The sequence below is a fragment of the Cupriavidus sp. GW822-FHT02D05 genome (assembly GCF_058802485.1).
In genome coordinates this window covers 347,948-404,855 of the sequence record NZ_JBXAOE010000001.1, presented here as the reverse complement: position 1 = coordinate 404,855, position 56,908 = coordinate 347,948, and the positions used below count along the sequence as shown (strand labels likewise).

Sequence of the window (56,908 nt, the reverse complement as noted above, 5' to 3'; positions counted from 1 at the left end):
TCGGTGTGATCGTGTACAACCGCGGCAATTCCCGCATCAACGCGGACATGCTTGAACGCCTGGCCGACCGCTGCCCCAACCTGATCGGCTTCAAGGACGGCGTGGGCGAGATCGAAGGCATGGTCCGCATCCGCCGCAAGCTGGGCGACCGCCTGTCCTACCTGGGCGGCCTGCCCACCGCGGAAGTCTATGCCGCGGCCTACAAGGCGCTGGGCGTGCCCGTGTATTCGTCGGCCGTGTTCAACTTCATCCCCAAGACGGCGATGGACTTCTACCGCGCGATTGCCGCCGACGACCACGCCACCACCAACCGCCTGATTGACGAGTTCTTCCTGCCGTACCTGGACATCCGCAACCGCCGCGCAGGCTACGCGGTGAGCATCGTCAAGGCCGGCGCCAAGCTGGTCGGGCATGACGCCGGCCCGGTCCGCGCGCCGCTGACGGATCTGGACGAGCAGGAACTGGCGATGCTAGATGCGCTGATCAAGAAGCTGGGGCCGCAGTAAACCAGACGGGCTTGCCCAGCCAACCGCCGCAGGCGCGGCTGGCGCAGGCTTGCGCTGCTCGCGCCAATGACGTCGCGCCAACGCCGCCAAACTATCACGCGGCGTCAACCTCCGCGCCCGCCTTATGCCCGCCCCAGTTCCCCGCCTGGCTCTCCAGCCGCGCGCGGATGAAGTCCATCAGCGTGCGGGTGGCCAGCGTGGGAAACCGATTCGGCGCGGTCAGCATGTAAATGCTGTCGCCCACGCCTTCGGGCTCGTACTCGGGCAGCACCTCCACCACTTCGCCACGCCCGATCTGCTGCCACACGGCATAGCGCGGCAGCAAGGCAACGCCGAGTCCTGTCATCATCGACTCGAACAGGAAGGGATAGTCGCCGGACTGGATGCGCGGGGCGACCCGCAGGATCAGCGGCGTGCCGGCCAGCTTCAGCTTGAGATCGAAGCGCCGACCCAGCGACGCTGGCGCGATCAGGTCGCAGTGGGCAAGATCCTCCGCGCGGCTGACCGGCCCGTGCTCCGCCAGGAATGCGGGCGATGCGCACAGGCACCAGCCTACCGCGCAAATCTTGCGCGCCACATGATCCTCCGGCGGCAGGGAGGTGATCTTCAACGCCACATCCACCTCGGCGGAGATCAGGTCGCCGATATAGTCATTGATCAGCACGCGCAGGGAGATGGCCGGGTATTGCCGGGCGAACTCCAGTAACACCTGCGCCAGGTACAAGTGCCCGAGCCCTGTGGGCAGGCGGATCCGCACATCGCCGCGCACGGTCTGGCCGAGACTGTCGATGGAAGTGCCCGCCGCTTGCAGCTCATCCAGCATGCGCACGCCGTGCGCATACAGCAGCCGCCCGGCCTCGGTCAACTCCACATGGCGGGTGGTGCGCCGCATCAGTTGCGCGCCCATATGCTGCTCCAGCGCCTTGAGCCGGCGCGAGACATTGGAGCGGGTCATGCCGCCGCGCGCGGCGGCGGCCGTGAGCGTTTTGGATTCCACCAGCGTGACGAACAGCCGGATCAGGTTCAGGTCGAAGCTTGGATTATTGTCAATCATGAGTCAACACGGGTGGCACAGGCCGGCGGATTGTCACGGCCAGGAGTACGCCCTAGCATAGGGCATCCGACGCGACATGACGACTCCCAGATCCCTGCCGATGGCCAAGACCGACCTGCAATCCGCGCTACCTTCGCATACCCCGCCTTCACCCGAAGCTGTCGACGAGCTGCCCTTCTCCGGCCTGCGCATCCTGGATATCAGCCAGGGCATCGCAGGCCCCTACTGCGCGCACATCCTCTGGCAGCAAGGCGCCGACGTCATCAAGGTCGATCCGCCTGCTGGCGACTGGGGCCGGCATGTTGGCGTGGTGCGTGGCGAGCACAGTGCGCTGTCCATCGCGTACAACGCCGGCAAGCGTGGCGTCTGCATCGATGCGGCCACCGACGCCGGCAAGGCGTTGTTGTTCGACCTCGCGCTGCGGGCGGATATCGTGGTGCAGAACTTCCGGCCGCAGGTCGCCGAGCGCCTTGGCGTTGGCTACGCCGCGCTGTCCGCGCGCAACCGGGCGCTGGTCTATGTGTCCATCAGCGGCTACGGCGCGGACGGTCCATATGCCGACCACCCGGCCTCGGACTCCGTGATGCAGGCCGACAGCGGCCTCATGCACACCAATCGCATGCCGGACGGCTCGCCGCGGCGCATCGGCATGCTGCTGGCTGACGCGGCCACCGGCCTGTACGCGGCGCAGGCCGCCGCCGCCGCCTTGTGCAGGCGCTTTCGCAGCGGCGTCGGCGCGCATGTCGAGCTAAGCTTGTTCGACGCCTGCGTGGCGCTGCAGGCCAACAATATCCTCGAATACGCCATCCAGGGCGCTGTGGCCGCCGGGCCGGTGAGCGCGCCGAATGGCGTCTTTGCCACCAGCGATGGCAGCCTCACCTTGCTGGCGCTCAACAACGCGCAATTCGGCAGGCTCTGCCGCGCGCTGGATCGCCCTGGCTGGGCGCAAGATGCGCGCTTTGCGGACAACGCCAGCCGCATGGCGCACGCGGCCTGGCTGCAGGACGCTGTGGCGGCGGTGCTTGCCGGCAAAAGCACGGCGCACTGGCTCGGCATCCTGCAGGCGCATGACATCCTTCATGCGCCGGTGCGCAACTACCAGCAAGTGCTCGACCACCCGCTAGCGGCACCGCAGGGGACCTTCCAGACGATCGAGCAGGCGGGGCTGGATGCCTTGCCGTTTGCCGGCATCCCCGCCAAGGGCATGCGGCGGGCGGCCACCGCCGCGCCGCGTGTCGGAGAACACACCGAAGCCGTGCTGCGTGAGTACGGTGTCACCCCGGACAAGCTCGCGCAATGGCTGGAGATGGGCGTGGTCAGGCAGGCCAGCCCTCTGGCGGGCAATGCCACCGCGGGAGCCAGGGCATGATGCGGGCCCTGCTCTGCGAGCATTTCGGCAAAGCGCAAGACGTTCGCCTTGCCAGCATCCCGCGCCCGGCATTGGCGGATCCGCACGCCGTCACGCTGGCCGTGGAGTACGCAAGCGTAAGCCACGCCACAGGCCTGATGGTGGCAGGCCGCTATCAGACCAAGCCGCCGCTGCCGTTCGTGCCCGGCACCGAGGCGGTCGGCCACGTGGTGGCTTGCGGCGCCGCTGTAACCCGCCTGCGCCCTGGCGACCGCGTGGCTGCCATTGCCGACTGGGGCTGCTTTGCCGAAGAAGTCACGCTGCCCGAATACACGGTCTACCCCATTCCCGATGCGCTCGACGCGCTGCAAGCCCTGCCGATCCCCCTCTCCTACGGCACCGCCTACTGCGGCCTGGTGTGGCGCTGCGCCGTGCAGCCCGGCGACACGGTGCTGGTGCTTGGCGCCGGCGCCGGCGTGGGCCTGGCCGCCGTGGAAATCGCCCACCAGTTGGGCGCGCAGGTGATTGCTTGCGCCAGCACCGAAGCGAAACGCGCTCAGGCCCTGCAGCGCGGCGCCCAACATGCGCTCGCGCCGGAAGACCTGGCCGCCGCCGTCAAGCGTGTGAGCGGGGGGCGCGGTGCCGATGTGGTGGTGGACCCGGTAGGCGGCGACCTGTTCGACCAGGCGCTGCGCGCGGCGGCCGCCAACGCGCGGATTCTCAGCATCGGCTTTGCCAGCGGCCGCATCCCGCAAGCGCCACTGAACCTGCTGCTGGTAAAGAACCTGACGCTGCATGGATTTTTCGTAGGCCGCTACATCGGCTGGACGCCCGCCAACGAGCGGGCACAGCATGCCCACGCATTGCAAGCCGTCATGAAGACACTGTGCGGCTGGGCTAGCGAAGGAAAGATCCGACCGACCGTGTCGAAGGTGTACCCGATGAACGGGCTGGCCGAGGCGCTGGACGCGCTGGAAGCCAGGCAGGTCATCGGCAAAGTCGCAATAAAAATCAAGGAGACTAACGCATGCCAAGCCGATTCAGGGTCCTGAACACGCAACACAGTACGCAGCACACCAAGCATCGCCGGTCCGCGTTGCGCCTTGCCCTGCTGGCAACGTTGGCAACCACCGCGCTTGCTGCCTTAGGCACGTCGCCGGCCCGTGCCGCCGACGATTTCCCGCAGCGCCCGATCCGCATGGTGCTGCCTTACCCGCCGGGCGGCCCCACGGACCTGCTGGCGCGCGTGGTCGCCGTCAAGATGGGCGACACGCTTGGCCAGACGGTGGTGATCGACAACAAGCCAGGCGCCAGCGGGATGATCGGCGCGGAAATGGTCGCCAAGGCTGCGCCCGATGGCTACACCATCCTGGCCAATGCCTCGCTGCATGTGATCAACCCGAGCATCTATCCAAAGATGCGCTACGACGCCTTCCGTGACTTTGTGCCTGTCACGCAACTGGCCGATGTGCCGCTGGTGCTGGTGGTCAACAACGATTCGCCGGTCAAGACCGTGCAGGACCTGATCGCCTATGCCAAGGCCAAGGGCGGCAGCATCAACTTCGGCTCGGCCGGCAACGCGTCGGCCCAGCAACTGGCGGGCGAATCGTTCAAGTTCGCCGCCAATGTCTCGATGCAGCACGTGCCGTACAAGGGCAGCTCGCCCGCGCTGACCGACCTGATGGGCGGCCAGATCCAGTTAATGTTCGATTCCATGCCATCGGCCATGCCGTTCATCAAGGCCGGCAAGCTGCGCGCCGTGGCCGTCACCACGCTCAAGCGCGCGCGTGCCCTGCCGGACGTGCCGACGGTGGCGGAGTCGGGCTTGCCCGGCTTCAATATCAGCACCTGGTACGGGTTGTGGGCGCCGCGCGGCACGCCAGCACCGATCGTGGAGAAACTCGCGGCCCACGCCGCGCAGGCACTGCGCCAGCCCGACGTGCAGCGCCAGTACGCCGACATGGGCGCCGAACCGGTGGGTTCCTCCCCCGCAGAGTTCGCGCGCTACACCGCGGCAGAGGGCAAGAAGTGGGCTGAGATCGTGCGCAAGTCGGGCGCCAAGGCGGATCAATAGCCATCGGTGGCCATCGGTGCGCTGCCGTGGCAAGCGGCAGCACCGATGGACAGATCCGCCCCCCCGGCGGGACAATGGCCACCCCGGTGCCCGCCCCCGCCCCATGAAAACCGTCCCGACCTACTCCCTCTATGGGGTCAACTCCAACGAGCCCCTGCTGGAACAGCTGCATTTCGAGTCGATCCCGGAGCGCAGCGGCGTCAACGACTGGGAAATCAAGCCACACCGCCACGAACGCTTCTTCCAGGTGCTCTACGTGCACCAGGGCGGCGGCCGCGCGCTGCTCGACGACCGCGAGTACCCCTTGGGCGCGCGCACGGTGGTAACGGTGCCGCCGCGTTGCGTGCATGGTTTTCGGTTTACGCCGGACGTGGATGGCATCGTCATTACCATGACCGACCACTACCTGCACACGCTGCTGGCTGGCGTGCCGGATGCGCTACCGTTGTTCGAGCGGCCCTACCATGACCCGTTCGGTGACCCGGCTGGCGGCGAGCGCGATGACGCCACCGTGCTTGCCGGGGCGCTGGAACTGTTCCGCGCGGAGATGAACGCAGTATCGCTGTGGCGCGGTGCTGCCTTGTCGGCGCTGCTGTCCTTGTTGCTGGTGGGCATTGCCCGGCGCGCTTGCGGCGCGGGTGCAACCGGGGCGCAGCCGGCGGGCAGGACCGCACGCCATTTTCAGCAGTTCCAGCAACTGGTAGAGGCACGTTTTCGGAACCACCAGGATCTGGCGGGCTATGCCGATACGCTCGGCATCTCGTCCACCCAGCTCAACCGGATCTGCCAGCAGCTTGCCAGCAGGAGCGCGCTGCAGCTGATCCATTCGCGCCTGATCGTGGAGGCGCAGCGCGACCTGCTCTATAGCGATCTCGACATCAAGCAGATCGCCTCGACCCTGGGTTTTGCGGACGCCGCGTATTTCGCGCGCTTCTTTGCGAAGCATGTTGGGCAGACGCCCAGCGCATTCCGGCAGCACGGGCGCGCCCGCCTGCCGGCGCCGCAAGCCGCGCGCTAGCGCAGTGCTTTACAACGAGAAACTGTCGGAACGCGCCAGCGGCCAGTACTTCTCGTACAACTGATAGCGGAAATTCCCGTTGATCAGGTCCCCCGGCGTGAGGAACTTGAGCAGCTCGGACATCAGCCGCACTTCGTTGGGCGAGATGCGCCGCACGATATGGTGCGGCTTGAGATCGCCCGGATGATTCAGGCCAGCGGCCTGCAGGATTTCCAGCAGCGCGTGCAGCGTCTGGCGGTGGAAGCTGGCTACGCGATCCGCCTTGTCAGGCACCACGATGGCGCGCTGGCGCACCGGATCCTGCGTGGCCACGCCCACGGGGCAGCGGTCGGTATGGCACTTCTGCGCCTGCACGCACCCGAGCGCAAACATGAAGCCGCGCGCCGAGTTGCACCAGTCGGCGCCGGTGGCCAGCGTGCGCGCCACGTCAAAGGCAGTGATGATCTTGCCACTCGCGCCAACGCGGATCTTGTCGCGCAGGTTCACGCCCACCAGCGTGTTGTGCACCAGCAGCAGCCCTTCCTGCAGCGGCACGCCGATATGGTCGACGAACTCCAGCGGTGCTGCTCCGGTGCCGCCTTCGGCGCCATCCACCACGATGAAGTCCGGCAGGATGCCGGATTCCAGCATGGCCTTGACGATGCCGAAGAACTCCCACGGGTGCCCGATGCAAAGCTTGAACCCGGTCGGCTTGCCGCCGGACAGCGTGCGCAGCCGGTCGACGAACTGCAGCAGGCCCAGCGGCGTGGAGAATTCGCTGTGCGTGGCGGGCGAGATGCAGTCCTCGCCCATGCCGATGCCGCGCGTGGCGGCAATCTCCGGCGTCACCTTGGCCGCCGGCAGCACGCCGCCGTGGCCCGGCTTGGCGCCTTGCGAGAGCTTGACCTCGATCATCTTGACCTGGGGCGAGCGCGCCTGCTCGGCGAACTTGTCGGGATCGAAGCCACCGTCCGCGCGGCGGCAGCCGAAATAACCGGAAGCCACCTCCCAGATCAGGTCGCCGCCTTCGGCGCGGTGGTAAGGGGAAATCGAGCCTTCACCAGTGTCGTGGATAAAGCCGCCAAGCTTTGCTCCCCGGTTGAGCGAGCGGATCGCATTGCCGGACAACGCGCCGAAGCTCATGGCCGAGACGTTGAAGATCGATAACGAGTAAGGCTGGGCGCGGCCCTCGCCCACGGTAATGCGAAAGTCAGCGGAAGGGATGCGGGTCGGCGCAAGCGAGTGGCTGATCCACTCGTGGCCAGCCAGGCGCACATCGATCTCGGTGCCGAAGGGCCGGCTGTCGACCTCGTTCTTGGCACGCTGGTAGACCAGGCTGCGCTGCTGGCGCGAGAACGGCATCTCGTTGGTGTCGTCCTCGATGAAATACTGGCGGATCTCCGGGCGGATGAACTCGAATAAGAAACGCAGGTGGCCCCAGATCGGATAGTTGCGCAGAATGGAGTGGCGCGACTGGCCGATGTCATGCAAGCCAACCAGCAGAAGCACAACGGGCACAGCCAGCCATGCGGGAGACAGCCGGTGACCGGCGGCAAGTGCCGCAAGAACCAGCAAAGCGAGCGCGGTCAGCCAGACCGCGCCGTAACGACGAGAAAGCATGGGGACTCCTAACTACTTTGGGCCGGCACCTGGCCGGCAACCCCGCGATTATCGCCGTTCCTTGTTACATCGGCTGATACCCGGTTGCAGCGCCCTGCCCGGCGCGCGCCTCCGGCTGCCGCTGCGGGGCTTCATCGGCCTGCACCGCGGCGACGATCTGCGCGAAGGCGGCATTGGATTCCGGCATTGGCAACAGCATCCACACGTGGAACATGCCCTCGTATTCGTAATAGCGCAGCGGCAAGCCCTGTTCCTGCGCAAGCGCGCGATAAGCGCGGCAGTCCGGCAACAGGACGTCGTGGGTGCCGATGAAAAGCGTGACCGGAGGCAAGCCGCGCAGGCTGCCGTAGATGGGGCTGACCTGTGCAAGCGTGACGGGATCGCCGCCGGCATAGACGCGCCCGCACTCGATGCCGCCGAGCTTCGACAACATCGGATCAAGTGGTTCGAGCACATCGATGGCCGGGTTGCTGCCAGTGGCGTCCAGGAACGGCGACAGCAAGACCAGGCGGCCAGGCAGCGCGCGTCCCGTATCCCGGGCCACTTGCGCCAGCGCGAGCGCCATGCCGCCGCCGGCGGAGTCGCCCATGACGGTCAGGCTGGCGGGTGGATTGCCGCGGACCAACTGGTCGTAGAGCGGCAGCAGTCCGGCAAAGACCTCACGATGGGTATGCTCGGGCGCCAGCGGATAGATCGGCACGGTCACCGTGGCGCCGAGCGCATCCACCAGCTTGCCGATGAAGTCCCAGTGCTGGCTGACGATATCGAAGACGTAGCCGCCGCCATGGAGATAGAGGATTTGCCTGCCGCTGTCGTTGCCCCGCGGGCGCACGGTGTAGACCTCGACGCCGGCCACAGGTTCCATGCTCACCGCATGGCGCGCCAGCAAGCGCGCCGTGGGATTCGCGCGGCCGATCTTGCGGCGGCGGCGAATTTCCTCGTGCAGCGCCTGCGCGCTGGAAAAACGCTGTTTGCGCCGGACCAGGCGCAAGGCAAGCCGCCACAGGCGGCACTGGATGCTAGGCATGACGATCTCCCGGAATGGTGCGCCGGCTTCATTGGCGGCCGGCTGAGGAACTACGGAAACGACCAAAACAGCGGGGAAAGCGGGAAAAGCTGGAGCTACGGGCACGGCTGCACATTCGCCGGATACAAAAAAGGAGCCGGCTAGCGGCTCCTTTTCAAGCTGGAAACAGGGCCCCTATCAGGCGGCAGCTGCGTCTTTCAGCTTCTTCAGCGGGCGTACCTTGACCTTGACGCTGGCCGGCTTGGCCGGGAACCAACGCTCTTCACCGGAGAACGGGTCCTTGCCGAAGCGCTTCTTCTTGGCCGGTACTTGCTGAGCCGTGACCTTCATCAGGCCGGGCAGCGTGAATTCGCCGGCGCCCTTCTTGTGCAGCGCGCTGACGATGGTGTTTTCCAGATGGGCCAGCACCGTCTTCACGGCCTTGGCGTCCAGCTGGGTCTGTGCTACCAGGTGAGCGACCAGGCTCGACTTGTTGAAGGTGTCCTTCAGCGGGCGCGGGGTCACCGCGGTAGCCGGAGCAGCCTTCTTGGCCGGCGCGGCCTTCTTGGCAGCAGCCTTTACGGGAGCGGCTTTGGTTGCCGGTGCCTTCTTGGCAGCGGTCTTGGTTGCAGTCTTCGCGGTCGGATTCGCTTTGGTCGCCATATCGATAAATATGAGTTGAACAGAATGATGTCGCACGGGATGTGGCATCCGATGTCGCTCGGCGCTTCGTCGATCGACTATCGGCGTGCGGCATCGACTGAATCATAGCGGAAACAACGCAACGTCAAGGGGTTTTCGTGTGTGCGAGTGTAAAAACCGGGGTTTTCCCCGGGGTTTTTTGAGGTTTTGTCTCGCGCGGCCTGCCGTTGTGTCGCGCGGACGCAGCAGTGGATGCGTCCACGGACTCTATATACAAGGGGTAAACGCGTGATTTTGTCTTTTTTGCCACGCCGGATGCCGCGCGCGCGCCGACGATTTCAGCCGCTTTCTTGCGCGCACGGCCCCCTCAGCCGCGCAGCTCTCGCCGCAGGATCTTGCCCGTGACCGTCTTCGGCAACTCGTCGATGATCTCCACCACGCGCGGGTATTTATAGGCTGCCATGCGCTCCTTGCACCAGGCCAGCAGCGCTTCCGGCGTGACGCTGGCCTGCGGTTTCAGGCTGACCACGGCCTTCACTGTCTCGCCGCGATAGGCGTCCGGGATGCCCACCACGGCCGCCTCGCGCACCGCGGGATGCGTATACAAGACGTCTTCCACCTCGCGCGGCCAGACCTTGTAGCCGGCGGCGACGATCATGTCCTTCTTGCGGTCGACGAGGTAGAACCAGCCTTGCGCGTCCATGAATCCAACATCGCCGGTGTGGAAATAGCCGCCCGCCATGGCCTTTGCCGTCTCTTCCGGCTTGTTCCAGTAGCCCGGCACGATCATCGGCCCGCGCGAAATGATCTCGCCGACCTCACCCACCGGCACTGGCGCGCCCGCATCGTCGCCGATGAAGGAGTCAACGTTGAAGGCGGGAACGCCGATCGCCAGCGTGCCGGAGGCCGGGTCCACCGGCGCCTCCCGGCCCAGCGGCACCACGTGGGTGGGCGAGTTGGTCTCGGTCAGGCCGTAGCCGTTGTGGATATAGTGCCCAAACTTGGCGCGGAACTGCTCCACCACGCTCGGCGGGATCGGTGCGCCGCCCGAGTAGATCTTGCGCAGCGTGGCGAAATGCGCGCGCGTCGCCTCGGGATGGTTCATCAGCGCGATGAAGACCGTGATCGAGCCAATGGTGAACTCGACCCGCCGGTCGCGGATGGCCTCCAGAACCACGCCCGGCTCGAAACGGCAGGCCAGCACCAGCGGCGCGGCGCAGATGAACGCCGCGGCCACGTGGCCCACCAGTCCGGTGATATGGAACAGCGGCGCCACGCCCAGTATCGGGCCGCCCTGCGCCAAGCCGATCCAGTCGCGGTACACCTGCGCATTGAAAGCAACATTGCCATGGGTGTTCATCGCGCCCTTGGGCACGCCGGTGGTGCCGGAGGTGTACACCAGCATCGCGATATCGTCTGCCGCGAGCTTGACCGGCGCTGGGCGCTGGCCCAGGTACTCTTGCACCAGCGCCAGCAGATCGGGCACGCCCTCGGCGGGCTGGCGCCGAGTCGCGGCAAACAGGCGCGGATCGGCGCGCGTCTGGAAGTCCAGCTCGGACGTGGTGATCACCGCAGGCAGCGCAAGGGGCGCGGCAGCGTCGCCCTGGCCGCGCCGCTCGGCGTCGAACAGCCCGCTCACCACATCGGCATAGAGCGATTCGTGGCAGATCAGGACTTTCGCGCCGGAGTCGGCCAGCACCAGGCGCAGTTCGCGTGCGCGGTTCATCGGGTTGACCGGCACCGCGATGGCGCCGAGCTTCCACGCGGCAACCAGCCCGATGACGAACTGCGGCACGTTCTGCAGGTACAGCGCAACCCGCTCGCCGCGCGTGCAGCCGCGCGATGATAGCGCTACCGCCAGCGCGTCTGAGAGCGCATCCACCTCGGCATAGCTGAGCGTGGCGTCAAAGTAGTGGATTGCCGGACTGGCCGGCGCGCGGTCCGCGGCGGCCCGGAAAATGGACAATGCGTCGGTAAATTGCGGGGTGATGGTGTGCGGCTGGCCGGCGTTGTAGCTGGAGAGCCAGGGCTTCTCTTCATAGGGCGTCATGAGGCACCTCGATAGGCACGGCGGGTAGTGTCAAGCATAGCGCTTGGTCGAAACGAAGCTGGCGCCGCACAGTGCAAGAGGCCATTGAGGCTTCTCCACCGGACGGCGCCGAGGTCAGGCTTTTTGCCTGGCTTACTTGATGACCACCGGGTTGACCGGTGCGCCGCTGCCGTTCACTACCTTGAGCGGTGCTGCCGTATACAGGAAGGTCCACTGCTGGTCGTCCGCGCAGTCCGCGGCGAGCGGGTCCAGCTGGGCGATCTCGGTCAGGGCGACGCCCAGGTTGCGCATCAGCGCATTGTGCAGCGGCAAGGCAACGCCCGAGACCGGGTCCACCGTCACCTCGTTGGCAATCGTGTCGGTGACGAGATTGGGGATCTCCATGCGATGGAACCACTCGACCAGTTCCGGGCTGTAGGTCAGGCCCGGCTCGACGAACTCACGATAAAACTCAGCCTGGTCGCGCTTGTAGAAGGAGCCGATCCAGCCGGTGCGGATCACCAGGATGTCGTGCTTCTCGATGCGCACGCCCTGCATCTCGGCGGCGGCGAGCAAGTCAAGATGGGTGAAAGTCTCGCCCGGGGCGAGCACGTCCTTGCCGCGGTGGCGCGCCATGTCGATCAGCACGCCACGCCCGACCACGCCGCGCTCCGCGATTGGCAGGATGCTGGCTTTTTCCAGGCCGCCGATGGTGGATTTGGCATCATAGCCGTTCCATAGCTGATCGCCGTACCAGACATGGCCGAGCGCGTCGTACTGGGTCGAGCCCTGCAGGTACATGATCATCATGTCGTCGGCGTACTCGGCCTCGCCGGGGAACTTCGGGCCCTTGCCGCAGAGATAATGGCCCTTGTCCATCACGTTGAGGCGGCGCGCCTGCGAACGCCCGGGCCAGACCGGGTCGCCGGCGGGGTTTCCCATCTGGATCTGCAGGGTGAAGGTCTTGCCGGAGCGCACGGAAGCCACGCCGCGCAGCGCCTCCGCCCGGGTGAGATAGTTCAGCGACCCGACCTCGTCATCCGGCCCCCATTTGCCCCAGTTCTTCGGTGCATCGCGCAACAACTCGGCTACCAGCGGGACGTTCTTCGATTCCATGCCATGTCTCCTTTTTGGATTGACCCTGAGGGATCGCACTGTGCCGGTCATGTCCGTGGCGCATGGTTGACCATGCGCACGGAACATAAATAAGAACGGTCGTGCGTTTTGTTGTGGATCGAGTGTAGGACCAGCCGCAGGCGCATGTCCAGGCATGGAAAACCCGCCGAGGGTTTCAGGGGCCAGCTTCAATCGTCCAGCCCGAAGGCCAGCAGCGGCCCGAGCACGAGTGCCCCGAGCACGATCATGGACAGGCCGCTGTCCATGTGCTTCCATTCATGCAGCACGGCCCGCGCGTCGACCTGCGCCCAGAACAGGGACACAACGCCCAACAGGACGACGATCACCGCCGCGGCCAGCGCGATCCCGTCGCGCGTGGCGCGGCGGTGGATTTCGGAAGGGCTATCATTCGAGATGCGCACGCCTTGCATGGCCAGACTCCTGGAAAACTGTGACGATGACGATCAATGCAATGGCGCCCATTGTCGTGATCCCTGCCTGAACCCATGCTGAGCGCGCCATTCAGCTTGCGTTCAGGCAAGGCACGGCAGACTGCTTCGCTCCATCAAGGCTTGCTCACAACCGTATTGCCCCGCTCGCTCACGCCATTGCCTTCGTTCCGCACCGCATCCCTGCCTCGCGCTCTGCTGCCGCTGCTAGCCGCCTTGCCGCTGCTGCTGGCGGCCCCGGCGCCCGCCCATGCCGACAAGGACGCCGACCGCGCCCGCGCCGCCGTCCAGTCGGGCGAGATCCTGCCGCTCACGCGCATCCTGGAGGCGGTGTCGGCGCAGTACACGGGCGACGTGATCGGCGTCAAGCTCGACCGCGACGATGGCGTCTGGCAGTACGAAGTCAAGCTGCTGCTGGCAAGCGGCTCGGTGGCCAAGCTCGAGTACGACGCCAGGACCGCCACCCTGCTCAAAGCCAAGGGGCGCGATCTTGAGCAAGCCCGCAAGAAACCCTGATCCCCCATGCGCATCCTCCTGGTAGAAGACGAGGCCGTGCTGGCCGCCCAGATCCACGCCAGCCTGGTCAGCGCGGGGTACGCGGTCGATACCGCCGCGCACGGCATCGATGCCTGGCACCTGGGCGCCGAAGAGCCCTACGATGCCGTGGTGCTCGACCTTGGCCTGCCCGGGCTCGACGGGCTCTCCGTGCTGCGCCGCTGGCGCGCGGCGCAGGTGAACCTGCCGGTGCTGATCCTGACCGCGCGCGACAGCTGGACCGACAAGGTGGAAGGCATCGATGCCGGGGCCGACGACTATCTCGCCAAGCCCTTTCGCATGGAGGAGTTGCTGGCCCGCATCCGCGCGCTGATCCGCCGCGCCCATGGCATGTCCGCGCCCGAGCTGGCCTGCGGCCCGGTGCGCCTGAACGCGCGCACGGGCGTGGCGACCGTCGACGGCGCCGCGGTGGTGCTGACCGCCCATGAGTTCAAGGTGCTGGATTACCTGATGCACCACCCGGGCGCGATCATCAGCAAGGCCGTGCTGACCGAGCACATCTATGCGCAGGATTTCGAGCGCGACAGCAACACCATCGAAGTCTTCATCGGCCGGCTGCGGCGCAAACTCGGTGTGGACGTCATCGAGACCGTGCGCGGACAGGGCTACCGCCTGCGCCCTCCGGCGTCTGCCGAAGCCCCCGCAATCTCTACAAACGCCGCCAACTGACCCATGCGCCAGTCATTAGCCATCCGCCTGCTCGCGGTCGCGGCCATCTGGCTGGCCGCCGCGCTCGGCGGCACCGGCTGGCTGCTCTCCACGCTGTTCGCGCGCCACGTCAACGACACCTACGTGCGCCAGCTCGACAATCAGCTCACCAGCCTCGCCGCCGCCCTGGACTGGAGCGCTGACGGCAAGCTCGCCCTGACCCGCGCCCCGGCCGACCCGCGCTTTGAACTACCCTACTCCGGCGCCTACTGGCAGGCGCAGGCACCGGGCGCCACGCTGCGTTCACGCTCGCTCTGGGATGCCGAGATGCCCGCCACGGTGGGCAACAAGGTAGCGGGCAGCCATGCCGAGATCCGGCCCGGGCCCAACGGGCAATCGCTGCTGGTGGTGTCGCGCCCCATCGTGCTGGCGTCGGCCGATACGCCGGTGATGCTGTCGGTGGCGCTGGATCGCACCGAACTGCGCGCGGCGCGCCAGGCCTTCAACCGGCTGCTGGGCTGGTCGCTCACGGCGCTGGGCGCGGGCCTGCTGCTGGCGGTGGCGGCCCAGGTAAAGTTTGGCCTCGCGCCGCTGGCGCGGCTGCGCCAGGCGCTCGCCACCCTGCAGGCACGCCGCGAGAGCCGCCTGGGAGGCACGTGGCCGTCCGAGGTGGTGCCGCTGGTTACCGAGATCAATACCTTGCTGGCGCGCAACGCCAATGCGCTGGAGCGCTCGCGGCGCCAGGCGGCCGACCTTGCGCACGCCGTCAAGACGCCCCTGGCCATCCTCGCCAACGAAGCCGAGCGCCTGCCCGGCGAGGCGGCCCGCGCCGCCGCCAGCCAGGTCGAGGCCATGCGCCGGCAGGTGGACCGCCACCTGGCGCGCGCACGGGCGGCAGGGGCTGCGAGCACGCGCGGGGCGCGCATCGACGCCGGCCCAGCGGCAGGCGAGCTGGCGCGCGCGCTGACCCGCCTGCACAGCGGCCGCGAGATCGATATCCAGGTGGATGGCGACGGGCACTTCGCCGGCGACCGCCAGGACCTGATCGAGATCCTCGGCAACCTGCTCGACAACGCCTGCCAGTGGGCGCGCTCGCGCGTTCGCGTCAAGCTCGTGGAGCGCGGCGGCATGCTTGAGGTCACGGTCGAAGACGACGGGCCGGGCATGCAGGCCGAGGCCCGCGAACTGGCCACAGCACGCTATGGGCGGCTGGATGAGTCCGCTGCGGGCAGCGGACTGGGCCTGGCCATCGTCAGCGAGATGGCGGCCCTTTATGAGGGTGGGCTGGAGCTAGGCAACAGCGAACTGGGCGGATTGCTGGCTCGCCTGCGCCTGCCGGCTGGCCAGCCGTAAACCAAAAAAAGGCCGGACGGGCCGGCCCCTTCTCTTTCTCCTGCTACCGCATTGCCCGCGTTAGCAGGCCGCCGTCATCTTGAAGATGCCTTGCGCATTGCCGGCATCGAACGACAGATCCAACGTGCCGCCAGCTGCCTGCGTCGCGGGCACGAAATCGCGCGTGATGAACTCGTAGAACGAGCCCGGCACGCTGCGCTTGACCACGACGCCGTCGGCGCCGACAAACCCGCGCTCCACCGGATCGGCTTTGAATGCCGTCTGCAGGACCCGCCCGGAGCGCGACACTTCCACCGAATCCTTGATCGGGCGGCCCAGGCTGCGCTGTGCGTCCGCCACGGCACGCACATCCGCCACGCGGTCGGTGGCGTGGTTGAAGGCATTGCCCTCGGTGGAAATCCAGGCCATCTCGGCCGATTCCTTCAGCAGCAATTCATAGTCGGCCAGCGCCGGCTCGGCATGTTGGCGGGCGAAGCAGGCTGCCAGTTGCGGCACCAGGCGCGCCGCCTCGGCCATCGGCAGGCTCGCATCGCGCTCCAGCAGGGCCAGTTGCGCGACGGCTTCGTCGCCGAGCGGATCGACGGACTTGGACACCACGCGCGACACGGCGGACTGGAAATCGGCACTGAAACGCTCGGGATGCAACTCGCTCAGGAAGTACTGGGCGATGTCGTCAGGCAGGTCGGCATGCGCATAGGAGCGGCCGGTCATGCCGATGCGCTCGAGCGGATAGGTGCCGTTGAGGCGGTAGCCCAGCGGGCCCAGGATACGGGTGAAAGCGATCTCGCCCGAGGGCAGGCTGCCGCAATCCCACTTCACCGTGCGCAACGCGCCGTGGTCGAACACCACTTGCCCGCCAGCCTGGATCACGTCGCGGGTATAGGCCATGCCGGTCGGCACGCGCTCGAGAATGCCGGCGAACAGCACCATATTGAGCGCCTGCGCCACTTCGGCACGGCTGGCCTGTTCGCTGGTAGAAGACAGCAGTTGCGGGGAAACATTCATCAATTGCAGCAACTCGGCTGCCTGGGTTTCGCCACAAACAGTCTCGAGGAGGCGTTGCAGATTCGGCTTCGTCATGGTCAATGCGCTGAAATGTGTTTGTTTTCGGGGGATGGCGGGGGCCGACGGCCTCCGGATGGGGCTTATTGTGCGACTGCGGCAGAGTTCGTACAATTGATAACTTCGCACCAACTTCCTTCCAAAAACGCACTATGCGCAAGGGCATACCCAGCCTCACGGCGCTCCAGATGTTCGAGGCCGCGGCGCGGCTGGGCAGCTTTACCCGCGCCGCCGACGAGCTGGCGGTCACGGAGAGCGCGGTTTGCAGGCAGATCGCAGGGCTGGAAGCACGGCTTGGCGTGCCGCTGTTCCACCGCATCCGCAAGCGCATCGTGCTGACGCCTGCTGGCGGGACCTATGCCGAAGAAGTGCGGGAACGGCTCGACCAGATCGAGCAGGTGACGCTGGATGTGATGGCCCAGCGCCCGCGCGGGCGCGCCATCGAGTTGGCCATCGGACCCACCTTTGCCAGCCAGTGGCTGATCCCGCGCCTGCCGCTGCTGGCACGCGCCCTGCCCGATCTCACGTTGCATCTCTCGGCGCGCACCGAGGCATTCGAGCTCAGTGATACCGCGTTCGACGCGGCCATCTATTACGGCGAAGGGCTGTGGCCGGGCACGCAGGGCGAGCGGATCCTGCAGGAAGGCCCGTCGGTGCCGGTGTGCAGCCCCGCCTTGCTGGGGCGCCGCAAGCGCCTGGACCTGGATCAGTTGCTGGAATTGCCGCTGCTGCACCTGAACACCCGCTTGCGCGCATGGAGCGACTGGCTCGCCGCCGCGGGCGCGGCACTGCCGGCGCAGGCTTTGCGTGGCCCGCGCTACGACCTCTACACCATGCTGGCGCAGGCGGCCGCCGCCGGCATCGGCGTGGCGCTGATCCCACGCATTCTGATCACCGAGGAACTGGCGCAGGGGCGGCTGGTGGTGCCGCTAGCCACGCTGCCGGCGGAGATCGACAATCGCAAGGCCTATTACTTCGTCCACCGGCGCGGCCTGCCTCCCGACGACAAGGTCTTGCAACTGCGCGACTGGCTGCTGGAACACGGCGCGGAACACGGCGCTTAGCTGCCGGGCGCGCCGAAGGTCAATGCGCGTGGGCGCTGACGGCCTCGCGGGTGTCCCGCGCCAGGCCCATTGCGAAAGCCACTTCGGCCACCAGGAAGAGCGGCCCGACCAGAAGCCCGGCCAGGTCATCCACAAATGCAGGCTTGCGGCCTTCGTAGTAGTGCCCGATGAACTGGATGAGCCAGCCCGCCACGAAAAGGCCGATGCCCCAAGCCAGCCAGGCGCCGGTGGACAGCGCAGCGATGGCGCCGCCGGCGTAGACGAAGCCAGCCAGGATCACCGTCATCGCCAGCCCGAACCCCGCCGACAGGCGCAGGTAGAACAGGCAGGACAGACCATAAACGACCATCGCCGGCGTCAGGTACGCCGGACCGGCGTCAAGCGGCATGGCCGGGCGGGCCAGCAGTGTGGTCACGGCCAGCACAATCATGGGAATGCCGATGAAATGACTGAACACATTGCGCGCGTCGCGATGATAGGCTGCGTAGTTAGCCAGGTGGTCGATCAGTGTCTTCACAGGGTCTCCTGCCGGGGCGTCGTTGTATCCGCGTATTTGTATCCGCGTATTTGTATCCGCGTATTTGCAGCCGCGTACTGTGGCTACGCGTTGTGGCCGTATATTAATAGGCATCAAAAAGCCCGTCTGTCCGGTTTTTGACAGTCGGCAAGAGCATCGATCAAGGAGACCATCATGCGCCTGGCAACCCGTGGCCAGCACGAGCCGGCCCTGGATCCGCTGCGCGCCTTGCGCGGCGGGAGCTGGTTTGGCGCCTTGCCGTCGACCATGCAAGACACCCTGCTGCGGGACGCGGCCACGCGCAAGCTGGCGGCCGGCCAGATGCTGTTTACCCGCGGCAACGCCTTTGACGGCATCTACGGCGTGACTGCCGGCACGGTGCAGATCGACAGCCACAGCGAGTCCGGCAAGGCCGCCTTGATCGGCCTGCTGGGGCCGGGCAGCTGGTTTGGCGAGATTTGCCTGTTCGACGGGCTGGCGCGCACGCACGACGCCCATGCCACCAGCGCGGCCACCGTGCTGCACCTGCAGCGCGACAAGCTATACGCGATGCTGTCGGCGCATCCCGAATGGTGGCGCGAGTTCGGCAAGCTGCTCGCCGCCAAGACGCGCGAGGCCTTTCATTATGTGGAAGAGGCGCAGTTGCTGCCGCCGCTGGCGCGCACCGGCCGCCGGCTGGTCGCCATTGCCCAGGCCTATGGCGACATGCCCGGGCTGGAGCGCCGCTCCGTGCATATCCCGCAGGAACAACTCGGGCAGATGCTCGGGCTGTCGCGCCAGACCGTCAACCAGGCCCTGCGCGAGCTCGAAGCGCGCGGGCTGTTGCGGCTGCACTATGCCGACATCGAGTTGATCGACCTGCCGGCCTTGCTGGCGCTGACCTGACAGTGCCGCCCTGCCCGATCCCTTCAGCCTGCGCTGGCAGCGCAAACCGAACATCCATCGCCATGACCTATCTAGACGACACCCGCCTGCAAGCCTATCTCAGCCGCATCGGCCACGCGCTGCCGAGCCAGCGGGACCTCGCCACGCTCGACAGCCTGATCGCGGCACAACTGGCGCGGATTCCCTTTGAAAACGTCGACGTGTTGCTGCAGCGCCCGATCAAGATCGGCCTGGACGCGGTGTTCGACAAGCTGGTCACCAACGCGCGCGGCGGCTACTGCTTCGAGCAAAACACCTTGCTTGCCGCCGCGCTGCGTGCGCTTGGCTACGTGGTCACGCCGCTGGCCGCGCGGGTGCGCTGGAACGTGCCGGAAGACGTGCCCACCATGCAATCGCACATGCTGCTGCGCGTGGAGGCCGCGCATCACAGCTATATCGTGGACGTGGGCTTTGGCGGCCCTACCCCGTATCGCGCCATGGCGCTGCCGCAGGCGGAGCAAGCCGATCCGTCGTTCCCATACCGCCTGTCCTGCGTGGAGACGACAGGTGCGGCCTTTCACGTGTACGATCTGGAGGTCAGGACCGCAAGCGCATGGTTCAAGCTCTACCAGTTCGATCTTTCGCCGCAGCAGGCCATCGATTTCGAGCCACGCAACTGGTACACCTCCACCCACCCCGACAGCCTGTTCCGCAACGCCCTGACCCTGGCGCGCTCGCAAGGCGACACCCGGCTGACGCTGATCAACGGCGACTTTGCCGTGCGCGCGGCTGACGGCAGCGTGCAGCGCCAGCAACTGGAGACGCCGGCTGCCATTGTCCAAGCGCTGGGGGACCGCTTCGGGCTGGCGCTGGATCTTGCCAGCGAGGCGCAATTGGCCCAGCTATTGCCGGCGCTGATTGAGGCGCGCGGCAACAGATAGGTGTTCGCTTCACCAGGGTTCGGGCAGCAGTTCGAGCCCGGCGGCCCCAAGCAGCGCCGGCAGCCCCGCGTCGCCCACCATGTGCAGGGCACCGGCCACGATCAGGGTTGGCACGCGATCCGCGACCAGCGCCTGGATTTTCGGCATCCACTGCTGGTTGCGTGCGTCGACCAGGACCGCCAGCGTGTCCGGCCATTGTGCGCGGCGCCGCGCTAGCAGCGCGCCAAACGGCCCGGCCTGCCCTTGCCGCCACCAGCGCACCATATCCGCCGGCTCCGCTGCGGCCAGTTCCGGTTGCTCGGCAAAGAATGCCAGCATCGATACCTGCTCGGCCAGCGGCACGCACTGCAACATCCGCAGCGCCTCGGTGCCATCCTCCAGCGCGTCCGTTGCCCGTCCATCGACAGCGGCGCGCGCCCACAAGAACCGATCGACACCATGCTGTGCCAGGATGCCGTGCCTGGCGGCCACCGCGAACTGCAGATGCATCGCGGCGAACACGGGGCGCAGCCGCTCCAGTTCCGGGCCGGGCAACCCGAAATCCAGCCAAAGCGCCCGCACCTGCGCAAGCGTAGCCGGCTGCAGATGGTGGCTGAGACTATCGCCCTGCGGAAAATACGCCGGCGCGAAGTCCGGCGCCTGGTCCAGCGCCACCTCGAAGACCACCCGAGCCGAAGCGCGGTAGGCGCGCTCCGCGGCCGGCACCAGTGCAGGCAAGGGCGCATCCAGCACGTGGATCGCCCCAAGCAGGTAGACCTCGGTATCCTTGATTTGCCAAAGCATGAAACGCTTACCTCGTCCTTTGTGGCCTGTTGCAGCCTGTTATGACCTGTTCGCCGTTTGTGGGTGCGGACATCATGCCGCTGTCTTGCCGACGTCATGCACCGAATGCATTGCCAACAGAAAATTCTCTGATAAGCCGGGCCGGCTGCCGATTTGCTTGTGGACTGAGCCATGCCTCCCAACCATAATGTACCGGCCGGTAGCACTATGGTACTGACAAGCCCCTGCATGAACCGCTGTGCAGAACACGCCGGGCCGTGCTGCCAAGATGCAGATTCACCAGCGCCTTTTAAAGATCATCTGGTCCCGCCCCGCGAGGACCAGGACACCAGGAGACACGCATGTCATTGTTCGACCTGACCGGCAAGGTTGCCGTCGTCACCGGCTCATCACGCGGCATCGGCCGCGCCATCGCTGAGCAGATGGCGGTGCAAGGAGCCAAAGTGGTGATTTCCTCGCGCAAGGCCGAGGCCTGCCAGGAAGTCGTCGATGCCATCAATGCCAAGCATGGCGCCGGCACCGCGATTGCCGTGCCCGCAAATATCTCCTCCAAGGAAGACCTGCAGCGCCTGGTCGACCAGACCAACGGCACGTTCGGCAAGATCGACGTACTGGTTTGCAACGCGGCGTCCAACCCCTATTACGGCCCGATGAGCGGCGTGACCGACGAACAGTTCCGCAAGGTGCTGGACAACAACGTCATCTCCAACCACTGGCTGATCCAGATGGTGGCCCCGCAGATGCTTGAGCGCAAGGACGGTTCGATCATCATCGTGTCGTCCATCGGCGGCCTGCGCGGCTCGCCCACCATCGGCGTGTACAACGTGTCGAAGGCAGCCGACTTCCAGCTGGCGCGCAACCTGGCGGTGGAGTTCGGCCCGAGCAACGTGCGCGTGAACTGCATCGCCCCTGGCCTGATCCGCACCGATTTCGCCAAGGCGCTCTGGGAGGATCCGGAGCGCTACAAGCTGTCGACGCAAGGCGCGCCCCTGCGCCGCATCGGCGAGCCGGTGGAGATTGCCGGCGCCGCGGTGTTCCTGGCCTCCTCGGCCAGCACCTTCATGACCGGCCAGGCCATGGTGGTGGACGGCGGCGTCACGATCTGAGCCGCCGCGCACCTGCTGTTCCCGTTCCGGGCTCGCTCCAGGGCCAGGGCGCAAAGCCCGATGCCTGAGGCCTGAGCCGGGGCACTTCGTGCCCGCGTGCATTGCCGCCCGCATTTCCGGGCAGGCGCGGCACGCGGGCAAGCTTGCGCGCCGGCATGCCAGAGCGTTGCCCATCCTGCCATGCAGTCAGGGAGGCACCGATGTCGAACAACCCGCAATCCGCTACGACCTGGCCGGCAATCAGCCTGGCCGAGGCCCACGCCCGCCTTACCGCGCCCGGCGCCCCTTTCGAAACCGAAACGCGCGTGATCCGGGGCATTACCACCATCGTCTGGAAAAACGCGCCACCCACGCTGCGCGACCTGTTCCTGCAAGCCCGCACATTGGGTGACAAAGCCTTTGTCGTCTATGAGGACGAGCGTGTCTCGTACGATGCGTTCGCCCGCGCCGCGCTCACCATCGCGCATGCGCTGATCCGAGATGGCGTGACCAAGGGCGACCGCGTGGCGCTGGCCATGCGCAACCTGCCGGAATGGCCGGCCGTCTTCTACGGCGCCTTGCTGACAGGCGCCATTGTCACGCCGCTCAACGCCTGGTGGACCGGGGCGGAACTGGAGTACGGCCTGGCCGACTCCGGCAGCAAGATCGCCATCGTTGACGATGAACGGCTGGGCCGCATCATTGAGCACCTGCCAGGCTGCCCCGCGCTGGAGAAAATCTACGTCAGCCGCGCCGATGCGCCAGCCAGCGACGCGCGCATCAGCCAGCTGGAGAGCCTGATCGGCACGCCGGACCAATGGGCATCGCTGCCGGAACTGCCGGTACCCGATGTCGCCATCGACGCCGACGACGACGCCACCATTTTCTATACATCAGGCACCACCGGCAAGCCCAAGGGCGCGCTCGGCACCCACCGCAACGCCACCAATGTGGCCGTGGCCGCCGCGTTCAGCCCGATGCGCAATTGCCTGCGCCGCGGCGAGGCGATCCCCGCGCCCGATCCGGCCGCGCCGCAAAAAGGCATGCTGCTGTCGGTGCCGTTCTTCCACGTTACCGGTTGCATGGCGGTGCTCAACGGCGCGCTGGCCAGCGGCACCAAGATCGTGTTGATGCGGCGCTGGGACGCCGTGCGTGCCATGGGCCTGATCGAGCGCGAGCGTTGCACGGCTGCCGGCGGCGTGCCCACCATCGCCTGGCAGATCATCGAGCACCCGGAGCGCGAGCGCTTCGACCTGTCGTCGCTGGAAAACGTCAACTACGGTGGCGCCCCCGCTTCGGCCGAGCTGGTGCGCCGCATCAAGGAAGTGTTCCCGCATTCGGCCCCCGGCATTGGCTGGGGCATGACCGAGACCTCGGCCACCTTCACCAGCCACAGTGCAGAGGAGTATGTGGAGCGTCCCGAAAGCGGCGGCCCGGCCTTGCCCATCGGCGAGATGAAGGTGGTGGACGGGCGCGGACACAGCTTGCCCACCGGCGAGACCGGCGAGCTCATGGTGCGCGGCGCCAATGTGGTGCGCGGCTACTGGAACAAGCCGGAAGCCACCGCGCAAACATTCATCGACGGCTGGCTCAAGACCGGCGACATCGCGCGGCTGGACGAGGAGGGCTTTGTCTATATTGTCGACCGCATGAAGGACATGCTGATCCGCGGCGGCGAGAACATCTACAGCATCGAGGTGGAAAGCGTGCTGTACGATCACCCGGCCATCATGGATGCGGCACTGGTCGGCATTCCCCACCGCACGCTGGGCGAAGAGCCCGCGGCCGTGGTCAGCCTGAAGCCCGGCGCGCAAGCCACCGAGGCGGAGTTGCAGGCGTTCGTGGGCGAGCGGCTGGCGGCCTTCAAGGTGCCGGTGCGGATCGTGTTCTGCCCCGACATGCTGCCGCGCAATGCCAACGGCAAGATCCTGAAGTCGACACTGCGCAAGATGTTCGAAGCCTGAACCCGGGCGCTGGACAAGATCAGGATCACCCAGGCGGCAGTGAACGCGAGCACGGCCGCTTGCTTGCCGTTACCACGCCGGTCCGACGGCGATTACGGGAACAACCAACAGATAACAGATAACAGATGCGGATGCAGATGCAAGCAAATTCATTCACCAGACCTTTCCTGCCCTCCGGCAACCGGCTCGCGGGCTTGTCCATGCTGGGCACTGCCTTGCTCCTCGCGGGCTGTGCCGGCCAGGGCCAGGGCAGCGCCGCTGCGCCGGTGCCGGAGATACGGCCTGGCATTCTCGCCGGCTACCTGCCGGCGGACGCACGGCCCGATAGCCTCGCCCTGGTGCCACCGCCGCCCGCACCCGGCTCCGCGGCGCAAGCCCTGGACGACGAGATCGCGCGCGGCAACCAGGCCCTGCGAGGCACGGCACGCTACCGCCAGGCAGCAGTCGATGCCAACCTGAAATTCCCGCAGGCCGAGGGGATTTTCTCGTGTGCGCTGGATGCGCCGATATCGCAGGAGCAAACCCCCCGGCTCTACCTGCTGCTGCGCCGGACCCTGGCCGATGCGGGACTATCGACGTACGGCGTGAAGGACAAATATACGCGCGCCCGGCCGTTCGTGGTCAACCAGCAGCCGAGTTGCACGCCCGCCGAGGAAGCCATGCTTTCCAAGGACGGCTCCTACCCTTCGGGGCATAACGCCATTGGCTGGGCGTGGGCGTTGATCCTGGCGGAAATCGCGCCGCAACAGTCCAATGTGATCCTGGCGCGCGGGCTGGCCTATGGGCAAAGCCGGCTGGTCTGCAATGTGCATTGGCAAAGCGATGCGACGCAGGGCCGCATCATGGGCGCAGCTACCGTGGCGCGGCTGCATGCAGACCCTACCTTCCTCGCAGATCTTGCGGCAGCCAAAGCGGAGGTTGCGCAAGCCCGTGCCAACGGGCTGCGGCCGGCCGGCGACTGCCGCGCTGAAAGCGAGGCACTGGCGATCAAATAGCGGGAGACGCCTGGCCGGCGCGATGCCGGCCAGACGCTTGCGCCAGGTTCAGCCACGCCCGACGAAGGGCATCTTGGTGGCCATCACGGTCATGAACTGCACATTGGCACCCAGCGGCAGGTTGGCCATGTGCACCACCGAGCTGGCCACATGCGCCACGTCCATCAGCGGCTCCGGCGCGATCTCGCCGTTGGCCTGCGGCACGCCGCGCGCCATGCGCGAAGCCATATCGGTGGCGGCGTTGCCGATATCGATCTGCCCGCAGGCGATGTCAAAGGCGCGGCCATCCAGCGAGAGGCTCTTGGTCAGCCCGGTAATGGCGTGCTTGGTGGCCGTGTATGGCACCGTGTTGGGCCGCGGCGCGTGCGCCGAGATCGAGCCGTTGTTGATGATGCGGCCGCCGCGCGGGCTCTGCGACTTCATCAGCGCGAAGGCCGCGCGCGAGCACAGGAACGCGCCGGTCAGGTTGGTGTCCAGCACGGCCTTCCATTGCGCCACGGAGAGTTCATCGATGGACACCGCCGGCGCATTGATGCCGGCGTTGTTGAACAGCACGTCGAGCCGGCCGAAATGCTCGCGAACCTGGGCGAAGAGCCGCTCCACCGAATCCGGATCGCTGACGTCGCATTGCACCGCCAGCGCCGTATGGCCCTCGGCCTTGGCTTGCGCGGCCAGCGCCTCGAGCGGCTCGGCGGTACGCCCGGCAAACACCACCCGATAGCCTGCCACTAGCAGCGCCTGTGCCACCGCCTTGCCGATGCCGCGGGCCGCGCCCGTTACCAGCGCAACCTTGCCTTGCTCATTCATGCTGTCTTCTCCGGACTGGATTGTTGAATGGATCGTGGATCGTGGATCGTGGATCAGGAAACGGATGCCTACTTGACCGGAATCGGCGTGGCCGCCGCCACCGGCACGGCGGTCACACTATTCTGCGGGCTGCCGGACACGATGCGGTCCGAGTAGGTCAGATAGACCAGGGTGTTGCGCTTGCGGTCGACCGTGCGCACCACGTGCAGAGTCTTGAACAGGATCGACATGCGCTCGGAGAACACATTGTCCTGCTGGCGCAGCGGCCCCTTGAACGTGATCGGCCCTACCTGGCGGCAGGCGATGGAGCTTTCCGGCGGGTCTTCGGCCATGCCCAGCGAGCCCTTGATGCCTCCGGTGCGGGCACGCGACACGTAGCAGGTCACGCCTTCGACCTGCGGATCGTCATAGGCTTCGATCACGACTTTGTCGGAGCCGGTCATGCGGAAATTGGTGCTCACGCTGCCGATCTCCTCGGCATGCGCAGCCGGCGCCAGCAGCGCAAGCGCCGCCAGAAGGCCGGTCAGGGGCCACCGCGGCCCACGGGAAACGCGATGGAAACGCCCGGATGGCATGGCCGTGCCCCCCACCTCAGGACACCGTGCCGGTGATTTCATCGTGCCGTTTTTCCATTTCCTGGCGCAACTGGCGGCGCAGCTGGGCTGCGGCAAAGCGCTGGCGCTCGACTTCGTCGCGGGGCACCAGCGGCGGCACTTCGGCGGGCGCACCGTTGTCGTCCACAGCGACCATGGTGAAGTAGCAGCTGTTGGTATGGCGAACCAGCTTGCTGCGGATATTCTCCGTGATCACCTTGATGCCGATTTCCATGGAGCTGCGGCCGGTGAAATTGACTGCCGCCAGGAACGTCACCAGTTCACCCACGTGGATGGGCTGGCGAAACACGACCTGGTCGACCGACAGCGTGACCACGTAGCGCCCGGCATAGCGGCTGGCACAGGCGTAGGCCACCATGTCGAGGTACTTGAGGATGGTGCCGCCGTGCACATTGCCGGAGAAATTGGCCATGTCCGGCGTCATCAGCACGGTCATGGAAAGCTGGTGGGACAGGTCATTCATGATGAAAATCCGGAATCTGGAAGCGGCCGGGCCGACCCGCGGTGCAGGTCGAAAGGCTGGCGCCGACGATCGGCAGTTTAACCCGGAACGATCGCCCTGCCCTGCCCCCGAGAACGTCAAAAAGCACCCCGGCACCAATAAAAAAGCGGCCCAACGGGCCGCCTTCCTGTTTGCGCCTGGGCGCGGACTACTTATTTCTTCTTGTTCACAGCGTCCTTGAACCCTTGGCCGGCAGAGAACTTGACCGTCTTGGCGGCCGGAATCTTGATGGTCTCGCCAGTACGCGGATTGCGTCCGGTACGTGCGGCGCGCTTGCCGGAGCTGAAGCTGCCGAAGCCCACCAGCGTTACCGAATCACCCTTGGCAACCGCCTTCTTAATGTTGTCCAGAGCGGCATTCAGCGCGCGCTCTGCTGCAGCATTGCTCAGTTCCGCGTCAGCGGCGATGGCAGATACCAGTTCACCTTTATTCATGGCTGATTTCCCTTGTTGGTCGTCTTGATCGGAGTGTCTGCCACGCGGCAAATTACCGATCGGCGCAGTCTAATCCGCGCTTTACGCATTGGGCAATCCCCAGTGGCACCAATGCAACGAAAAAAGCCGCAAATCCTTGAGTCAAGCGCCTTTGCGGGGAATTTACCCTCCTTTTCCGTGCTTTCAAATGCGGCCGGTGAGAGTAATGGTCATTCGAACGCCGGTACACGATGACAGGCGTCGCTTGACGAGGTCAGACCTGCGCTGTGTGCGCCTTGCTGCCGTCAAAACCGCCCAGATGGCTTGGTCGGCGGTATGCCAATGGATTTGGATGGATGCGCCTCCACGGTCCATCATGGTGCATGAAATCCGTGAGCGCGCGCCCCAAATGGGGGCATTGCCTCATTTTGGCGCAGCCTCCATGTGCCTGGCATACCCGGCGCATGCTATTCGGCTGCAGGTTATGACTTCTCAATCCGTGCGCCGCCCCCTTCGAGCGCGACAAATCGGTGCAAATCCCACCAACACGGTGCAGATCCCGGCCTGCGATGCCCCAGACTGGTACGCTTTTTGCGTACGTGTGCTCCCATTTTGCGCATAGAGGATTGTATGGACAAATGGAAGAGCGGCACCGATGCCCTGTTCATCTTGCTAGGGGCGATCATGGTGCTCGCCATGCACGCGGGCTTTGCGTTCCTGGAACTGGGCACGGTGCGCAAGAAGAACCAGGTCAACGCACTGGTCAAGATATTGGTGGATTTTGCGGTTTCCACGATCGCCTATTTCTTTATTGGCTACACCGTGGCCTATGGGGTCGAGTTCTTCACCAGCGCCCATGCACTGGCGGAAAGAAGCGGCTATGAGCTGGTGAAGTTCTTTTTCCTGGCAACGTTTGCCGCCGCCATACCGGCGATCATTTCTGGCGGCATTGCCGAGCGCTCGCGCTTCAATCCGCAACTGGTGGCCACCTTCGTGCTGGTGGGCCTGGTCTACCCCTTCTTCGAGGGCATCGTCTGGAATAACCGCTTTGGCGTGCAGGACTGGATCGCCTCGGTCGCGGGCGCGCCGTTCCACGACTTCGCCGGCTCCGTCGTGGTCCACGCCATGGGCGGCTGGATCGCGCTTCCCGCCATCTTGTTGCTGGGCGCGCGCCGCGGCCGCTACCAGAAAGACGGCCGCATCAGCGCGCACCCGCCCTCGAACATCCCGTTCCTGGCGCTGGGCGCATGGGTACTGGCGGTAGGCTGGTTCGGTTTCAATGTCATGAGCGCGCAAACCGTCGACAAGATCAGCGGGCTGGTGGCCATCAACTCCCTGATGGCCATGGCCGGCGGCACGCTGGCCGCCTGGGCGGCCGGCCGCAACGACCCCGGCTTTGCCTACAACGGCCCGCTGGCCGGGCTGGTGGCGGTCTGCGCCGGATCCGACCTGATGCACCCGCTGGGCGCGCTGGTCACGGGTGCCATCGCCGGCGCGCTGTTCGTCTACCTGTTCACGCTGGCCCAGAACAAGTGGCATATCGATGATGTGCTGGGCGTCTGGCCGCTGCACGGGCTGTGCGGCGCATGGGGCGGCATTGCCGCCGGCATCTTTGGCAGCCAGGCGCTCGGTGGCATTGGCGGTGTTTCGCTCGGCGCGCAGTGCCTCGGCACCCTCCTTGGCATCGCGATCGCCCTGGTGGGTGGCACCGTGGTTTACGGCACGCTCAAGAAGGTCGTGGGCATCCGGCTGGACGCTGAATCGGAATACAACGGCGCGGACCTGTCACTGCATCGCATCTCCGCCACGCCGGAGCGCGAAACCAACTGGTAAGGCACGGTGCAAAGGGAATTGCGCCCTTGCGCCACGCCCCCTCACCTGCGACCCATGCCCGCGAGTGGCGCCCTGCGCCCTTTGCGGCCATTTTGTGCTTGAACTTCCGCTCGCCGCGTAGCAATAATGCGTTGCCCACCTTCGCGCCCCGCCGCCGATGCGCCCCGGGCATCCGCTGCTTGATATTCGTTGCCTGTATACCTGCCGAGCCAGCAAGGGAGAAACGCGATGGATGCTACAACGCTGCAGAAGTATCAGGATGTCGTCGTCGCCTATGCGACGGAAGTCGGGTTCAAGGTTCTCGCCGCCCTCGTCTTCTGGGTGATTGGCCGGTGGCTGATCCATGTCGTGGTGCGCATGGTGCAGGGGTCCCTGACCAAGCAAAAGGTCGACCCGACCTTGCTGCGCTATGTCGGTTCCATCGTCACGGTGACCCTGAATATCGTGCTGATCATCGGGATCCTGGGTTACTTCGGCATCCAGACCACCAGCTTTGCCGCACTGATCGCGGCGGCCGGCATCGCCATCGGCATGGCGTGGTCGGGGTTGATGTCCAACTTCGCGGCAGGCGCCTTCCTGGTGGTGCTGCGGCCCTTCAAGGTTGGGGATTTCGTCACGGTAGGCGGGATCACCGGCACCGTCAGGGAGATCGGCCTGTTTGCCACCACGCTGGACACGCCCGACAATGTCCTCACCGTGGTCGGCAACAATAAGATCTTTGCGGACACAATCCAGAACTTCAGCGCCAACCCGTACCGCCGGGTCGAGCTCAAGGCCCAGCTAGCCGGCAGCACGGACGTGGCGGCGGCCGCCACCCTGCTAAGGGAGCGGCTGGCCGCGCTGCCCAACGTTCTGGCCGAGCCGCCGCCCGACGTCGAGATTATCGAGTTCACCCTGGTAGGCCCGGTGCTTGCGGTACGTCCGTACTGCCATACCGACCATTACTGGCAGGTGTATTTCGACAGCAACCGCGTGATCCGCGAGAGCTTTGGCGAGGCCGGCTTCGCCGCGCCAATGCCAGCCCAACTGGTGGTGCTGCAAAACGGCGCGGCCGCTTAACCGTGTATCGATGGGATGGCGCGGCCACGCTGAGCCAGGCCGCCCCGCTATCGCAGCGGCATCGGAGCCCGGATCATTCGGCGCCGTGCACTGTCGCGCCTGAACGGCCGAAGGCCCGCATCAGCACGGCGCCGGTACCGCAAACGCCCATGACCACCGCCAGCGGCAACGCGCTGCCGTCCCGCCAGAAGCTGACGGCAGCGCCGGCCAGGGTACCCAGGGAGAATTGCAGCGTTCCCATCAATGCGGAAGCGGTGCCGGCACGATGGCCCTGCTGGTCCATGGCCAGTGCCGAGGCGTTCGGCAGGATGCAGCCGAGGCTGGCGATGAACACAAAGAAGCCCGTCAGCAGCACCGGCAGCGGCGCCAGGCCGGCGAGCACGGCCGCGGCCAGGACAAGGCCGGCCAGGCACGGCGCAAGCAGCGCGCCGCGCAGGACGTGGTCCAGCGTGCGGTTGCGCACCAGGCGCGCGTTGAGCTGCGACATGCCGATCAGGCCCAATGCGTTGGCGCCGAACACGAAGCCGTAATGGGAGGGATCGATGCCATGCAACTCGATCAGCACGAACGGCGACCCCGCAATGTATGCAAACATGCCCGCCTGCGCGCAGCCGGCCGACAGCGAATAGCCGACAAAACCCCGGTCTCGCAGCAGCTCGCCGTAGTTCGAGAGCACGCGGCCCAGGCGCAACGGCATGGCGCTGGCGTGGTCGAGCGATTCCTCCATGTAGCGGTGGACCACCCACAGGATCAGCAGGCTCGCACCGCACAACAACCAGAAGATGGCGCGCCAGCCGAATGCCGCCAGCACGGCGCCCCCGATGATGGGCGCCAGGATCGGCGCCAGGCCCATCACCAGCATCAGCGAGGAGAAGGCGCGCGCGGATTCATGGGCCTCCAGCCGGTCGCGAATGACGGCGCGCGCCATCACCATGCCCGCGCAGCCACCCAGGGCCTGCAGGAAACGCCACAGCATCAGCGCATCGACGTCACTCGCGAGCGCGCACCCGGCCGCGGCCAGCGCATAGGCCAGCAGGCCGACATACAGCGGCGGCTTGCGGCCAAAGCGGTCGCTGATCGGGCCATAGAATGCCTGCCCCACCGCCAACCCGACCAGGAACGTCCCCAACGTGAGCTGCACGCGGCCGATATCGACCCCGAGATCCCCGGCCAGCGCCGGGAAACTCGGCAGGTACATGTCAATGGAAAGCGGCGCCAGCGCGGTAAGCGAAGCGCATACCAGGAGCCAAAGCGGAAAGCGCCCGGATTGTGGGGCGCGGGTGGAGCGGGTCATCGAAACTTCCTGAGGAACAACTAGGCAGCCGGCACGGCCACCGGCGCCCAATGCGTCAACCGGCTAGCGGCGTAGCGGCACGGGAGCGGCTAAAGACGTAATTGTTGCATAGCGTAACAAGCCGCGCACTCGGCACGCCGCGCGGCGATGATGCAAGCGCACGTCCGACCGGACGCGTGCAACTGTGATGACGGGCCTGGCGATACCGCGGCATTGCGGCAATTTCGGGCCTCGCTTCGCCGCGGAGTGGAGGAGTGCGTGGCTATCAACGGCAGCGACGCCAAGGGTACAATGCCAGCCTGTCGGCCGCCTGGGGCGGACGATCACGCAGCCCGACGCACCGCGGGAACCCACCCGATGGTGCGGTTCCCGGCAACGTTTTCCTGCATGAGAACAAGATACAAACTGCTTTCTGTCTGTTTTGCCCTGGCCGCCGGCGCGGCTAGTTTGCCGTGGGCGCAGCGCGCGCATGCGGCACCGGCTCCAGCCAGGGCCGCCGCCTCTGCGCCTGCCCCCGTGGTGGTGGACGAGGCCGATGCCCTGGCGCAAATGCTCAAGGGCGCTGCCACGGGCCAGAATACCGGCGCGGCAGGCGTGCCTGAATTGCTGCGCAATACCGCCCGCCCCGACAACATATTGTCGCGCGCTTGCCGCCAGCTCAACGACGCCCTGCCCATCGAGATCGATGGCGAGACGCGCTTGCGCCGCTGCCAGTCGGTCCCTGGCAAACATATCCTGTTCCAGTTGGAGCTGACCAAGTACCGAGGCCCCATGCTGGACCTCGCCAGCTTCGAGCTCAGCTACGCCGCGCCGCTGCAGCGCAATATCTGCGCGAACCGGGACGTTGAAATCCTGACCAAGCTGGGCATCAGCATGATGTTCCGCTACATGACGCGCAACGAGCGCGGCGAGCGTCGCGTTGGCGACGTCTACATCAACGCGCCCATCTGCTCCTCGGCACTGCGCTAGACCCTGCCAACCCCATTTGGCATTCCTGCCGGGATGCCGGGCCTTGCCTCCGGGAGCAGGCGCGCCGGCTCCCGGGCATAGCTCAGGCAAGCCGTGGACGCAACGGCACCACGTTGGCCGCACGCCGGGGCAACACACGGGTTTCTTTCCATCGCGCGTGCGCCAGCGGTGAGCCCCATACCAGTCCATGTAGCTGGGCGAGCGCAAAGGGATCGCCCAGCAACAAGTGTTTCTGGGTAGCCGACAGCGCGTCCGGGCCGGCGGTGAGGGCCTGCTGCACCAGCGCGGCGTGCTCCGCTTGCGTAGCCTGTGGCTGCACCACGCGCGACGAGGCGGTCGCGCACATCAGCGCATTGGTCACCGGGTCGACAACGGCATCGATAAATGCCGGCGGCTCTCCCGCTGCCTCCACGTGCTTTTGCATGGCCACCATCTCGCGCGGGGGTGTGGCCTCCTCCGGCGTCACGAACAACCTGGCTCCGCGCAGCGCGCGGCCCAGCGAGACCCGCGACAGCCAGACCGAAAGCGGAATCGAGCATACCAGCGAGCCCACGATCGGCAGCAGCCACCAGACAAAATTCGGGTCCAGCCACAGCACCAGCCCGCCCCAGGCCAGGCCCAGCAAGGTGTGCATGCCATGGCGGCGGAACGCCTCGCCCCAGGTGGTCTGCGCATCTTCACGCGGCGGCGACTTCCAGGTAATGCCCCAGCCGCTATAAGCCGCCACCACGAACTTGGTGTGAAACAGCATGCGGACCGGGGCCAGCAAGGCCGACATCACGACTTCGATCAGCATCGACAGCACCAGGCGCAACGGCCCACCATAGCTGCGCGCGTCCTTCATCAGCAGCACCACGCTGGCGATCTTGGGCAGGAACAACAGTGTGGCGGTCGCCGAGAACAGCGCCAGCGCCTTCTCGGGATGCCATTCCGGCCAGGTCGGGAACAGCTGGTAGGGCTGCGTGAAGTACTCCGGCGGCACCAGCGCGTGCTTGGCCAGCATGATGGTGGACAACACCAGGAACAGGAACCACAGCGGCGCCGACAGATAAGCCATCACACCGGTGAGGAACACCGCGCGGTGCACAGCGTGAAAGCCCTGCTTCATCCACAGGCGGAAGTTCATCAGGTTGCCCTGGCACCAGCGGCGATCGCGCTTGACCTCATCGAGCAGGTTCGGCGGGAGTTCCTCATAGGAGCCCTCCAGGTCATAGGCAATCCACACGCCCCACCCGGCCCTGCGCATCAAGGCGGCCTCGACGAAATCGTGCGAGAGGATTTCTCCTGCCAGCGGGCCCTTGCCGGGCAATGGCGCCAGCGCGCAATGTTCCATGAACGGCTGGATGCGGATGATGGCGTTGTGGCCCCAGTAGTGCGATTCGCCGAGCTGCCAATAATGCAGGCCAGCGGTAAACAGCGGCCCGTACACGCGCGTGGAAAACTGCTGCACGCGCGCATACATGGTCTCGCGGCCCACGGCCAGCGGCGCGGTCTGGATGATGCCGGCCCCCGGATTGCCTTCCATCAGCTTGACCAGCGTGGTCAGGCACTCGCCGCTCATCACGCTATCTGCGTCCAGCACCACCATGTAGCGATAGGCGCTGCCCCAGCGGCGGCAGAAGTCCGCCACATTGCCGGTCTTGCGCTTGACGCGATGGCGGCGCCAGCGGTAGAAGATTCGGCCAAAGCCGTTGACCGCGCGGCAGGTTTCCATCCACGCATCGGTCTCGGCAGTGCGCAAGTCCGGGTTGCCGCTGTCGGACAGCACGAAGAAATCGAAGCGGGCCAGCTCGCCGGTGCGCTCCATCGACTCATAGGTCGCGCGCAGCCCGGCAAATACCCGGGTCACGTCCTCGTTGCAGATCGGCATGATGACCGCAGTGCGCGCCTCCTCGGCAATGGGCCCATCCACCGCGGCCGAGCGTGAGATCAGATGGCGGTCGCCGCCTTTGGCCAGCACCAGGAAACCCATCATGGCAGTCCAGAACCCAGCCGACACCCACGAAAACAGGATGGCGAAGAGCGCCAGCACGGCGATCTCGAGCGGATCGGTGCCGTGATAAGGCAGCACCTTGGTCATGAAGTATGTAGCTAGCGCGGTCTGCCCGGCTACCAGGCCAAGCAGTACCCATCGGCGGTGCTTGCCCGCCGGGTGCCATTTGCCCTCGGCATCGGGACCGTCATGTAGCGTGTCCCAGGTTTCCGGGACTGGCGGGCGGCCCAGCATGCGCCTGCCCAGGTTGCGCAGGAAGCCGGTGACGATGTGCGGAGGCCACGCCCGCGGCACCATGGAAGCGCGTTTGGGTTCGGGGCCGGTGTCGATATGCACGGTGCCGTCCGCACGACGCTGCACCAGCGGCTCGCCCGACGCCAGCGGTGCGCCATAGGCAAGATTGAGGCGGCGCCCCACCGAGCCGTAGGATGGGCCCGCCGGGGATGGCTCGCCGTCTTTGGCCGCGAGTGTGCGCTGCAGAAGATGGATGGCCGACTCAGTGTCGGCGGCGTCGCTGCCAGCGACGTTGTCAAGCAGCTCGCGACGCTGGTCGGGCGAGACAGGAACGCGATCGAGATAGCGCTCGCATGCCGCCGCCGGAGCGGCGCGCCGCTTCAGCCTGGGGGTAAGATGTAGCTCCACGTCTCGGATAGGGTTGTATTGCCGTTGCGAAGATAGCCGCGCAATTCGACCGGTTTGTTCTCGTCCTTGCGGCGCACGACCATGGTCATGCGCCAGCCGCCGGTGGCCGCATTGCGTTGCGTCGAAGTGTTCAGCAGCTCCCCGTTGCTGTCGGCCGAGATCACCGGATCGATCCGGGTATCGGCGGCCAGTTTCTTGAAGGCCGGGCCTTCAAAATCCACCACCAGCGAAAAGCTGGTGTCGTCCTGCTTGCGGCTGAGGCCCTGGCCACGCCGCGTTTGTGTCACCCACGACAGCGGCGGCTGTTTGTCGCCGTCCTTCTGCCACAGCAGCCGATACTCGAAATCGAAAGGTTGCTTGGGCTTGGGCGGGGTGTCAGGCACCCAGTACGCCACGATGTTGTCGTTGGTCTCGTCCGGGGTCGGGATCTGCACCAGCTCGACCCGGCCCGAGCCCCAATTCCCCTTGGGCTCCACCCAGGCGCTCGGCCGACGCTCATACCACGCGCCAATCTCCTGGTAGCTGCTGAAATTACGATCCCGCTGCATCAGGCCAAATCCTTGCGGATTGGTCGCGGCAAACGAGGTCACCAGCAGGCGCTTGGGATTGCTCAGCGGCCGCCACAGCCACTCACCCGTGCCGAGCTGCACCGAGAGGCCGTCGGAGTCATGCACCTCGGGCCGATAGTCCGGCACCGAAGAAGGTTGGTTCTCGCCAAAGAGGTACATGCTGGTCAGCGGTGCCAGGCCAAGCTTGGTGACGTTTTCCCGCATGAACAAGCGCGACTTCACCTCCATGACCGTCTCCGTGCCTGGCCGGATCACGATCCGGTACGCCCCGCTCACGCGGCGCGAGTCCATCAGCGCATAGATGGTCAGTTGCTTGTCCGCTGGCGATGGCCGCTCGATCCAGTACTCCACGAAACGCGGGAACTCTTCGCCGGAATTGAGCCCGGTATCCACGGCCAGGCCCCGCGCCGACAAGCCATACCACTGGTCCTTGCCCAACGCGCGGAAATAGCTGGCGCCCAGGAAAGAAACGACTTCGTCCTTGCCCTTGGTGCTGTTGAGCGGATAGAGCACGCGGAAGCCGGCGAAGCCAAGCGTCTTGAGCTTGCTGGTATCGACCTTGTGCGGCCCGTAGTTGAACGCGGACGGATCGAAGCGGATCTCGCGGGCACTCCCGCTCACCACTTCATTGATGCGCACCGGCTGGTCGAACACCATGCCTTCATGAAAGAAGGAGAGCTCGAACGGCAGCTTGGCATTGCGCCACTGATAACGCTCAGGCTTGTATTCGATCTCGCGGTAGCGCTCGTACGGCAGCTCGCGCAATTCACGCGGCAGATTCTGCGCGGGTGCCTTGTAAGGACTTGCGGCCAGCTGGCGCGCGCGCGCCGCCACGGTGTCGAAGTCGAACGCGTGCGCCACCACGGCACACAGTGCCAGCATGCCGCCGCACAACCACCTGCCCAGGCGCAGTGCGCCTGTGTTCGCAGGCGCCAATGCACGGCGCTGGATAGATTCGACGGTCGGCAAGGTAACGGTTTCGGACATGAATGCCAGTGACGGGCGTAGTTGGACGGTTACGATCAATCAAACACCGCAGCAAAAGGCGGGCCACCATGCGAGCGGAATGACTGAAGCAACGGCGGGATGCCGGCCAGCGCGAACCGGGGGAAAATGTAGGGGATCTCGCTGCGCATCGCTTTTGACTGGGTGCTGAACCTGTGCCTGCATGTATCGGGACGTATCCGACTTGCTGCAATGCGCAATAAGACCTTAACAACTCGAGACTAAGAAGTCACGTTTCGATCACGCAACGTTTGCAACAATTTGAAACCCCAGCCATCCGGACGCCGCTTTGCGCGCGCCGCTCGAGCCCAGGCATCACATTGGGCATACCGTCGAATCATCGCTTGGTGCTTCGCAGGGCACGTTCGGGGCACAGCCATTTCTTCAGCGATTACCCCTACGGCGCCACCACGCATGAGCAAGGCGGAACGCGAACATCGGCCCCCTGCCCTCAGACCGCTGCGCCATGTCCTCTACATAGCGGCAGCCCCCGAATCTGCAACGCTAGAATACGGATCGCACGCCGTCAACGTGCGTGGCGAGCACGTGCGCAGCACTGGAACGGCGCATAGCGCACCTGCAAAATCGTGCACTGCACTGGAATCATGCGGATGGGGTCCGCCGCGCCCCAAAAAAAAAAGAGAGGCCGTAGCCTCTCGATCGGGTTCCGCCTCGATGCCAGTCCCCCCGGATGGCGCATGGCGCCGCTGGACATCGGTACCCGGAAGCGCGGCACCGCGCGCTTCACGCGCGACGCAGGGCTCACAGGCGGCGTGGCGAACTAGCTCGGCAGCAAGCGAGCGCACCGGCGCGCCGCTGCCCGTCGCCTTTCACTAGCGGCGCTCAGGCGCCTTTATTCATCATCTTGTCGGCATCAGGAGGCGCGTGGTTCTTCTTCTTCTTTGCCGGCTTCTTCGTCGTCTTGCCGGAGCTTGACGCCGCTGGCTTGTCGCCGGCCGCGGGCGCGGCAGGCGCCGACGCCTGGGCATAAGCACCCGCACCAAACATGGCCAGCGTCAACATCACGATCCACTTCTTCATTTCAGCCTCCTGGTCAGCCGTAAAGAGAAGCCTGCCTGCGGCCCTTGGTGGCGCTAGGCACCTGCGCTTCGTGACTACCAAAACGAAGCAGGGAACGAATGGGTTGACGTGTCAGTTCGCCTATCGACACTGCAACGCAGCATCCAGCCTGGCCACACGTGCCGGCACAGGCATCAAGGACACAAGCGGCTGAGCAGTTCGCCGGGAACAGTGCCTGCACTGGCAGGCTGCGGCATTCCGGTGTGAGGGGCGCTGATGGTGTAAAGCGACTCGCCGCGCGCATAGCGCTTGGCGTAGAGCGTCTGCTCCACCACCGCATACATGGACGTGGCGCAATTGAACACCATGCGCTTGAGCGAGGAACGGATCGGCTCGCCGCTGGTGGTGCGGATCACCCCGGCCGGCGCGTTGCGCATGACGGCGACACCCACCTCGGGACCACGGCGGCGCACCGAAGTCTTGTCGAAGTAAGAGATCACCCCGTTGGCGCCCGCCAGGGGCAGCCAGCGCTGCGGGTCTGGCGCCGAAGAATCGGGCGCGGCCAGCACGGCGCAACCTTCGCGCGGCGTGGAACGGAAGGCAGCCCCCCCGCTGGGAGCCTGGCATTCAATCAAACCCGCCGTGGCGGCGGGGCGAACCGTGGCAGCAGGCTCGGCATACGCGGCAAGACAGACACTGCTGCCAACCAGCACGGCGACAGCGTGGAAAAAGGCGCGCAAGGACATGGACGGACCCTCGTGTAGACCAAAAGACAACGCGCATTGTCGCACACCATGCTGCGCAATCTGCTCAACGTGTACGCTGGCGCCCGTCCTGTCGCGCGCACCGGTCAAGGCCACCGGCTACCGGGACAGCGCCTCGAGTGCATGGCGTGAAGCCTCATCGGCCGGGAAAAAACACTCGATGCGCATCTCCTGCAGCGTGACGTCCTGCGGAATGCCCAGCGTGGTCAGCGTCGAGAACAGTGAGGCGCGAAAACCATCGGCAGCCAGCGCCACAGGTAGCATTGGAGGCGGCGTGCGCTCGGCAGCGTCGTCGTCGAACAGCGGAACGCCGGCCGGCCCTACCATATCGGGATGCCAGTCCGCGATGCGGTTGAAGATCTCCCGCGCGGTCTGGTCCTGCGCCTGCGTCTGCAACTCCTGCCACACACGCCGCAGCAGGTAGCGCCCGACCTGGCGCGCGTTGTCGATGACCGGCCACAATCCGTCCGGATCGAAGACGGTCAGCATCAGGTTGATGCGCCCGCCGCCCTCCTCCAGCTTGGACGGTGCGCGCCCACCCAGCAGCACGCCAATCATGTTGCGGTATGCCTGATTGGCATCGAGCATGTTCCAGAATCGGTCCAGCACCACCGCGGGATAAGGCTCTTGCTTGGACAGGATCAGCGCCACGGCCTGCTGCACCATCTGCAGCGCGGGTGCGGCCAGGCCGTGCTCGGTGTAGGCCGGTGCGAAGCCACCAGCAAGGAGCAGGCGGTTGCGCTGGCGCAGCGGCACGCCAAGGCGGTCCGCCAGCGACAGCACCATCTCCCGGCTGGGCCGGGCGCGGCCGGATTCAAGGAAACTGATATGCCGCTGCGATACCCCGGCGGCCAGCGACAGCGCAAGCTGGCTATAGCCGCGCCTGCCGCGCCAGTAACGCAGCAGGCCGGGGAAATCGAGAGCGGTTTCGGAGCTGGGGGTCAGGGTATCCATGGCGGCATTACAGCATGGCGAAGGCCGTCTGGCGATTACCTTCGGGATAATCGCCGGGCCCGCACCCATGCTGCAACGCGACACCAGCCCAGGCCGAAATGCGGTTGTCGACGTCGGGCACGCCGCCCTATGTCACCCGTCCGCGTGTTTCGCTCAGCGCAGCACCCAACCCGTATTTCCGGATCTTCTGGTACAAGGTGCTCTTCGCGATGCCGAGCCGCGAAGCGGTCCTGGTCAGGTTACCGCCGCTGTACGCCAGGGCTTTGCGGATGGATTCCGATTCGGCCATCTCCAATGAGCAAACCGTCTCGGGCACACTGCCGGCAATGTCCTTTGGCCGGCCTGCCCCGCCCGGCATGCCCACCTCGCTGATTTCGAGCGGCAGCTTGTCCAGGGTGATCACGCCGCCCTCGGCCATCAGCAAGGCGCCCTCGAGCGCGTTGCGCAACTCGCGGACATTGCCCGGCCAGTCGTAGGCAAGCAGGCATCGGTAAGCATCATCGTCGAACGAGGCCACCGGCAGCCCATAGCGCTCGCATAGCCGGCCCAGCCAGTGCGTGACCAGGGCCGGGATGTCGTCCTTGCGCTCGCGCAAGGGGGGTATGGCGATATTGGTCACGGCGATGCGGTAGAACAGGTCCATGCGGAATTTCCCCGCGGCCACGTCGTCACGCAGGTTCCGGTGGGTGGCGGCAACCAGGCGAAAACTGACCTTGCGCGGCGTGTTCTCGCCCAGCCGGTAGATCTCTCCCTCTTCCAGCACACGCAGCAGGTGCGGCTGTATGTCGAGCGGCATTTCGCCAATCTCGTCGAGAAACAGCGTCCCCCGGTTGGCGGCCTCGATCTTGCCGGCCGCGCCCGATCGGCGCGCGCCGGTAAACGCTCCCTCGGCATAGCCAAAGAGCTCGCTCGCGAGCAGGTCCCGTGACAGCCCCCCGCAATTGAGCGCCACGAACGGGCCGTCCGCGCAGGCGCTGGCCTGGTGAATTCCCTGCGCGAACAATTCCTTGCCAACGCCGGTTTCGCCCAGCAGCAGCACCGGCACCCTGGACGGCGCCAGGTGCTGCGCCTTCTCCACAGCCGAGCGCAAGGCCGCGCCGTTGCCAACGATACTGGAAAACGCCGGCGCCGCGCCCAGCCGCGCGGCAGGTGCATCGGCAGCACCCGATGCAGGACGATGCGGCGCGGCTGGGATCACCACCACGAAACCCAGCATGTCGCCGCGATCGCGGATCGCTTCGAAGCGGGTCAGGCGAAGCCATTCGGGCAGCGGCCCGGATCCGGCGCGCGCCCCGCGGGCGTCCAGGCCGGGAATGGAAAACGCGCTGTTCAAAATGGTGCTCACGCCCAGCCGCGCCAGCGCGGAAGGCGCCTGCGGATTGGCCTTGACCAGGCGTCCGCCTTCGTCAAGGACGAGCACCCCATCGCTGCGCACCGATGCAAAATGGCTCATGCAGCGGTCCAGCAGCCGCAGGCGGCGCTCCATGGCCAGCTTGGCCAGCCGGCTCTCGATCCGGCCGGCCAGCGATACGGTCAGCGCCAAGCTATGCCTGCTATAGGTCTGCGCCAGGCCTGACACGTCGATCACACCCAGCACGCCGCCGTCCAGCGGATCACGGATGACAGTGGCCGAGCAGGTCCAGCGCTTGATACCGGCGCAAAAATGCTCGGCACCATGGATTTGCACGGGTTGTTGCAAGGCCAGCGCGGTCCCGATGGCATTGGTCCCGCAGTTGAGCTCCGTCCAGTCGCAGCCCGGAATCAGGCCGACTTCACCGGCGGGCTCGACGATATGCATATCCCCCTCCTGCTGGAGGATCATCCCGTCAGGATCGGCCAGCAGCATGATGGTGCCCGTCTGCGAGAGAAACTCGCGGGTCTGCTGTATCAGTGGCAGGCTGGCGCTGACCAGGCGATCATTCTTCTCCCGCCGGACTCTCAGGCCGGCTTCGTCCAGCGGCGGCGGCGCGGCCCCGGCGCCAGGATCAACCTGGCCCACCAGGCACCGCCGCCAGGAATCATCGACCACGCAGCGCAGTTCGCCAGCGCTCGCCTCACCGCCATCGATCAGGTGCTCCCAGGCGGACATGATGCTGGCGTCATGGTCGGGATGGGAAAACCAGTCCATCGGTGTACCGGCTTCTTGCATTCCGTGTCTCCTTGCGGGGGCCCGCCCGATGCGGGCTCGGATGGCCGGTTATCCGGCTCGATCTCCTGTCTTGCGTGCTTCGCGGGACTGGCGCCCGCTCTTTGCATCCTACTCCCGACGGCACCGCCAAAGCCAGCCGGGGCTTGCCTACCCGCAAGTTCCAGGCCACGCGCCATGCGCCCGCCGCGCGGCCCGCCCGGCCGCACGGGTGCCCGAGCGCCCGTCACCGACCGGCCGGAAACGAAACGGCCGTTCGAAAATCGAACGGCCGAAAGGCCACCGCCAGGAGGGATGCACGATCCATCCCTTGGCCCGGAAGTGCAGAAGCAATTACCTCGATGTCGAAATCGGTATCAGTCCGCGCGTTCCGGCAGAGGCAGCTTCACCCAGTCCGTATAGAACGCTTCGATATCCGGCTCGAAGTCGTGGATCACCGGATACCACGGCGTGGGGGCTTCCACGTCGTGCATGGTCCCGCACTTGGGGCAGTAGTATTCGCGGTACACCTGCCATTGCGTGTCCGGCGCCATCAGGTGCGGATAGACCTCGGCCATGGCTTCATCCGTGTCGCGCACGTAGACGTTGGCATGGAGCTTCCAGTTCTCCCGGTAGTCGCAGAAGACATGGCCGCAATCGCATTGCGTGACCCACTTTTTGGTCTTGGCCTGCTGCACGATAAACATGTGCGGGCTCAGCGGCAGCACGATGCGATCATCCCAATCGAGCTTTTTCTGCAGCGCTTGCACGTATAGCTGAAAGCGCGCGGCATCCTTGGGCATCGATAGCATGCGCAAGGTGGTGTCCCAGTCGAGCTTGCCGTCGACCAGGTTCTTGACCTGTTCACTGGTGTAAGTGGACATCTTGAATCCTCTCTGGCGTATTGACTAATGTGTGCATTGGTTGGTGCCGGCCGGGCCTCACTCTTCGACCAGCACCACCGTGTTGACGTCGGGCATCTTGGACAGGTCCATGCGGTACTTCGAGCCATAGGTCGGCACGTCCAGCTCGTCCTCGGTCAAGGTCCACGAGTCCGGCAGGCCCCAGAACGTGCGAAACTGCTGCTCGAACTTGTTCGACAGGCCGAAGCTGGTGGCAAACATGTGCCGCACCTGGATCGAGGCATGCTTGACCAGAATCCGCTCGCGCTCGCCCTTCATCCACTCCTGGACAGGCTGCGAGCGCGCCAAGCGCTGGTTGCGGATCTCGATACGCAGCAACGCGGTCGCCTTGGCATCCGCCGTCCATATCCCATTGCCGTCCTTGGTCGCGACCGCGCCATATACCTTCTGCGCATATTCCGGCAGCAGCAAGGCGTTGTTCAGGTCCCGCTCGATGGCCTCGACCTCACGGTCGAGCGGGTCGCCAAAGCCCGGGCCGCCACGCAGGTAGTTCAGGTACAGGTCGTAGTTGTCGTAGCAGTCCTCGGTCGTCATGCACTGCTGGTCGCGCTTGACGACCGCGCCGGCGTTGAGGTGGTTCTCGTAGTCCGGCAAGTCCGGATTGGCATCGCCACCCAGCGGCAGGCTGTCGCCGCCGGCGATGCGCTCCTTCAGGCCGGTCTTGTGGGCTTCGAAGCGGTAGCCGGTGGCGGCGGGATAGCCGCCCATCAGGCCCCAGTCGCTGTTCATGTAGCCGTTGCCCATGAAAAACATGGTCCAGTCCTGCGCTTTCCACACCATGCGCAGCGTCTCGAAGCCGCAGCCGCCCCGGTATTTGCCATAGCCGCCGGAATTGGCCTTGGCGTTGCGCCCCAGGTAAAGCAGGGGCTCGGCCATTTCCCATATCTCGATATCGCCCATATCGCCTTCCGGGTTCCAGATCGCCGCGGCATGGTTGAGACCGTCCTTGATGGCGCTGGCGCCGGTGCCGCACGACGAAGCCTCGAAGCTGTTGACCGCGTGGATCTCGCCCTCCTGGTTGATGCCGCCGCCCTGCAGCCAGTTGGAGGTGTTGGCGTTGCCGGCATTGACCTCTTCCAGGTAGCCGCGGCTGAAGTAGGCCTGCGACAAGCCGCGCCACATCGCACTCCAGCCCGAGACCAGGAAGTGCCAGGCGTAGGCATGGCCGGTGCGGCGATCGTCCGGATTCATCCAGGTGCCCTTGGGCAGATGGAATTCCGTGCCGAAGTAGGCACCATCGTTAATGCGCTGCGTGGGCACCAGCGTTTGCGTCATCATCACCCAGATACCGCTGGTAAAGGCCACGTGGTGCGCATTGTAGGAATGCCAGCCCCAGCGGCTCGCACCTTCGAAATCCAGGCGCCACGAACCATCCTTGCGGATTTCCATTTCCACCGGCGAATGCATGATCGAATCGAGCTTGGCGAAGGCCGAAGAGGTCTGCACGTCCGGGTGGTTGTACGGCACGTCCACAAACGCCACCTTGCGGTACTTGCCCGGCAGCGTCATCGCCTTGATGCGCGTCTGCAGGCCGCGGCGCCCTTCCTCGATCACCTCGTAGGAGAACTCTTCGTAGGCTTCCAGCCCTTCGTCCTCGATCACTTCCTCGATCAGGTCGCGGATCATGTGGCAGCCGGCGATGCGGGTTCGCTCGTCGAGAATCCAGTACTTGGGCGTACGTACCGAGCGCTGGCTTTCATGCAGCCAGTCGCGCAGCGGGGTGTCGTTCACCCCGGTCTTGCGGCAGGTGATCATGTAGCCGTCGCCAAAGCGCTGCACCTGCCCGGTGGACATCGATCCGGGCGTCACCGCGCCGGTGTCGATCACGTGGGTCACGCCGCCCACCCAGCCCACCAGCTTGCCATGCGCAAAAATCGGCACGATGGTGGCGATATCGCAGGGATGGACATTGCCGATCGCGCAATCATTGTTGGTAAACATGTCCCCGGGGTGGATGCCGGGATTGGTCTCCCAGTCGTTCTCGATCATGTACTTGATCGCGGCCCCCATCGTGCCGACGTGGATGATGATCCCGGTTGAGGTCAATACGCAATCGCCTGCGGCGTTGTAGAGCGTGAAGCACAGTTCGCCCTCCTGCTCGACGATCGGGCTGGCGGCGATCTTCTTGGCGGTTTCACGCGCGTGCACCAGGCCGCCGCGCAGCTTGGAGAAGAGCTTTTCGTAGCGGATCGGGTCCCGCTCGCGAAATGCGAGGCGCGTGAGCCCGTTGTAATGGCCGGTCTCGGCGGTGCGTTCGAGGATGGCGTCGCGGAACTGCTTGAGCGTCTCGCCGGTCTTGAGCAGGTCGGCGAGCCCGACTTCCTTGCTGGACATCATGTTCATGGCGTGTCTCCTTACTTCACTTCTTTAAGGTGGAAGAGGTGATGCTTGTCGAGCGTGGTGGCAAAGCCCTCGGGCACGACGAAGGTGGTGGCGTCCGACTCGATGATGGCGGGCCCGGTGATGGTGTTGCCGGGCTGCAGCGCTTCCATCTTCCACAGCACCGCGTCGTGCCACTGCTTCTGGCGATACAGCGGACGCGTTCCCAGCCGTGCTTGCGCGGGCGGCTTCGGCCCGCCTTCCGGGTCTTCCGGCAGCACCGGCTTCTGGGTAACCACCATGCCGCGCATGATGGCGCCAGTAACGGAGAAACCCAGCTCGGGCGAGCGCGCCGAACTGGCGTACACGCGGCCGTAGGTTTCCTCGAAGGCATCGACGATCTGGTCCCAATCGCCCGCCGTGGCGGCATTGACGATCGGGGAGCTGATTTCCAGGTCGTTAAGCTGGCCCATGTATTGCATGCGGTAGCCCGGCCGCAGGATCACGTCTTCGGCCTTGAAGCCGTTGATCTTGAACTCCTCGATCACTTTGGCGGCCAGGTCCGACCACGCCTTCTGGATGGTCTGGGCCGCCCGGGCCTTGTCCTCCTGCGCAGCGTCCTGCGGCAGCGCCAGGTCGACGCTCTTGTCATAGCGGTACTCGAAGTCCGCGCAAGCACAGCCAAACGCCGAGAAGCCCGCCGCCCAAGCCGGCACGATCACATCCTTGAAGCCAAGCCCTTCGGTGTAGCCATAGGTATGGACAGGCCCGGCACCGCCGTAGGAGAAGCAGACGAACTCGGTCGGGTTATAGCCCTTGGCGCTCACGTTAGAACGCAGGTACTCGCGCAATTGCAGGTCAAGCAGTTCGATCACGCCGGCCGCGGCGTCCTCTACCGACAGACCCAGCGGATCCGCGATCTGTGCCTTGATATGCTGGCGCGCCCGCTCCACATCCAGCCGTATCGCGCCGCCAAGGAAGTTGTCAGGATTGAGGTAGCCCAGCACCACATGGCAATCCGAGACCGACACCGTGTCCAGCCCGCTTTCCGGCCAGCAGGTACCGACCCGGTAGCCCGCGCTGTCCGGGCCGAGCTTGATGGCGCCGCTATAGGGGTCTAGCCGCACGAAGCTGCCGGCGCCGGCGCCCACCGAGTCCATCGTCACCAGCGGCAAGGACAGCACCAGCCGCGCCATGTCGGGATCGGCGGCGATGGCGAAGTTGCCCTTGGTGATGAGCGCCATGTCGAACGAGGTGCCGCCGATGTCGGAACAGGCGATATTGTCGTAGCCCAGGGTCTCGCCCAGCAGCTTGGAGCCGATCACGCCGCCGATCGGCCCGGAGACGATGGTGCGCGCCAGTTCCTTGGCCTTCCAACTGATGGTGCCGCCGTGGGTGGCCATCACCCGCAGGTCGAACTTGGCGCCGTGCTTCCTGAAACGGTCGCTGACCTTTTTCAGCGTCTGCCGCGAGGGCTCGGCCGCGTATGCCTCCAGCACCGTGGTGTTCATCCGGTGGCTTTCCTTGCGCTGCGGGTAATAGTCCACCGAGGCGAACACCGGGATATCGGCACCGAGCTTTTTGAGCTCGTCACGCGTGATATCTCGCGCCTGCTGCTCGCTGGTGCCGTTCTTGTGCGATTGCAGGAAGCAGATCACGACGGCCTTGGACCCGGCCGCCACCAACTCGCGCGTCGCCTGACGCACTTCATTTTCGCGCAGCGGGATCACGATTTCTCCCTGCACGTCGGTGCGTTCGGTCACGCCGCGGGTACGCGACAGGGGCACCAGCGGTTCGTCGTAGCGGTGCGTGTTGAGATGGATGCGCTCCTCCAGCGCGTAGCCCAGGTAGCTCTGGATGGCCCGCCCCATCGAATGGACGTGCTCGAAGCCTTTGTTGACCATCAGGCCCACGTCCAGCCCCTTGCGCTGCACAACGCGGTTGAGCATCGCGGTGCCCGAGTACACGCAGGTCAGCAGTTCGGGGTACACGTCGTCGACCCCGCGCTGCCAGTGCGCAAGCGCGTCCTCCGAGGAGTTGAAGATGGCCAGGGATTCGTCTTCCGGGTTGCTTTGCGCCTTGCCGACGACGAACCGCCCGTCGCCGCGCACAAAGAAGGTGTCGGTCATCGTGCCGCCGGCATCGATGCCCATCACCTGGACTTGTGATTGCACTTCCATACTTGTCTCCTTGCTTTGTCAGCGTTCACGGCGGCTGCCAGGCAGCGCCGTTGCCAAACTCACCGCATGGCACGGTGGTTCGGTGGCAGTAACGCAACGGCTGTGCCAACTGCTGGAGACAAGTATTTTTTGTTTTATATCAATGAGATAGCGAATAACCTCGAGCAAAAGGCTGGAGCGGGAAGCGACTTGTAGCGTCTCGAACGTCGTGTTTTCGAACGGGGGCACCGTTCGGTTTTCACGCTGCGCCCGGGTGACGGCTCGGTCAGCGCAAAGTGCCGCAAGGGGGAATGGGCACGGCAATCCAGGCAAGCCCGCAGCGGCCCTGACACACAGCAATGTTATGCTTTGGGCCTCGATAACTCCTGCGCGCACAGGGCGCGCACCCTGATGGAAATTGCCATATTACTGGCGCTGATCCTGATCAACGGCCTGTTCGCGATGTCCGAAATCGCCTTGATGACAGCCCGCAAGGCCCGCCTGCAGCGGCGCATCGAAGAAGGCGACCGCGGCGCGATCGAAGCGATCAAGCTGGGCGAGGATCCCACCCGATTTCTGTCTACCGTCCAGATCGGCATTACCTCCATTGGCGTGCTGAACGGCGTCGTTGGCGAATCCACCCTGGCGCAGCCGCTCGGCGCCTGGCTCCAGGGCTTTGGCATGCAGGCCTCGACCGCCGGCTGGGTGGCCACCACCATTGTGGTGGCCGGCCTGACCTATTTCTCCATTGTGCTGGGTGAACTGGTACCCAAGCGCCTTGGCCAGATGGCCCCCGAAACCATCGCGCGCCTGGTCTCGCGCCCGATTTCCTTCCTGGCGCTGGCCTCCACCCCGTTCGTCAAGCTGCTATCCAGCTCAACCCGGCTGGTGCTGCGCATGCTCGGCGTGAAAAGCGGCCGCGGCCCGGCGGTGACCGAAGAGGAGATCCATGCCCTCCTGGTGGAAGGCTCGGAAGCCGGCGTCATCGAGCAGCACGAGCACACCATGGTGCGTAATGTGTTCCGCCTGGATGACCGCCAGCTCACCTCGCTGATGGTGCCGCGCGGCGATGTGGTCTGCCTGGACGTGGAAGTCCCGCTGGAAGAAAACCTGCGCCGCATCGAGGAGTCCGATCACTCGCGCTTCCCGGTGGTGCGCGGCGGCATGCACGACATGCTGGGCGTGGTGAGCGCCCGCCAGTTGCTGGCGCGCCGCCTGCGCGGCGAGCCTACCGACCTCGCCGCCGTGGCCCAGGCTCCGGTGTTCGTGCCAGAAAGCGTGACCGGCATGGAACTGCTGGAGAATTTCCGCGTTTCCGGCGGCCAGATCGCCTTTGTCATCGACGAATACGGCGAGGTGCTAGGCCTGGTGACGCTGCAGGACCTGATCGAGGCCATCACCGGCGAATTCAAGCAGGATGGCGTCGGCGAGGAATGGGCCGTGCAGCGCGAGGACGGTTCCTGGCTGCTCGATGGCCTCATTCCCATCCCCGAGCTGAAAGACCGCATTGGCCTGCGCCAGGTGCCGGAAGAGGACAAGGAGCGTTACCACACGCTGTCCGGCATGTTGCTGCTGTTGTTGGGCCGCCTTCCGCAGACCACCGACACCGTGCGCTGGGGCGACTGGAAGTTCGAGATCGTGGACATGGACGGCAAGCGCATCGACAAGGTACTGGCGTCGCGCGTGCTGCCCGACGACGGCGCCGACGCCGAGACCACCGGCTGACCCCATACCCGCCTGGCGCCGAAACTTGATCTCCGTCAAGCCCCGGCGAATCCGCACTATCCCTGTGTCCGCCACGCTTCGGGCCGCGCCTGCTCTACCGTATGATCGTCACTGTGCCGTGCCATCCCTGACGCCGGCTTGAGGGCCAGATCCCCGAGCCGGCGCGCCGATGGCGCGCCGGTTGCCGCGGCCAAGGCTTTGTGAGGCCGCGCTCATGCCACCGTGCGGCGAAATCATGCTGCCCACAGGGACCCCCAATGCATCCAGACGCAGACGATGCCGTCCGCTCGCCGGAGGTGGACCCTCATGAAAAATGCGACTTCGTGGCTGCCTTGATGGCGCGGCGGCAGATGCCGCCGGCCACGCAGCAGCGCTTCGCGGTGCTGGTGATCCACCTCGATCGCTTTACCTACGCTAGCGAAACGCTTGGCGCGGAGCTATCGGCGCGGCTGCGCGCGCAGGTGGCGGCGCGCATAGCCGCGCTGGCCCAGACGGCCGAAGTGAACTGGCTAGGCCAGGCGGACATCGGTGCGGTTGTGCCGCTGGCCCCGCTGCTACAGCTGGCGGCAGACCCGCTGGAAGCAGCGACGCGCCTGGCACGTGCCGTGGCCGCTGGCCTGGCGCGGCCGTTCGTGCAGAACGGGTTCGAGCTGTTCCTGTCCAGCAGCATTGGCGTGGCGCTGGATGAACCCGACAAGCCAGCGGAGCGCAGCCTCCATGAGGCCTATGACGCGATGCTGCGCGTACGCAAACGCGGAGGCGACGGCGTTGCCGGCGGCGGCATTACCACCCCTGCATCACTTTCCACACCGCTCCTGGCCGCCCTGCCTTTTGCCATGGCGCGCGGGCAGATCGCGCTGAACCTGCAGGCAAGGGCATCGCTGGCCACGGGTTGCGTGACTGGCTACACGGCCCGTCTGCGCTGGCAGAGCCCTGAGTTGGGGCGTGTCGCGCCGCAAGACTTCCTGCCCGCGCTGGAATCTCTTGGCATGATGGGCGAGGTGGCACGCTGGCTGATGGAAAACGCCTTGCCCCTGCTGGATTGCCCGGGCGTTGCCGACCCGGTGGAACTGTCGTTGCTGGTTTCCAGCGCCCAGTTGCATGGCACCCCGCTGATCGACACCTTGTTGCGCACCCTGGCGGCACGCAAGCTCGACCCGGCGAGGATCTGCCTCGAGATTCCCGGCGACGCGTTGCTGGCCGGCGACCACGTTGCCGCGGCCAAGCTCGCCACGTTGCGCGGCGCGGGCCTGCGGTTTGCCCTGAGCGACTTTGCCGACGCGCCCGGCGGCGCGTCAACGCTGGAGCGCCTGCAACCCGATTTACTGACGTTCAACGCGCGCTGCATCGGCAGCAGCGAGCAGCCAGGGCAGCCGGGCCAGGCCGGCGCCGCCGCCCGGCTGCACGCCGCCTGCGAGCAGGCATGGCGCCTTGGCCTGCCAGTCTGTGCCAAGGGCGTCGAAACACGGCACCAACTGGCCGAAGTACGACGTTGGGGCTGCTGCGCCATACAGGGATACTTGCTGGCGCAGCCCTTCCCGGCTCACTGGCTGGCGCAGACACATGCTGCAATCTGCGCACGCGCGCGTGAATTGCTGACCTAGGGCGCAGTGCTTGCCCGCGCCGCGTCACAATCTTGGCACGATCGGTTACAAAATGGCACGCATCGTGCTTCAATAGAGCACCGCGACAACGGTAAAATTGCGGCGAATTCAATGACCGAAAGGAGTCTGGCGTGAAAAAAGGATGGATCTTCTGCGTTCTGTTTGCCACCCTGCTGGCTGGCTGCAACACCATGGCCGGCCTGGGCCAGGATATACAGAAGGGTGGCCAAAAGCTTGAAGGCGCAGCCGATCGCAGCAAGTAAGATGCGCTGACGGCACCGGAGCGCCAGGCATGGCGCTCCGCGGCATCACAACAACTGCTCAGGCGTGAACGGCGCGAGTACGTCGATCCACAAGCGCTTCTGCCAACTTGTATCCGGCTCGGTATCGAACACCACCGCCTTGTCCCCCTTGCCATCCACCCACTGCACCGCGCCCTGATCGGACAAGCGCAGCAGGTAGCTGTTATCGTCGATCGCCCCCGCGAACAACTGCGCGACTTGCTGCGCGAGCTTGGCGCTATGGATGATCAGGCCTGTTTCCGTATTCTGGCTGGCCGAGCGTGGATCGAAGTTCATCGATCCCACGAACAGGTTGGTCCGGTCGGCGACGGCCGCCTTCACATGCAGGCTAGCCTGCGAAGACATGTAATCCCCGATCAGTTTCTGCGGCTGGCCGGGGCGCGACTTGAGCTCATGCAGTTCCACTCCCGCGCGCAGCAGGTCGGGCCGATAGCGCCGGTATCCCACATGGACGAGGGGCGCATCGGTGGCGGCCAGTGAGTTGGTCAGTACCCGCACCTTGACGCCGCGCTTGACCAGGTCCGCCATCCACGCGACGCCGCGGTCGCCCGGGATGAAATAGGGGGAAATCAGGATGATCTCCTGGCTCGCCCCGCTCAGCATGCGGCCCAGTTCCTCGCTCATGGTCTCGCCGGCGGCTGGCGCCTGGTCCGGCGCGGCTTTGCTGGGCGCGTCGACCATCACGCTTGCCGAAGCCCATTCGAGAGCCAGCTTGCCGCCAGCCGTGAACTGGCGCCCCAGGAAGCTCTCCCGCGCATCGATCTTGCCGGGAGGCGTCATGCCCAGTGCTTCGATGCGCTTGCTATCCGTCTGCGTGCCCACGAGGGCCTGCTCGGGCCGCGCCGCCCTAGTGCCGGAGGCGGAGGCCGCGTCCGCCGCCTCCGCAGGGGTTGCCAGGACTTCCACCGGCACGGCCAGCGGATTGTTCCAGTATCTGTCGAATGCGGCAGACAACCGCCGTACCGCGGGGCCGGCAGCGATCACGTCAAGGTCGACGAAGTTTGTGTCGGGAGCGCGCAGGAAATAGGCGTTGCCGAGATTGCGGCCCCCTGTCATGGCCAGCGCGTTGTCGGCGATAAAGGCCTTGTTGTGCATGCGGCGGTTGAGCCGGCGGACATCGGTGGCGGACGAGAGCATCCGCGTCAGCTTGGAGAATCGCCCCGCAGGAAACGGGTTGAACATGCGTACTTCGATATTGCGATGGCCCGCGAAGCGCAGGAAGGCGCGATCCTTGCCGTCGCTATGCAGGTCGTCCACCAGCACGCGCACGCGCACGCCCCGCTCGGCCGCTGCCCGCACGTGCCGAAGGATCTCGCGGGACGATTCGTCGGCCTCGATGAGGTAGTACTGGAGATCCAGGGTGCGGGTGGCATGGTCGGCCAGCGAAATCAGCGTACCGTAGGCTTCTTCGCCAGAGGCGATCACATGAAAGCCGGACAGCGCCTGATCGGGCGAACTCTGCGCAGCCAGCCGCCCGAGGGCGGTGGTCGCCGGATCTGCCAGCGCTGCGCTCTGCTCGCGCGGTGCTTCCTTGGGCAGGCTGGCGCAACCCTCGGCAAACAAGACGCAAGCGCAAATCAACACGCGGCCAAGCCGCTGGGCCAGCATCGCACCGCGGCGCCGGGAAGCTGCCATGCCACCCGGGGCCGGACCCGCCAGTTGCACAGCCATGCTGCCTCCAGCAGTCGGGATATGCCAAGCTTATAACCTGGCGCGGCGGCCCGCTATCCGCCTTTGTCCGACGCCTTGGGGGCTTCAGGCGGACTTGCGCAGCGCGGCAGCCTCCTGCGCCAGTGTGCGCACCCGCGCCCAGTCGCCCTTGGCCACCGCATCCTTGGGCACCACCCAGGATCCGCCCACGCAAACCACATTGGGCAGCGCGAGATACGTTGGCGCGCGAGCAAGGTCAATGCCGCCCGTCGGGCAGAAGCGCAGTTGCGCGAACGGCCCGTAAAGCGACTTGAGCATCGGCACGCCGCCCGACGCTTCCGCCGGAAAGAACTTCAGGAACTTGAAACCGGCTTCCATCGCGGCCATCGCCTCGCTGGCGGTGGCTACGCCAGGCAACAGCGCCACGCCCGCACCCTGCGCGGCCACGGCCAGCGCCGGCGTAAGCCCGGGTGAAACCGCGAACTGCGCGCCGGCGTCGCTCACGGCCTTCAGGTCGGCCGCCGTCAACACCGTGCCCGCGCCTACACAGGCTTGCGGGAAAGCTGCCGCCACCGCCTTGATGGCGTCCAGCGCCACCGGCGTGCGCAGCGTGATCTCCAGCACCGGCAGGCCGCCGCCGATCAAGGCTTCGGACACATGCAGGGCTTCGTCCACGGAGGAGAATTCGAGCACCGGGATCACCGGCACGTTAACGAGGCGTTCGATCAGCGAGGGAGATTGAGTTTGCATGGCAGTGGATCTTCGGTCAGGTCGGACGATTGAGCTTGGAGCTTGGAGCTTGAGGGCTTGAGGGCTTGAGAATCAGGCGATCACGGAAACCGACTGCGCCATTCGCGCCAGCACGGTTTCGGTGGATGGGATAGGCGCCACGGCGCCATAGCCGGTGGTGGACAGCGCGGCCGCCACATTGGCGTAGCGCGCGGCGTCGAACGGATCGTCGCCGGCGGCTAGGCGCGCGACAAAGCTGCCGCCGAAGCAATCGCCGGCCCCGGTAGCATCCACCGGGCGCACCGCGTACGGCGGCACCAGCGTGCGCGCCTCGGGCGTGGCCACGTACGCGCCCTCCTCGCCCAGCTTGAGCGCGACCAGCCCGATGCCGCAGCCCAGCAGGTAGTCGACGATGGCGTCGCGGTCATCGAGGCCCGTCAGCACGGTGATGTCGTCCCAGCTCGGCAGGCACACATCGGTCAGCGCGAAGGCCTCGCGCATGATGCCGCGCGCGCGCGCCAGGGTCCACAGGCGCAGGCGCAGGTTGGTGTCGAGCGTGACCTGGCAACCGGCCTTGCGCGCATGCTCCATTGCCGCCAGTCCGGCATCGCAGGCACTGGTGCTGATGGCCAGGCTGATGCCTGACACATGCAGGTAGCGCGCTTCGGCAATGGCGTGGTGCGGCAGGTTCTCGTGGCTGTAGTGGCTGGCCGCCGAGCCGCTGCGCAAGTAGTCGAAACGGTGCCCGTGCGCGTCGTGGGTGACGAAGTACACGCCCGTGGGCGAGCCCGCGTCGATGCGCACGTGGCGGGTATCCACCCGCTCCTGCGTCCACAGCGCCAGCAGCCGCTCGCCGAAGGTGTCCTCGCCCACCGCGCTGATATAGCCGGCGCGGGCGCCCTGGCGCGCCGCGGCGATGCAGAAATTGGAAGTGTCGCCGCCAAAGCCCTGCAGGTAGCGCGCGGGATCGTCGGGCTGCTGGTTGAACTCAACCAGCGCTTCGCCGAAGGCGAGAATGTCGATGCTCATGGTGCAAGCGTCCCCTGTTGTCGCTGTCGTTGCTGTTGTTGCTATCGTTACCGTTATGGCTGTCTTTGCTGCTGCGTGCGGCCGTTCAGAAGAACGTCTGCACAAGATCGATCACGCGCAGGTCGCCGTCGAGCACCGGAATGTGGCGCCACTTGTCGAAGGTAAGACAGGGATGGGAAATATCAAAGGCCACCATGTCTCCAACCTGGACATCGTCGCCGGGACGGATCGCCAGATAGGCGTGCTGGTCCATCATGCCCGTCACCTCCCAATGCGCGGGCACCGCCACCGGCGCGCTTGCACCGGGCCGGTAGACCTGCGCCGGGATCGGCATGCCCGCATCGAAGGCGGCGTCGCGCTTGCCCATGCCGATGATGGCGCGCTCCGGCTCGGGAATCGACTGCACATAGGCCCACAACTGCAAGGCCGGCAACAGGCCCTCGCGCATCTTCTGCGCGACCGGGTTGCTGGCCAGAATCCGTTTTTGCGCGGCGCGGTAGATGCCCACGTCGTGCGTGAGGTAGCAGCCCGGGCGCAGCACGATGTCGATCGGCGCGCCGATATCGGTGCGGGCGAACTCCTCCGCCACCACGTCGTACCAGGCCGAGCCCGCGCCGGACATCACCACCGGGCTGCGGCCGAAGCGGCCGGCCGCGAACAGCTCGCGCGTCACCGCCACGGTGCGCCGCAGGAAGTCGCGGATATCGGCCTCTTCCTGGAGCACGCCCTCGTAGATTTCCACACCGGCCAGCGACAGAACGCCGGGCCAGCGCGCCAGCGCCGCCAGCACCGCTTCTTGCTGCTGCGCACCGCGCACGCCAGTGCGCCCGCCTGGCACGCCCAGTTCCAGCAGTACCTGCAGCTTCTGGCCGCGTGCGCTGAAGTACGTGCCCAGCTGGTCCACCAGCGCCGCCGAATCCACCAGCGTAAAGAACTCGAAATCCGGATCGCGCAGCAGGTCGGCCACGATTTCCATGTTGCGCCGGCCCACCAGCTGGTTGGCCATCAAGACGCGCCGCACGCCGTGCGCGTACGCGGCGGCAGTCTGGTGCGCGGTGGCCAGCGTGATGCCCCAGGCGCCGGCGGCCAGCTGGCGCGCGAACAGCTTGGGCGCCATGGTGGTCTTGCCATGCGGCGCCAACTGCACACCATACTCACCCATGAAGCGGCGCATCCATTCCAGGTTATGCGCAAGGCGCTCTTCATACAGCACAGCGGCTGGCAGGCTGAGGTCTTCCGCCAGCAATTGCCAGCCCACCTGGCCGGCTGCATCGGGCGCCAGCGGGGCATCGAGCTTGCCCAGCGCCTTGTTGAGCGGATCGATCGTGCCGGCTTGGTACTTTATTTCACGCATGCTGTCATCATCCTGCAAAATTCCGATTGACGTAATGATAGCCTTGAAATTACGATATTTCACCCTTGTTATAAAGTAACATTCAAAGCTGGCTCCGAGGCGACATTGCGCACCCGGGACGGCTCGCCCCCACCATTGACCCGCCAACCATGTCCGCGCCCTTCGACATCCTGACCCGCATCGCCGAGCGTGGCCCCACGTTGCGCCTGGCCGAGCAGAAGGTCGCCCAGGTGATCCTGCAGGACCTGGCGGGCGCCGCCGCCACCAGCATCAACGAGCTGGCGCGGCAGGCCGGGGTGAGCGAAGCCAGCGTGACCCGTTTTGCCAAGGCCATCGGCTGCCGCGACGTGCGCGACCTCAAGTTGCGCCTGGCGCAAGCCACGGCCGTGGGCCAGCGTTTCCTGCAGGCGGAGGTCGCCCGCGCGGCGGAGCCGTCCCCTGCCACGCTGGCCGACAGCATTCATGCGGATATCCTGGACTCTCTTGAGGTCAATCGCAAGCTGATCGATCCCGACCATATGGAGCGTGCGGCGCGCCTGTTGCTGGAGGCGCGCATGGTCTACGCTTTTGGCATGGGTGGCGGCTCGTCCTTCATGGCCGACGAAGCGCGTTACCGGCTGGCCCGCCTGGGCCGTCCGGTTGCCAGCTACCAGGACGCGCTGCTGCAGAAGATGGTGGCAGCCACCTTGCACAAGGACGATGTCGTGCTTGCGTTCTCTGCCACGGGCAACGTGCCCGAGATGCTGGCCAGTTGCGATATCGCCCGCGAATACGGCGCGAAACTGGTGGCCGTGACCGCGCTGGGCTCACCGCTGGCGGCGCGCGCGGACGTGCTGCTGCCGGTGCGCACGCTGGAAACGGATTTTATTTTCAAGCCCTCGGCCTCGCGCTACGCGATGCTGCTGGTCATGGACGTGCTAGCGACCCAGCTCGCCCTGCTGCAGCAAGACCAGAGCCAGGACAACCTGCGCCGGCTCAAGTACGTGCTCGACGCGCACCGCGGCACTGGCGCCACCGATAGCCGCCAGCCGCTCGGAGACTGACCATGCCTGAACTGTTCGATACCCTCATCCGCGGCGTCACCCTGCTCGACGGCTCCGGCGCCGAGGCGCGCGCAGCCGACGTGGCGCTGCGCGCAGGGCGCATCGCGCGCATTGCCATGCTGGAAGACGGCGGCGATGCCATCGACCCCGGCAGCGCCGCGCATGTGGTGCAAGGCGCCGGCCTGGTGCTCGCGCCAGGCTTTATCGACGTGCATACGCACGACGACACCAACGTGGTTCGCCAGCCCGAGATGACCCCCAAGCTATCGCAAGGCGTCACCACTGTGATCGTGGGCAACTGCGGCATCAGCGCGGCGCCCGTCACGCTGCGCGGCGAGCCGCCTGACCCGATGAACCTGCTGGGCACCGCCGACGCCTTCTGCTATCCGGACTTCGCCGCCTATGCCGCGGCCGTGCAGGCTGCCCGGCCCGCGGTGAACGTAGCCGCGCTGGTCGGCCATACGGCGCTGCGCAGCAACCATATGGACCGGCTGGACCGCACCGCCACCCCGGCCGAGATCGCGGCGATGCGCGCACAACTGCAAGAAGCGCTCGACCATGGCGCCATTGGCCTGTCCACCGGCCTGGCTTATGCCAACGCCTTTGCCGCCACCACGGACGAAGTGCTGGCGCTGGCCGAGCCGCTGGCGCACGCGGGCGCGCTCTATGCCACCCACCTGCGCAGCGAGTTCGCCGACATCCTTGAGGCGATGGATGAAGCCTTCCGCATCGGGCGCCATGCGCGCGTGCCGGTGGTGATCTCACATATGAAGTGTGCTGGCCTGGACAACTGGGGACGCAGCGGGGAAGTGCTGGATGCGCTGGAGCGCGCGCAA

50 protein-coding genes (2 of these 50 cut by a window edge) are annotated in these 56,908 nt (G+C 65.9%); 22 read left to right on the top strand and 28 right to left on the bottom strand.

Annotated features, from left to right (window positions below; all coding sequences use genetic code 11):
- Positions 1-506: the 3' portion of a 5-dehydro-4-deoxyglucarate dehydratase gene (gene kdgD, locus AC1RQK_RS01855; protein ID WP_006160033.1), read on the top strand. Its footprint begins 409 nt before the window's first position; 506 of the gene's 915 nt are visible here — the last part of the coding sequence; its start codon lies off the left edge, out of view; it ends in the stop codon at positions 504-506.
- A gap of 94 nt (positions 507-600) precedes the next feature.
- On the opposite strand, the gene AC1RQK_RS01850 is transcribed toward kdgD, so the two are convergent.
- Positions 601-1,560, bottom strand: coding sequence for a LysR family transcriptional regulator (locus AC1RQK_RS01850; RefSeq protein ID WP_492807334.1), 960 nt, complete (start codon positions 1,558-1,560; stop codon positions 601-603).
- 100 nt (positions 1,561-1,660) lie between these two features.
- Between AC1RQK_RS01850 and AC1RQK_RS01845 the strand changes: the two genes are divergently transcribed.
- The 4 genes from AC1RQK_RS01845 (at position 1,661) to AC1RQK_RS01830 (ending at position 6,000) form a co-directional block, all read left to right on the top strand.
- A complete protein-coding gene (locus tag AC1RQK_RS01845; RefSeq protein WP_492807490.1) occupies positions 1,661-2,929 on the top strand; it encodes a CaiB/BaiF CoA transferase family protein in 1,269 nt (422 codons plus the stop codon).
- Positions 2,929-3,960 (top strand): NADPH:quinone oxidoreductase family protein, encoded by a 1,032-nt coding sequence (locus AC1RQK_RS01840; RefSeq protein ID WP_492374267.1) that lies wholly within the window; start codon positions 2,929-2,931, stop codon positions 3,958-3,960. The genes AC1RQK_RS01845 and AC1RQK_RS01840 overlap by 1 nt, the downstream gene beginning before the upstream one ends.
- On the top strand, positions 3,936-4,982 hold the full coding sequence (locus tag AC1RQK_RS01835) for a tripartite tricarboxylate transporter substrate binding protein (RefSeq protein ID WP_477132411.1): 1,047 nt from the start codon (positions 3,936-3,938) through the stop codon (positions 4,980-4,982). The genes AC1RQK_RS01840 and AC1RQK_RS01835 overlap by 25 nt, the downstream gene beginning before the upstream one ends.
- Positions 4,983-5,085: 103 nt before the next feature.
- Positions 5,086-6,000 carry a helix-turn-helix domain-containing protein gene (locus AC1RQK_RS01830; protein WP_492807331.1) on the top strand — a complete coding sequence of 305 codons (915 nt, stop codon included), beginning with the start codon at positions 5,086-5,088 and terminating at the stop codon, positions 5,998-6,000.
- Between the two features lie 9 nt (positions 6,001-6,009).
- On the opposite strand, the gene AC1RQK_RS01825 is transcribed toward AC1RQK_RS01830, so the two are convergent.
- From AC1RQK_RS01825 to AC1RQK_RS01800, 6 genes are all read right to left on the bottom strand, one after another.
- Positions 6,010-7,599, bottom strand: coding sequence for an FMN-binding glutamate synthase family protein (locus AC1RQK_RS01825; RefSeq protein ID WP_492807329.1), 1,590 nt, complete (start codon positions 7,597-7,599; stop codon positions 6,010-6,012).
- Between the two features lie 64 nt (positions 7,600-7,663).
- Complete coding sequence (locus AC1RQK_RS01820; protein WP_492370813.1) at positions 7,664-8,626, bottom strand: alpha/beta hydrolase fold domain-containing protein; 963 nt, start codon at positions 8,624-8,626, stop codon at positions 7,664-7,666.
- 177 nt (positions 8,627-8,803) lie between these two features.
- Positions 8,804-9,268 (bottom strand): HU family DNA-binding protein, encoded by a 465-nt coding sequence (locus AC1RQK_RS01815; protein ID WP_492370814.1) that lies wholly within the window; start codon positions 9,266-9,268, stop codon positions 8,804-8,806.
- A 346-nt stretch (positions 9,269-9,614) separates the two neighbouring features.
- On the bottom strand, positions 9,615-11,297 hold the full coding sequence (locus AC1RQK_RS01810) for a class I adenylate-forming enzyme family protein (RefSeq protein WP_416052525.1): 1,683 nt from the start codon (positions 11,295-11,297) through the stop codon (positions 9,615-9,617).
- Between the two features lie 132 nt (positions 11,298-11,429).
- A complete protein-coding gene (locus AC1RQK_RS01805; RefSeq protein WP_492370815.1) occupies positions 11,430-12,392 on the bottom strand; it encodes a cyclase family protein in 963 nt (320 codons plus the stop codon).
- A gap of 188 nt (positions 12,393-12,580) precedes the next feature.
- Entirely contained in the window at positions 12,581-12,823 is a 243-nt protein-coding gene (locus AC1RQK_RS01800; protein ID WP_416052523.1) for a hypothetical protein, read from the bottom strand.
- Between the two features lie 201 nt (positions 12,824-13,024).
- On the opposite strand from AC1RQK_RS01800, the gene AC1RQK_RS01795 reads away from it, so the two are divergent.
- From AC1RQK_RS01795 to AC1RQK_RS01785, 3 genes are read left to right on the top strand one after another with little or no spacing between them, the layout of a single operon-like run.
- Positions 13,025-13,357, top strand: a complete 333-nt coding sequence (locus AC1RQK_RS01795) for a PepSY domain-containing protein (protein ID WP_416053255.1) — start codon at positions 13,025-13,027, stop codon at positions 13,355-13,357.
- 6 nt (positions 13,358-13,363) lie between these two features.
- Positions 13,364-14,065, top strand: a complete 702-nt coding sequence (locus AC1RQK_RS01790; protein ID WP_492807327.1) for a response regulator — start codon at positions 13,364-13,366, stop codon at positions 14,063-14,065.
- 3 nt (positions 14,066-14,068) lie between these two features.
- The gene (locus AC1RQK_RS01785) at positions 14,069-15,397 is read left to right on the top strand and encodes a sensor histidine kinase (RefSeq protein ID WP_492807326.1); all 1,329 of its coding nucleotides are present in this window, start codon (positions 14,069-14,071) and stop codon (positions 15,395-15,397) included.
- 60 nt (positions 15,398-15,457) lie between these two features.
- On the opposite strand, the gene AC1RQK_RS01780 is transcribed toward AC1RQK_RS01785, so the two are convergent.
- Positions 15,458-16,477 (bottom strand): DUF1338 domain-containing protein, encoded by a 1,020-nt coding sequence (locus AC1RQK_RS01780; RefSeq protein WP_492807324.1) that lies wholly within the window; start codon positions 16,475-16,477, stop codon positions 15,458-15,460.
- A 134-nt stretch (positions 16,478-16,611) separates the two neighbouring features.
- Between AC1RQK_RS01780 and AC1RQK_RS01775 the strand changes: the two genes are divergently transcribed.
- Positions 16,612-17,523 (top strand): LysR substrate-binding domain-containing protein, encoded by a 912-nt coding sequence (locus tag AC1RQK_RS01775; protein ID WP_174427144.1) that lies wholly within the window; start codon positions 16,612-16,614, stop codon positions 17,521-17,523.
- 19 nt (positions 17,524-17,542) lie between these two features.
- Here the strand turns inward: AC1RQK_RS01775 and AC1RQK_RS01770 are convergent, their stop codons facing one another.
- Positions 17,543-18,040, bottom strand: a complete 498-nt coding sequence (locus AC1RQK_RS01770; protein ID WP_309409184.1) for an Mpo1 family 2-hydroxy fatty acid dioxygenase — start codon at positions 18,038-18,040, stop codon at positions 17,543-17,545.
- A gap of 174 nt (positions 18,041-18,214) precedes the next feature.
- On the opposite strand from AC1RQK_RS01770, the gene AC1RQK_RS01765 reads away from it, so the two are divergent.
- Both AC1RQK_RS01765 and AC1RQK_RS01760 read left to right on the top strand, forming a co-directional pair.
- Positions 18,215-18,925, top strand: coding sequence for a Crp/Fnr family transcriptional regulator (locus tag AC1RQK_RS01765; protein ID WP_492807322.1), 711 nt, complete (start codon positions 18,215-18,217; stop codon positions 18,923-18,925).
- 62 nt (positions 18,926-18,987) lie between these two features.
- Entirely contained in the window at positions 18,988-19,845 is an 858-nt protein-coding gene (locus AC1RQK_RS01760; RefSeq protein WP_492807320.1) for an arylamine N-acetyltransferase family protein, read from the top strand.
- 9 nt (positions 19,846-19,854) lie between these two features.
- Here the strand turns inward: AC1RQK_RS01760 and AC1RQK_RS01755 are convergent, their stop codons facing one another.
- Positions 19,855-20,628: a TraB/GumN family protein gene (locus AC1RQK_RS01755; RefSeq protein WP_492807318.1), complete on the bottom strand. Its 774-nt coding sequence runs from the start codon at positions 20,626-20,628 to the stop codon at positions 19,855-19,857.
- A 341-nt stretch (positions 20,629-20,969) separates the two neighbouring features.
- Here AC1RQK_RS01755 and AC1RQK_RS01750 point away from each other — a divergent pair, with 341 nt between their 5' ends.
- From AC1RQK_RS01750 to AC1RQK_RS01740, 3 genes are all read left to right on the top strand, one after another.
- Positions 20,970-21,734, top strand: a complete 765-nt coding sequence (locus AC1RQK_RS01750) for an SDR family oxidoreductase (protein ID WP_492370824.1) — start codon at positions 20,970-20,972, stop codon at positions 21,732-21,734.
- Between the two features lie 200 nt (positions 21,735-21,934).
- Complete coding sequence (locus AC1RQK_RS01745) at positions 21,935-23,677, top strand: class I adenylate-forming enzyme family protein (protein ID WP_492807316.1); 1,743 nt, start codon at positions 21,935-21,937, stop codon at positions 23,675-23,677.
- Positions 23,678-23,814: 137 nt separating this feature from the next.
- Positions 23,815-24,672, top strand: a complete 858-nt coding sequence (locus AC1RQK_RS01740; protein WP_492370826.1) for an acid phosphatase — start codon at positions 23,815-23,817, stop codon at positions 24,670-24,672.
- Positions 24,673-24,720: 48 nt separating this feature from the next.
- Here AC1RQK_RS01740 and AC1RQK_RS01735 read toward each other — a convergent pair whose 3' ends face one another.
- The 4 genes from AC1RQK_RS01735 to AC1RQK_RS01720 form a co-directional block, all read right to left on the bottom strand.
- Positions 24,721-25,479, bottom strand: coding sequence for an SDR family oxidoreductase (locus AC1RQK_RS01735; protein ID WP_492370827.1), 759 nt, complete (start codon positions 25,477-25,479; stop codon positions 24,721-24,723).
- Positions 25,480-25,547: 68 nt separating this feature from the next.
- Positions 25,548-26,054 (bottom strand): CreA family protein, encoded by a 507-nt coding sequence (locus AC1RQK_RS01730; protein WP_492370959.1) that lies wholly within the window; start codon positions 26,052-26,054, stop codon positions 25,548-25,550.
- Between the two features lie 16 nt (positions 26,055-26,070).
- Complete coding sequence (locus tag AC1RQK_RS01725; protein WP_043355051.1) at positions 26,071-26,556, bottom strand: acyl-CoA thioesterase; 486 nt, start codon at positions 26,554-26,556, stop codon at positions 26,071-26,073.
- Between the two features lie 191 nt (positions 26,557-26,747).
- Positions 26,748-27,029 (bottom strand): HU family DNA-binding protein, encoded by a 282-nt coding sequence (locus AC1RQK_RS01720; protein WP_017226623.1) that lies wholly within the window; start codon positions 27,027-27,029, stop codon positions 26,748-26,750.
- A gap of 609 nt (positions 27,030-27,638) precedes the next feature.
- On the opposite strand from AC1RQK_RS01720, the gene AC1RQK_RS01715 reads away from it, so the two are divergent.
- A complete protein-coding gene (locus AC1RQK_RS01715; protein ID WP_492370828.1) occupies positions 27,639-28,841 on the top strand; it encodes an ammonium transporter in 1,203 nt (400 codons plus the stop codon).
- 228 nt (positions 28,842-29,069) lie between these two features.
- A complete protein-coding gene (locus AC1RQK_RS01710) occupies positions 29,070-29,900 on the top strand; it encodes a mechanosensitive ion channel family protein (protein WP_492807313.1) in 831 nt (276 codons plus the stop codon).
- A gap of 73 nt (positions 29,901-29,973) precedes the next feature.
- Here the strand turns inward: AC1RQK_RS01710 and AC1RQK_RS01705 are convergent, their stop codons facing one another.
- Positions 29,974-31,194 carry a Bcr/CflA family multidrug efflux MFS transporter gene (locus AC1RQK_RS01705; protein WP_492370830.1) on the bottom strand — a complete coding sequence of 407 codons (1,221 nt, stop codon included), beginning with the start codon at positions 31,192-31,194 and terminating at the stop codon, positions 29,974-29,976.
- A gap of 387 nt (positions 31,195-31,581) precedes the next feature.
- Between AC1RQK_RS01705 and AC1RQK_RS01700 the strand changes: the two genes are divergently transcribed.
- Positions 31,582-32,163: a hypothetical protein gene (locus AC1RQK_RS01700; protein ID WP_492807310.1), complete on the top strand. Its 582-nt coding sequence runs from the start codon at positions 31,582-31,584 to the stop codon at positions 32,161-32,163.
- Between the two features lie 82 nt (positions 32,164-32,245).
- Here AC1RQK_RS01700 and mdoH read toward each other — a convergent pair whose 3' ends face one another.
- The 9 genes from mdoH to AC1RQK_RS01655 form a co-directional block, all read right to left on the bottom strand.
- Positions 32,246-34,798, bottom strand: a complete 2,553-nt coding sequence (gene mdoH, locus AC1RQK_RS01695; protein WP_492370831.1) for a glucans biosynthesis glucosyltransferase MdoH — start codon at positions 34,796-34,798, stop codon at positions 32,246-32,248.
- Positions 34,771-36,354, bottom strand: a complete 1,584-nt coding sequence (locus AC1RQK_RS01690; RefSeq protein WP_492370832.1) for a glucan biosynthesis protein G — start codon at positions 36,352-36,354, stop codon at positions 34,771-34,773. Before AC1RQK_RS01690 ends, mdoH begins: the two co-directional genes overlap by 28 nt.
- A gap of 861 nt (positions 36,355-37,215) precedes the next feature.
- A complete protein-coding gene (locus AC1RQK_RS01685) occupies positions 37,216-37,413 on the bottom strand; it encodes a hypothetical protein (RefSeq protein ID WP_150985486.1) in 198 nt (65 codons plus the stop codon).
- A gap of 173 nt (positions 37,414-37,586) precedes the next feature.
- Entirely contained in the window at positions 37,587-38,138 is a 552-nt protein-coding gene (locus tag AC1RQK_RS01680) for a surface-adhesin E family protein (protein ID WP_416052506.1), read from the bottom strand.
- A gap of 117 nt (positions 38,139-38,255) precedes the next feature.
- Positions 38,256-39,110: a helix-turn-helix domain-containing protein gene (locus tag AC1RQK_RS01675; RefSeq protein ID WP_492807308.1), complete on the bottom strand. Its 855-nt coding sequence runs from the start codon at positions 39,108-39,110 to the stop codon at positions 38,256-38,258.
- A 127-nt stretch (positions 39,111-39,237) separates the two neighbouring features.
- Positions 39,238-41,259: a sigma-54-dependent Fis family transcriptional regulator gene (locus AC1RQK_RS01670; protein ID WP_492370834.1), complete on the bottom strand. Its 2,022-nt coding sequence runs from the start codon at positions 41,257-41,259 to the stop codon at positions 39,238-39,240.
- Between the two features lie 353 nt (positions 41,260-41,612).
- On the bottom strand, positions 41,613-42,119 hold the full coding sequence (locus tag AC1RQK_RS01665; protein WP_174427127.1) for an acetone carboxylase subunit gamma: 507 nt from the start codon (positions 42,117-42,119) through the stop codon (positions 41,613-41,615).
- A 57-nt stretch (positions 42,120-42,176) separates the two neighbouring features.
- Positions 42,177-44,501, bottom strand: a complete 2,325-nt coding sequence (locus AC1RQK_RS01660; protein ID WP_492807305.1) for a hydantoinase B/oxoprolinase family protein — start codon at positions 44,499-44,501, stop codon at positions 42,177-42,179.
- A gap of 11 nt (positions 44,502-44,512) precedes the next feature.
- Positions 44,513-46,657, bottom strand: coding sequence for a hydantoinase/oxoprolinase family protein (locus AC1RQK_RS01655; protein WP_492807303.1), 2,145 nt, complete (start codon positions 46,655-46,657; stop codon positions 44,513-44,515).
- A 390-nt stretch (positions 46,658-47,047) separates the two neighbouring features.
- On the opposite strand from AC1RQK_RS01655, the gene AC1RQK_RS01650 reads away from it, so the two are divergent.
- The 3 genes from AC1RQK_RS01650 (at position 47,048) to AC1RQK_RS01640 (ending at position 50,228) form a co-directional block, all read left to right on the top strand.
- A complete protein-coding gene (locus AC1RQK_RS01650; protein ID WP_492370838.1) occupies positions 47,048-48,361 on the top strand; it encodes a hemolysin family protein in 1,314 nt (437 codons plus the stop codon).
- A 257-nt stretch (positions 48,362-48,618) separates the two neighbouring features.
- Positions 48,619-49,965 (top strand): GGDEF domain-containing protein, encoded by a 1,347-nt coding sequence (locus tag AC1RQK_RS01645; RefSeq protein ID WP_492370839.1) that lies wholly within the window; start codon positions 48,619-48,621, stop codon positions 49,963-49,965.
- A 131-nt stretch (positions 49,966-50,096) separates the two neighbouring features.
- Positions 50,097-50,228, top strand: a complete 132-nt coding sequence (locus AC1RQK_RS01640) for an entericidin A/B family lipoprotein (protein ID WP_006163387.1) — start codon at positions 50,097-50,099, stop codon at positions 50,226-50,228.
- Between the two features lie 45 nt (positions 50,229-50,273).
- Here the strand turns inward: AC1RQK_RS01640 and AC1RQK_RS01635 are convergent, their stop codons facing one another.
- The 4 genes from AC1RQK_RS01635 to AC1RQK_RS01620 all read right to left on the bottom strand — a co-directional run bounded on the left by AC1RQK_RS01635 (position 50,274) and on the right by AC1RQK_RS01620 (position 55,029).
- Entirely contained in the window at positions 50,274-51,938 is a 1,665-nt protein-coding gene (locus AC1RQK_RS01635) for a phospholipase D family protein (protein ID WP_492807300.1), read from the bottom strand.
- Positions 51,939-52,022: 84 nt separating this feature from the next.
- On the bottom strand, positions 52,023-52,667 hold the full coding sequence (gene eda / locus AC1RQK_RS01630) for a bifunctional 4-hydroxy-2-oxoglutarate aldolase/2-dehydro-3-deoxy-phosphogluconate aldolase (RefSeq protein ID WP_492370841.1): 645 nt from the start codon (positions 52,665-52,667) through the stop codon (positions 52,023-52,025).
- Positions 52,668-52,739: 72 nt separating this feature from the next.
- Positions 52,740-53,675 carry a sugar kinase gene (locus tag AC1RQK_RS01625; protein WP_492807298.1) on the bottom strand — a complete coding sequence of 312 codons (936 nt, stop codon included), beginning with the start codon at positions 53,673-53,675 and terminating at the stop codon, positions 52,740-52,742.
- A gap of 85 nt (positions 53,676-53,760) precedes the next feature.
- Complete coding sequence (locus tag AC1RQK_RS01620) at positions 53,761-55,029, bottom strand: amino acid deaminase (protein WP_492370843.1); 1,269 nt, start codon at positions 55,027-55,029, stop codon at positions 53,761-53,763.
- Between the two features lie 149 nt (positions 55,030-55,178).
- Here AC1RQK_RS01620 and AC1RQK_RS01615 point away from each other — a divergent pair, with 149 nt between their 5' ends.
- Complete coding sequence (locus AC1RQK_RS01615) at positions 55,179-56,072, top strand: MurR/RpiR family transcriptional regulator (protein WP_150985497.1); 894 nt, start codon at positions 55,179-55,181, stop codon at positions 56,070-56,072.
- 2 nt (positions 56,073-56,074) lie between these two features.
- Positions 56,075-56,908: the 5' portion of an N-acyl-D-amino-acid deacylase family protein gene (locus AC1RQK_RS01610; RefSeq protein WP_492370844.1), read on the top strand. The gene runs 660 nt beyond the window's last position; only the first 834 of its 1,494 coding nucleotides appear in the window; the start codon lies at positions 56,075-56,077; its stop codon lies off the right edge, out of view.

Coding starts and splice junctions, on each gene's coding strand:
- AC1RQK_RS01825 (WP_492807329.1), bottom strand. CDS start 7,599: ATGCTTTCTCGTCGTTACGGCGCGGTCTGGCTGACCGCGCTCGCTTTG.
- AC1RQK_RS01840 (WP_492374267.1), top strand. CDS start 2,929: ATGCGGGCCCTGCTCTGCGAGCATTTCGGCAAAGCGCAAGACGTTCGC.
- AC1RQK_RS01645 (WP_492370839.1), top strand. CDS start 48,619: ATGCATCCAGACGCAGACGATGCCGTCCGCTCGCCGGAGGTGGACCCT.
- AC1RQK_RS01745 (WP_492807316.1), top strand. CDS start 21,935: ATGTCGAACAACCCGCAATCCGCTACGACCTGGCCGGCAATCAGCCTG.
- AC1RQK_RS01720 (WP_017226623.1), bottom strand. CDS start 27,029: ATGAATAAAGGTGAACTGGTATCTGCCATCGCCGCTGACGCGGAACTG.
- AC1RQK_RS01850 (WP_492807334.1), bottom strand. CDS start 1,560: ATGATTGACAATAATCCAAGCTTCGACCTGAACCTGATCCGGCTGTTC.
- AC1RQK_RS01650 (WP_492370838.1), top strand. CDS start 47,048: ATGGAAATTGCCATATTACTGGCGCTGATCCTGATCAACGGCCTGTTC.
- AC1RQK_RS01760 (WP_492807320.1), top strand. CDS start 18,988: ATGACCTATCTAGACGACACCCGCCTGCAAGCCTATCTCAGCCGCATC.
- AC1RQK_RS01750 (WP_492370824.1), top strand. CDS start 20,970: ATGTCATTGTTCGACCTGACCGGCAAGGTTGCCGTCGTCACCGGCTCA.
- AC1RQK_RS01675 (WP_492807308.1), bottom strand. CDS start 39,110: ATGGATACCCTGACCCCCAGCTCCGAAACCGCTCTCGATTTCCCCGGC.
- AC1RQK_RS01785 (WP_492807326.1), top strand. CDS start 14,069: ATGCGCCAGTCATTAGCCATCCGCCTGCTCGCGGTCGCGGCCATCTGG.
- AC1RQK_RS01765 (WP_492807322.1), top strand. CDS start 18,215: ATGCGCCTGGCAACCCGTGGCCAGCACGAGCCGGCCCTGGATCCGCTG.
- AC1RQK_RS01755 (WP_492807318.1), bottom strand. CDS start 20,628: ATGCTTTGGCAAATCAAGGATACCGAGGTCTACCTGCTTGGGGCGATC.
- AC1RQK_RS01615 (WP_150985497.1), top strand. CDS start 55,179: ATGTCCGCGCCCTTCGACATCCTGACCCGCATCGCCGAGCGTGGCCCC.
- eda (WP_492370841.1), bottom strand. CDS start 52,667: ATGCAAACTCAATCTCCCTCGCTGATCGAACGCCTCGTTAACGTGCCG.
- AC1RQK_RS01730 (WP_492370959.1), bottom strand. CDS start 26,054: ATGCCATCCGGGCGTTTCCATCGCGTTTCCCGTGGGCCGCGGTGGCCC.
- AC1RQK_RS01725 (WP_043355051.1), bottom strand. CDS start 26,556: ATGAATGACCTGTCCCACCAGCTTTCCATGACCGTGCTGATGACGCCG.
- AC1RQK_RS01625 (WP_492807298.1), bottom strand. CDS start 53,675: ATGAGCATCGACATTCTCGCCTTCGGCGAAGCGCTGGTTGAGTTCAAC.
- AC1RQK_RS01670 (WP_492370834.1), bottom strand. CDS start 41,259: ATGCAAGAAGCCGGTACACCGATGGACTGGTTTTCCCATCCCGACCAT.
- AC1RQK_RS01845 (WP_492807490.1), top strand. CDS start 1,661: ATGGCCAAGACCGACCTGCAATCCGCGCTACCTTCGCATACCCCGCCT.
- AC1RQK_RS01820 (WP_492370813.1), bottom strand. CDS start 8,626: ATGCCTAGCATCCAGTGCCGCCTGTGGCGGCTTGCCTTGCGCCTGGTC.
- AC1RQK_RS01620 (WP_492370843.1), bottom strand. CDS start 55,029: ATGCGTGAAATAAAGTACCAAGCCGGCACGATCGATCCGCTCAACAAG.
- AC1RQK_RS01740 (WP_492370826.1), top strand. CDS start 23,815: ATGCAAGCAAATTCATTCACCAGACCTTTCCTGCCCTCCGGCAACCGG.
- AC1RQK_RS01800 (WP_416052523.1), bottom strand. CDS start 12,823: ATGCAAGGCGTGCGCATCTCGAATGATAGCCCTTCCGAAATCCACCGC.
- AC1RQK_RS01805 (WP_492370815.1), bottom strand. CDS start 12,392: ATGGAATCGAAGAACGTCCCGCTGGTAGCCGAGTTGTTGCGCGATGCA.
- AC1RQK_RS01685 (WP_150985486.1), bottom strand. CDS start 37,413: ATGAAGAAGTGGATCGTGATGTTGACGCTGGCCATGTTTGGTGCGGGT.
- AC1RQK_RS01665 (WP_174427127.1), bottom strand. CDS start 42,119: ATGTCCACTTACACCAGTGAACAGGTCAAGAACCTGGTCGACGGCAAG.
- AC1RQK_RS01660 (WP_492807305.1), bottom strand. CDS start 44,501: ATGAACATGATGTCCAGCAAGGAAGTCGGGCTCGCCGACCTGCTCAAG.
- AC1RQK_RS01735 (WP_492370827.1), bottom strand. CDS start 25,479: ATGAATGAGCAAGGCAAGGTTGCGCTGGTAACGGGCGCGGCCCGCGGC.
- AC1RQK_RS01690 (WP_492370832.1), bottom strand. CDS start 36,354: ATGTCCGAAACCGTTACCTTGCCGACCGTCGAATCTATCCAGCGCCGT.
- AC1RQK_RS01705 (WP_492370830.1), bottom strand. CDS start 31,194: ATGACCCGCTCCACCCGCGCCCCACAATCCGGGCGCTTTCCGCTTTGG.
- AC1RQK_RS01790 (WP_492807327.1), top strand. CDS start 13,364: ATGCGCATCCTCCTGGTAGAAGACGAGGCCGTGCTGGCCGCCCAGATC.
- AC1RQK_RS01680 (WP_416052506.1), bottom strand. CDS start 38,138: ATGTCCTTGCGCGCCTTTTTCCACGCTGTCGCCGTGCTGGTTGGCAGC.
- AC1RQK_RS01780 (WP_492807324.1), bottom strand. CDS start 16,477: ATGACGAAGCCGAATCTGCAACGCCTCCTCGAGACTGTTTGTGGCGAA.
- AC1RQK_RS01835 (WP_477132411.1), top strand. CDS start 3,936: ATGCCAAGCCGATTCAGGGTCCTGAACACGCAACACAGTACGCAGCAC.
- AC1RQK_RS01715 (WP_492370828.1), top strand. CDS start 27,639: ATGGACAAATGGAAGAGCGGCACCGATGCCCTGTTCATCTTGCTAGGG.
- AC1RQK_RS01815 (WP_492370814.1), bottom strand. CDS start 9,268: ATGGCGACCAAAGCGAATCCGACCGCGAAGACTGCAACCAAGACCGCT.
- AC1RQK_RS01810 (WP_416052525.1), bottom strand. CDS start 11,297: ATGACGCCCTATGAAGAGAAGCCCTGGCTCTCCAGCTACAACGCCGGC.
- AC1RQK_RS01710 (WP_492807313.1), top strand. CDS start 29,070: ATGGATGCTACAACGCTGCAGAAGTATCAGGATGTCGTCGTCGCCTAT.
- AC1RQK_RS01635 (WP_492807300.1), bottom strand. CDS start 51,938: ATGGCTGTGCAACTGGCGGGTCCGGCCCCGGGTGGCATGGCAGCTTCC.
- AC1RQK_RS01775 (WP_174427144.1), top strand. CDS start 16,612: ATGCGCAAGGGCATACCCAGCCTCACGGCGCTCCAGATGTTCGAGGCC.
- AC1RQK_RS01655 (WP_492807303.1), bottom strand. CDS start 46,657: ATGGAAGTGCAATCACAAGTCCAGGTGATGGGCATCGATGCCGGCGGC.
- AC1RQK_RS01830 (WP_492807331.1), top strand. CDS start 5,086: ATGAAAACCGTCCCGACCTACTCCCTCTATGGGGTCAACTCCAACGAG.
- AC1RQK_RS01700 (WP_492807310.1), top strand. CDS start 31,582: ATGAGAACAAGATACAAACTGCTTTCTGTCTGTTTTGCCCTGGCCGCC.